At 71.2% G+C, this 41426-nt stretch carries 29 protein-coding genes and 1 pseudogene (1 of these 30 only partly in view); 14 read left to right on the top strand and 16 right to left on the bottom strand.

Annotated elements, in window-relative coordinates; all coding sequences use genetic code 11:
- Positions 1 to 79 precede the first annotated feature (79 nt).
- From F8568_RS16460 to F8568_RS16450, 3 genes are read right to left on the bottom strand one after another with little or no spacing between them, the layout of a single operon-like run.
- Complete coding sequence (locus F8568_RS16460; RefSeq protein WP_151594419.1) at positions 80 to 4177, bottom strand: Eco57I restriction-modification methylase domain-containing protein; 4098 nt, start codon at positions 4175 to 4177, stop codon at positions 80 to 82.
- On the bottom strand, positions 4174 to 7062 hold the full coding sequence (locus tag F8568_RS16455) for a helicase-related protein (protein WP_151594418.1): 2889 nt from the start codon (positions 7060 to 7062) through the stop codon (positions 4174 to 4176). The genes F8568_RS16460 and F8568_RS16455 overlap by 4 nt, the downstream gene beginning before the upstream one ends.
- On the bottom strand, positions 7059 to 12338 hold the full coding sequence (locus F8568_RS16450) for a DEAD/DEAH box helicase (RefSeq protein WP_151594417.1): 5280 nt from the start codon (positions 12336 to 12338) through the stop codon (positions 7059 to 7061). Before F8568_RS16450 ends, F8568_RS16455 begins: the two co-directional genes overlap by 4 nt.
- Before the next feature lie 253 nt (positions 12339 to 12591).
- On the opposite strand from F8568_RS16450, the gene F8568_RS16445 reads away from it, so the two are divergent.
- The 4 genes from F8568_RS16445 (at position 12592) to F8568_RS16430 (ending at position 16889) form a co-directional block, all read left to right on the top strand.
- On the top strand, positions 12592 to 13008 hold the full coding sequence (locus tag F8568_RS16445; protein ID WP_328600911.1) for an NUDIX hydrolase: 417 nt from the start codon (positions 12592 to 12594) through the stop codon (positions 13006 to 13008).
- 159 nt (positions 13009 to 13167) lie between these two features.
- Complete coding sequence (locus F8568_RS16440; protein WP_236008810.1) at positions 13168 to 13719, top strand: RNA polymerase sigma factor; 552 nt, start codon at positions 13168 to 13170, stop codon at positions 13717 to 13719.
- A gap of 1 nt (position 13720) precedes the next feature.
- Entirely contained in the window at positions 13721 to 14671 is a 951-nt protein-coding gene (locus F8568_RS16435; RefSeq protein WP_151594415.1) for a CU044_5270 family protein, read from the top strand.
- A gap of 148 nt (positions 14672 to 14819) precedes the next feature.
- On the top strand, positions 14820 to 16889 hold the full coding sequence (locus F8568_RS16430; RefSeq protein WP_151594414.1) for a 3'-5' exonuclease: 2070 nt from the start codon (positions 14820 to 14822) through the stop codon (positions 16887 to 16889).
- Here the strand turns inward: F8568_RS16430 and F8568_RS16425 are convergent.
- Together F8568_RS16425 and F8568_RS16420 are read right to left on the bottom strand one after the other, a co-directional pair.
- Positions 16867 to 18378 (bottom strand): serine/threonine-protein kinase, encoded by a 1512-nt coding sequence (locus F8568_RS16425; protein WP_151594413.1) that lies wholly within the window; start codon positions 18376 to 18378, stop codon positions 16867 to 16869. The two genes, F8568_RS16430 and F8568_RS16425, sit on opposite strands and share 23 nt — an antisense overlap.
- 37 nt (positions 18379 to 18415) lie before the next feature.
- On the bottom strand, positions 18416 to 20461 hold the full coding sequence (locus tag F8568_RS16420; RefSeq protein ID WP_328600910.1) for an N-6 DNA methylase: 2046 nt from the start codon (positions 20459 to 20461) through the stop codon (positions 18416 to 18418).
- A 235-nt stretch (positions 20462 to 20696) separates the two neighbouring features.
- Between F8568_RS16420 and F8568_RS16415 the strand changes: the two genes are divergently transcribed.
- Together F8568_RS16415 and F8568_RS16410 are read left to right on the top strand one after the other, a co-directional pair.
- A complete protein-coding gene (locus tag F8568_RS16415) occupies positions 20697 to 21548 on the top strand; it encodes a ribonuclease HI (RefSeq protein WP_151594412.1) in 852 nt (283 codons plus the stop codon).
- Between the two features lie 196 nt (positions 21549 to 21744).
- Positions 21745 to 22092 carry a DUF4352 domain-containing protein gene (locus F8568_RS16410; protein ID WP_160573641.1) on the top strand — a complete coding sequence of 116 codons (348 nt, stop codon included), beginning with the start codon at positions 21745 to 21747 and terminating at the stop codon, positions 22090 to 22092.
- Positions 22093 to 22113: 21 nt separating this feature from the next.
- Here the strand turns inward: F8568_RS16410 and F8568_RS16405 are convergent, their stop codons facing one another.
- The 5 genes from F8568_RS16405 to F8568_RS16385 form a co-directional block, all read right to left on the bottom strand.
- Complete coding sequence (locus tag F8568_RS16405; protein WP_151594410.1) at positions 22114 to 23280, bottom strand: hypothetical protein; 1167 nt, start codon at positions 23278 to 23280, stop codon at positions 22114 to 22116.
- Complete coding sequence (locus F8568_RS16400; protein ID WP_151594409.1) at positions 23277 to 26216, bottom strand: DEAD/DEAH box helicase; 2940 nt, start codon at positions 26214 to 26216, stop codon at positions 23277 to 23279. The genes F8568_RS16405 and F8568_RS16400 overlap by 4 nt, the downstream gene beginning before the upstream one ends.
- 19 nt (positions 26217 to 26235) lie before the next feature.
- A complete protein-coding gene (locus F8568_RS16395) occupies positions 26236 to 27399 on the bottom strand; it encodes an HNH endonuclease (protein WP_151594408.1) in 1164 nt (387 codons plus the stop codon).
- Positions 27400 to 27874: 475 nt separating this feature from the next.
- Complete coding sequence (locus F8568_RS16390; protein ID WP_151594407.1) at positions 27875 to 28069, bottom strand: DUF397 domain-containing protein; 195 nt, start codon at positions 28067 to 28069, stop codon at positions 27875 to 27877.
- Positions 28063 to 28776, bottom strand: a complete 714-nt coding sequence (locus F8568_RS16385; protein ID WP_151594406.1) for a helix-turn-helix domain-containing protein — start codon at positions 28774 to 28776, stop codon at positions 28063 to 28065. Before F8568_RS16385 ends, F8568_RS16390 begins: the two co-directional genes overlap by 7 nt.
- Before the next feature lie 108 nt (positions 28777 to 28884).
- Here F8568_RS16385 and F8568_RS16380 point away from each other — a divergent pair, with 108 nt between their 5' ends.
- The 3 genes from F8568_RS16380 to F8568_RS16370 all read left to right on the top strand — a co-directional run bounded on the left by F8568_RS16380 (position 28885) and on the right by F8568_RS16370 (position 31590).
- Entirely contained in the window at positions 28885 to 29517 is a 633-nt protein-coding gene (locus F8568_RS16380; RefSeq protein ID WP_151594405.1) for an ATP-binding protein, read from the top strand.
- A gap of 49 nt (positions 29518 to 29566) precedes the next feature.
- Entirely contained in the window at positions 29567 to 30274 is a 708-nt protein-coding gene (locus tag F8568_RS16375; RefSeq protein WP_151594404.1) for a TetR/AcrR family transcriptional regulator, read from the top strand.
- Between the two features lie 68 nt (positions 30275 to 30342).
- Positions 30343 to 31590, top strand: coding sequence for a cytochrome P450 (locus F8568_RS16370; RefSeq protein WP_151594403.1), 1248 nt, complete (start codon positions 30343 to 30345; stop codon positions 31588 to 31590).
- A gap of 19 nt (positions 31591 to 31609) precedes the next feature.
- On the opposite strand, the gene F8568_RS16365 is transcribed toward F8568_RS16370, so the two are convergent.
- The 4 genes and pseudogenes from F8568_RS16365 to F8568_RS51010 form a co-directional block, all read right to left on the bottom strand.
- Positions 31610 to 32815: a cytochrome P450 gene (locus F8568_RS16365; protein ID WP_151594402.1), complete on the bottom strand. Its 1206-nt coding sequence runs from the start codon at positions 32813 to 32815 to the stop codon at positions 31610 to 31612.
- A gap of 63 nt (positions 32816 to 32878) precedes the next feature.
- Positions 32879 to 34498 carry an alpha/beta hydrolase domain-containing protein gene (locus F8568_RS48180; RefSeq protein ID WP_407924472.1) on the bottom strand — a complete coding sequence of 540 codons (1620 nt, stop codon included), beginning with the start codon at positions 34496 to 34498 and terminating at the stop codon, positions 32879 to 32881.
- Positions 34499 to 34574: 76 nt separating this feature from the next.
- Entirely contained in the window at positions 34575 to 34769 is a 195-nt protein-coding gene (locus F8568_RS48175; RefSeq protein WP_236008807.1) for a hypothetical protein, read from the bottom strand.
- Positions 34770 to 34963: 194 nt separating this feature from the next.
- Positions 34964 to 35263 (bottom strand): annotated as a pseudogene (locus F8568_RS51010) (protein kinase domain-containing protein); the annotation flags it as partial.
- On the opposite strand from F8568_RS51010, the gene F8568_RS16355 reads away from it, so the two are divergent.
- From F8568_RS16355 to F8568_RS16340, 4 genes are all read left to right on the top strand, one after another.
- Positions 35262 to 36122, top strand: coding sequence for a hypothetical protein (locus F8568_RS16355; protein WP_202125043.1), 861 nt, complete (start codon positions 35262 to 35264; stop codon positions 36120 to 36122). The pseudogene F8568_RS51010 and the gene F8568_RS16355 sit on opposite strands and share 2 nt — an antisense overlap.
- Positions 36123 to 36131: 9 nt before the next feature.
- Positions 36132 to 36731, top strand: a complete 600-nt coding sequence (locus tag F8568_RS16350; RefSeq protein WP_151594400.1) for a hypothetical protein — start codon at positions 36132 to 36134, stop codon at positions 36729 to 36731.
- 71 nt (positions 36732 to 36802) lie between these two features.
- A complete protein-coding gene (locus tag F8568_RS16345) occupies positions 36803 to 38194 on the top strand; it encodes a hypothetical protein (protein WP_151594399.1) in 1392 nt (463 codons plus the stop codon).
- Between the two features lie 418 nt (positions 38195 to 38612).
- Positions 38613 to 38867, top strand: a complete 255-nt coding sequence (locus F8568_RS16340; protein WP_151594398.1) for a hypothetical protein — start codon at positions 38613 to 38615, stop codon at positions 38865 to 38867.
- Positions 38868 to 38917: 50 nt separating this feature from the next.
- On the opposite strand, the gene F8568_RS16335 is transcribed toward F8568_RS16340, so the two are convergent.
- A complete protein-coding gene (locus F8568_RS16335) occupies positions 38918 to 39115 on the bottom strand; it encodes a DUF397 domain-containing protein (protein ID WP_328600909.1) in 198 nt (65 codons plus the stop codon).
- 13 nt (positions 39116 to 39128) lie between these two features.
- Complete coding sequence (locus F8568_RS46810) at positions 39129 to 39416, bottom strand: Scr1 family TA system antitoxin-like transcriptional regulator (RefSeq protein WP_202125012.1); 288 nt, start codon at positions 39414 to 39416, stop codon at positions 39129 to 39131.
- Positions 39417 to 39763: 347 nt separating this feature from the next.
- Here F8568_RS46810 and F8568_RS16330 point away from each other — a divergent pair, with 347 nt between their 5' ends.
- Positions 39764 to 41426, top strand: partial view of a DUF3320 domain-containing protein gene (locus F8568_RS16330; protein ID WP_151594396.1) — the beginning only. 3785 nt of this gene lie beyond the right edge of the window; 1663 of the gene's 5448 nt are visible here — the first part of the coding sequence; its start codon is at positions 39764 to 39766; its stop codon lies off the right edge, out of view.

Raw genomic sequence — 41426 nt, 5'->3', positions numbered from 1 at the left:
TTTGTTGCTGGGGGGGGGGTGTGTTTTTGCTGTGGCCCCAACCCCCCCCCCCGCCACAAGTCAACGAAGCCGCCCCCGCTCAACGCTCGGGGTGGCGTGGTCCCTGCCCCGGAGGCGGATCGAGGATCGTCTTGTACGGCTCCCCAGTCTCGATCGCCTTCGCCATCGCGTCGTACACGTCCAGGATCAGCGCCTTCGTCCGCTCGAACCGCTCGGGATCGTTGCGCCGGAAGGCCCCGAAGCTGTCCATGATGTAGCCGACGTCGTCCCGCTCAATGCCGTAGAGGTGGAAGTAGGCGGCATCCAACTCGGCCCGCATGGCGAACCGCCGATTTTCATGCCACACAAATGGGGCCCCCTTGTCTCCCATGTCGCGAGCAAATTCTTTGACATCCCAGGCCGTAAATGTCAACTCTCGCACACGGCTTTCGATCCACGCGGCGCCGGGGATGGAGCCGTCCCAAGGAAGCCGATCCCGGTAACGCTTCGGCGCCAGGACTGGAAGCTGCTTCACCGTAAAGTACTTGAGATGAGTTCCGCCGCTCTTCTGTCGAACGACATAGTCCAAGACGTGAGAGCTTAGGTTAGCCAAAAGGCAGCCAACGTCGCCGATAGTCGGAAACATCAGCAGCGTGCCATCAGGTGCCGCAGACAGCGGGAAGACGGAGCTGATGAGTGTCCGCTCATCTGTACTGCGGCAGATATCACGCCAGCCGAGCAGCCAATTCTTGCCCCAACGATCTTTCAGTCGATCGATCACAGCGCTTTCATCGACCCAGTAGCGCGGAAGGGATCGATAATATGGGTTTTCCTTCTCCCGCAAGCCTGGGCGTGGCAGAGTCCCCATATTGGCCTGCGCCATGCTTTGACCTTCGTAAGTGCCAAGTCGATGATCAAAATGATGGACCATCTTCGCCTCATAAAGAGGAAGCATGCGATTATCATCACGAATGAATATATTCCCCTCCAGGACCCATCCCTGCGACTCGAGTTCCTCCCGGCTCTTGAACAAGCCCGAGTCGTTCGCCATGTGGAACATAGCCATAAAGGAGACGCCCCAGGGGTTGTTGCGAGGCGTTTCCTGCCACAGGACCGGCACGCGCCGGTAGATTTCGAGAGTGATCTTCGCGTCTCGGCGTGAGCGGAACAGCGGGGCTGTTCCTGTGTTGGGGTTGAGTAGGAGGATGTCTTCGGGCGGCATGGTGAAGCGGCGGTTCTCGATGTCCGAGATCTGGCGGGCGCCGAAGGAGAAAGCGGCCTCCTCAATCCGTGTCTCACGGCCGGCCGTGCTGAGCAGGCAGAAGCGGAAGCTGTGGTGAACGTCCTTGCTGAGCAGGAATTCCTCGTTCTCGAACTCCAGGAACGAGACGAGCTTGCTGTTACGGACCAGGTCGCCGAAGAAGGGTGCCGTGGTGGCGTCGGTGGCGATGCCTGTGGGGAGCACCAGGCCGCTGCGTCCGCGCGTGGCGATGATGGTCCGGGCGGTCTCGGCGAAGACCGAGTAGGTGTTGACGTCGCCGCGTCCGGTCAGCGGGTAGCGGCCGGTCGAGCGGAGCATCTGGCTCCAGCCTGTCGACTTGCGCAGTTCCGCCTGGAAATCGGCGTAGAGGGATCGGTCGGTGGGCTCGTCGCTGTCCTTGAGCGCGTTGATGAGCTTCTTGCGCGCGGCGGCGTTGGCGGCCGTGGCGATCTCGTCGCTGCGGGATGCGAAGAACTCCTGTTCCTGGAGCTTGACGCGCTCCCAGGGCGGGTTGCCGAGGACGCAGCTGAAGCCGCCCTGCCAGCCCGTGTCGGGGTTGGCGTCGCGGGCTTCGTCGTCGCCGACTCGGAAGACGTCCGGGAACTCCAGGTGCCAGTGGAAGAACTGGTAGCGCTTGGTGATCTCGGTGAGTTCCCGCTCCATCTCCTCGGTGGGCGCCGCCTGCGGGAAGTCGTCGCGGGCGGTCTCGTCGCCGCCCATGATCTTGAGGGTCGCGGTGGTGATGGGGCGCGGGGTCCGCTGTTTGGGGAACACGAACGCGGCGCACCAGGCGTCCGCGACGCGCTTACGCTGGGCGAGGTTTGGGGAGCCGAGGAGGGCGCGGAAGCGGCGGGCCTGCTCGCGGATGTCGGCGATCGACGTGATCCGCATCCGGTTGAGGGCGGTGGCCTGCTCGGTCAGCACGGCCGTGTCGTCGGACTCTGGCTGCCCCAGGTCGAAGAGTCCCTCGTCGTGAAGGGAGAGCTGGCGACCGCGCTCCTTGGCGTTCTGCCTGCGGATATCGGTGATGACCTTCTTGTCGTCGTCGCCGATGGCCTTGTACGCCTCGTCCGGGATCCCCTGGAAGAGGAGCTTGGGGGTCGTGCCGAGGAGGGAGTTGCCGACCTTGATGCGGGTGTCGAGGAACGCGAGCGGCCGGCCGGGCTGCAGCGATTCGAGCCACAGGGAGACCTTCGCCAGTTCGGCGGCCATCGGGTTGAGGTCGACGCCGTAGAGGCAGCGTCCGACGACCTTGTGCATGGCGTCGCGGATGGTCGCCGGGGTCGGCTCCTCCTCGTCGTTCCAGAGGGCGGCGTACCGGCGGGCGATGCGGCGGGCGGCGGCGACGAGGAAGTGCCCGGAGCCGCAGGCGGGGTCGCAGACGGTGATCTTCAGGAGGTCGTCGGGGTTGCGGTCCTTGGCGTACTCGTCGATGACCGGGTCGAGGGTGGTCTTCAGCAGCTCGTCGATGAGCGCGGTGGGCGTGTAGTACGAGCCCGTCGTCTTGCGCTGGTTGCCGGGCAGCTCCTCCAGGCGGAAGACGGCTTCGGCGCAGTCCGGGCGGGGTTCCAGTTCGAGGAGCGACTCGTAGACGCTGCCCAGTTCCTCGGCGTCGAGGTGGCGGTAGTCGACGCGGTGCAGGCGCCCCTTCCGGTCCTTGAAGGTGGTGAGCAGGCGGATCGCGCCGAGCAGCCGCTCGTTGGTCAGCTCGCAGGCGCGCAGCAGGTCGGGCGCGGGGCCGTCGCCGGCGCCGTCGGCGAGGGGGTCGCCGGCGCGGAAGAACAGGCCGCCGAGGGCGGGCAGGGCGAGTTCGGGGCGTCCCTCGTCGGAGCCGAGGGCGTCGAGCACCACAACGAGGGTGCGCCACAGGTCGGGGTGGCGGTCGCCGCGGCGGCGCGAGGCGATGCGGCGGAGCCGTTCCACCGAGAAGTACTTGGTGTACCGGTCGCGGGCCGCGTTGAGTTCGGCGCGCTCGCCGGGGGTGGCGTCCGGCGGGTCCGGGAGGAGCAGGGCGCCGCGTCCTTCGGCGACGAACAGGAAGATGAGCTGGTAGGCGAGGCGGAGCAGCTCGTGGTGGAAGTCGTGGCGGGTGAGGCGCCCGGACGTCAGCTCCTCCCGCAGCGGGGGGTTGGCCTCCAGGAAGCCGGTGCCGAGTTCGTTGAGGGCCTTCTCGACGTTCTTGCGGAGCTGCTCGCGGGCGCGGCTGCCGGTCTCGATGGCGTGGTCGCGCCAGCGCTCCAGCCAGCAGTCGGCGACCGTGGGCTCGCCGCCGTCCTCGCGCGGCAGCGGCTCGAGCCGGGAGGAGTGCAGCATCGCGAAGAGCTGCACGAACTCCGGGTACAGGTCGCCGTCGAAGATGGCTTCCAGGTCGAACTGGACGTAGGCGGAGCTGACGAGGGTCTTGGAGTCGCGGACGATGCGCAGCAGCCGCCCGTTGGACAGCACGCCCCACAGGTGGGCGTCGCTGCCGTTGAGGAACTCCTGCACCATCGACTGCGGGGCGCGGGCGGACTCGCCGCGGTGCCCGGTGCGGCGGTCGAGGTCGGCGTGCCAGCCGAGCAGGTGCACGGCGACGTGCTCGCCCCAGCGGTGCGAGATCGGGTACGTCCTGTCCCCGACGGCGATGCCGCCGCGCAGGTAGGTGAGGCGCCCGTAGCCGAGCTCGTCGAACAGCCGCAGCAGCCAGCGCTCGCGGGTCTCGGTGGTGGCCGGGTCGCTGTCGGGCAGCGCGGCGAGCCGGTCGCGGAACGCGGCGTAGGCGCCCTTGAGGTACTCCCACTTGCGGCTGGCGGCCTCGCCGAGCCGCTCGCCCGCGGCGAGGTGGTAGTCCTCGGGGCGGTTGCCGGGCAGGTCCCGGTCGGCGGACCTGATCCGCTCGATCAGGTCGGCGGACAGCAGGCCGCCCTCGACGGTGACGGCGGTGTAGGGGGAGGTCACCGGGCTCCTCCGGCGGGCAGGTAGACGTAGAGGCCGAGGACGTCGGCGTGGTCGTGGGGGCGGACGTCCAGGCCGCGGCGGACCGCGCCGACGGAGGCGCGGACGCGGCGGTGGGCGTCCTTGAGGCGGTCGGCGAGGCCGGCGGCGCGGGCGTCCAGGTCGGCCTGGACGCCGCCGGGCGGCGCGGGCTCGCCGGGGACGGGCGGGTCGCCGAGTTCGGCGATGGAGGCCGCGACGGCGCGGGTCACCAGCTCGGGGAGCACGTTGGCGTCCGGGCCGGCGCCGAGCAGCGCGGTGACCTCGGCGTCGTCGAGCCATTCGCGGCCGTCGGGGCCGGAGCGGTAGGCGAGGATCTGCGCGTCCTCGGCGACGAGGGCGCGGGTGCGGGCGCGTCCGGGCAGCGTGAGGTGGAACCGGTACCGCACCAGCAGCAGCGTGGTGCGGGCCGTCACGGCGGTGGTGCGGATGGCGCCGCAGCGGCGGGCGGGCCGCTGCTTGTCGGGGAGGCGCGGGTCGAGCGCGGCGTCCACGACGGAGCGCGCGAGCGCGATGACCAGCGGGTCGGTCCGGACGAGGGCGTGCTGCCCCGGCGGGACGGGCAGGTCGCGCACGAACGCCAGCTCGGGGGCCTTCGACTCGTCGTCGGCGGCGCCGACCAGGCCGAGGGCGTGCCGGGTGCCGATCGGCAGGCCCTGCGTCTGGACGGTGAAGCCGTGCTCGTCCACCTGGACGGCGCCGCCGAGCGCGGCCATCGACTCGCGGACGAACCGGGCGACGTCGGTGTGCCGGCCGAGCGCGGTGCGGGCCTCGACGGCCTCCCTGCGCACCTCGTCCAGCTCCTTGACGCCGGAGTGGGCGTACTTGGTGATGACCCTGGACTCGCGGGCGGCGGCGCTCTCCCACTGGCGGTGCAGCCGCTTGGTGCTCTCCCCCGCCACGCCGGGGATGGTGAGCTGGTCGGCGTCGTCGCGGCGCAGCAGCAGCCCCTCGACCAGGGCGTTGATCACGGTCTCGCTGCGTTCGGGGACGGGCACGGCGACGCCGGTGGCCTTGGCGATCGCGGCGTGCTTGCGGATCAGCACGTCCAGGACCAGGCCGTCGATGCCGTTGTCGAGGCCGATCATGGTGACGGCGCGGACGCGGGACGCGCGCTGCCCGAACCGGTCGACGCGTCCCTCGCGCTGCTCGTGGCGGGTGGGGTTCCAGGCGAGGTCGTAGTGCACGACGGCGCGGAAGTGCTCCTGGAGGTTGACGCCCTCCGACAGGCAGTCCGTCGCGACCAGGACGTGCCGCTTGGGCTGCGCGGTGAGGGCGTTGATGCGGGCGACGCGCTCGGCGGGCGGCAGGGTTCCGGTGACCGCGTCGACGGCGGCCGACCGCTTCAGCGCCTTCGCCAGATGCGCGGCGACGTACTCGGCGGTCGGGATGTAGCGGCAGAACACGATCGGGTCGTAGCCGTCGGTGAGCAGCGCCTTGACCTCGTCGATCAGCGTGGCGAGCTTGGCGTCCTTCTCCGCGCCCTCCAGCTCACGGGCCCTGGCGGCCATGGCGCGCAGCCGGGCGCGGGCACCGCCGGACAGCTCGTCGTCGCCGGCGCCCGGCGCGACGTCCCCGCCCTCCATCGGGTCGTCGTCGAGGGAGTCCAGGACCCCCGCCGACCCGAGCGCGTCCGCCTCCGCGACCGTCTCGGCGGCGGCCGCGGCCGACCGGGCCTCCAGCGTCGCGGCGGCGGCCCGCGGCGAGGACGCCACCGACCGCAGCAGCGCCAGCGCCGACCACCAGCGGACCTGGCGGCGGACCTCGCCGGTCGAGGTGTCGGTGACCGTCTCGCGGGCGTAGGACAGCACGTCGCGCATCAGGTCGGCGTAGTCGCCGGACTGCTCGTAGTCGGCCTCCCAGGTCAGCCGGTCCTGCGGGAACCGGGTGTCCTCGTCGAGGTAGCGGCGGATGTCGCGGCGGCGGCGCTGCACGTAGTGGCGGGCCAGCCGGTCGCGGCCCTTCTCGGTCTCCAGGTCCAGCTCGGCCAGCTCGGGATCGAGGAGGCCGATGAGGTCGCGGAAGGCGTCCTCCTTGCCGCTGTGCGGCGTCGCGGTGACGAGGATCAGGTGCCGGTCCGGGTCCCTGGACAGCTCGGTCAGCAGGTCGTAGCGGCGCTGGCGCTGGACGCCGCCCGCCCCGCCCGCCGGGACGCAGGTGTGCGCCTCGTCCACGATGACCAGCTCCGGGCACGACCGCAGGAACTGGGCGCGGCGCCGGTCGCCCTTGATGAAGTCGGTCGACACCACCGTGTACGGGTACCGCTCGAACAGCGACTCGTCCGGGTACAGGTCGCGGTCCAGCCGCGTCACCGTCGACGGCAGGACGAGCGCCGCGTCGATGCCGAACTTGTCGCGCAGCTCCGCCTGCCACTGCTCGGCGAGCGCCGGCGAGCACAGCACGGTCAGCCGCTCCGCCTCGCCCTGCTCCAGCAGCTCCTTGGCGATCAGGGACGCCTCGACGGTCTTGCCGATGCCGACGTCATCGGCGATCAGCAGCCGGACCACGTCCATCCGCAGCGCCAGCAGCAGCGGCAGCAACTGGTACTGGCGCGGCTCCACGGCGATCGCGGCCAGCGACCGGAACGGCCCCGCGGTGGAGGTGAACCCGATCCGCATCGCGGTGCGCAGCAGCCCGGCGGCGACGCTGTCGCCGATGTCGTCCGCGTCGCCGGTGGGGCGGGGGAAGCTCGCGGGCTCGACCTCGCCCGGGAACAGGCCCGTGGTGAACTCGCCGTCGCCGTTGAGCGGGCGCGCGAGGACGAACCCGGGCGTGCTGTCGGGCAGGACGACCCATTCCCGGCCGCGGGCGGTGACGAGCGCTCCCGGCGCGAACGCCGCCGCGGTCATCGGGCGCCGCCCCGTCCGCCGCCGAACACGCTCGGGTACTCGCCCACGATCTCGCTCCATCTCGTCTTGTCGCCGCCGAACCTGACCACCAGCCAGCCGAGGTCCAGCAGCCGCCCCTCGCACTGGACGTCGCGCTCCCACACCGCCGGGTACAGGTGCGGCGGGCCGTCCACGAACACCGCCACCGGCCCGGCGGGCGTCCGGTACACGAAGTCGGGGCGGGCCAGGGCATCGCTGATCAGCGGCTGCGCCTCGTCAGGCAGACGATAGTCGTTCTCCTTCAGGAACGTGACGAACTCGCGTTCCAGGCCGCTGCCGGAATCGGCCGCGAGGCCGGCGGCGTACTCCTCGGCGGTGCCCCGCTGCGCGCCGCGCGCCCGCGTCCACGACCCGGCCAGCTCCGCCAGTACCCCGACGGCGGCGTGCCGGTCGATGAGCTGGTGGAAGCCCTGGTTGGTGTAGGACAGCAGGCAGTCGTAGCAGCCGCGCTCGCAGCGCTCGCGGGCGCCGGGCGCCGACCCGAGATCGTCGAGCGTGCCCGGTTCGACGTGCATGATCCCCAAAGCCTTCTTCGCCACCTCGGCGAGCAGGCCGCCCTCGTCGTGCAGCCGCCGCAGCGCCCCCGCGCCGCCCTCCGCGCTCTCCACGAACAGCATCCGGCCGCGCCCGTCGGGGTCCGGCAGCCACTCGCTGGTCAGCTCCGCGTCCTCCAACTGGAACAGCGCCTCCATCCCGCGCTCCAGCGCGTACCGGAGGGTGACCGCCTCCGTCTCCGACACCGGGCGGGCGAGCCGGAACACGCAGATGTTCTTGTGGTCCTCGACGAACGGGACGACCTTGACCGCGCGGACGGCGTCCTTCAGCGCGCCGAGCTCCGCGTCCTCCGGCGTGAGGTCGGCCGCGCGGGACTCGCTGAGCCAGCGGCCCCGGACCGGGTCGAGCCAGAACCCGATGTCGCTCGCGTCCCTGCGGCGGCGGCGCCCCCGGTTGATGACGCGGACCGCCGCCGCGTCCCCGTACACCAGCTCGGCGATCGGGACGCCGTCGTTCTCCACGTCCGCGTGCACCCGGCCCGGGCGGGACCCGTGCGCGCTGAACCGGTACACGGTCTGCAGCTCGAACCCGGCGCGGCGCCGCTCCTCCTCGTCGGAGGAGATCCGCTGCCGCCGCACCGTGTGGACGGTCTGCAGATGCATCAGGTTCGGCAGCACGCCGCCGAGTCCGGCGCCGCACTCCTCACAGCGGTCCACGCCCGCCTGCCGGGCGTGCCAGTACCCGCACGAACCGCAGATGCGGGCCTCGGTGGTGCCGACCTCGCCGGCCTCCGCGCCCGCCGGGACCTGCACGCTCGCGACCTGGTAGCGGGCGCCCTCGTGGTAGATCAGCGCGCCCGGCCCGAACTCGCCGACCGCGATGAACCGGGGCCGCTGGATGTAGGTGCCGCGCCTGCGCTCGCCCGGGATGTAGGCGGCGAGCGGCAGCCTCGGGAAGGAGTAGCCGGGCAGGAAGCCCTCGGAGGCGAAGTAGCGGTAGGTGTAGAAGTCGCTGAACTGGACCTCCCGCTCGCGTTCAGAGCCGTCGCCGGAGCCGCCGGTCGGCTCGTTCTTCAGCAGCTTGAGCTGGTTCTCGGCGTCCATGCGACGGCGCTGCGCCTGGCGGCGGGACTTGGGGTCGGTCGAGTCGTCCACGACCCGGCGGTTCTGCTCCCGCTGCTCGGCGAGCGCGGCCCGGTACAGCTGCCGCCACCGGTCGCAGGCGGCGTCGAACCGCTCGGCGGCGCCCCGCACCACGTCTCGGACCCAGTCCTCGTACCACCACGACGTATCGCGAATGTTCGCCGCGCCGCCGCCGGGCCCGCCGTCGTCGCCGCCGGCCAGGCCGGCGATGATGCGCTCCGCGCGGTCGACGGCGCGGCGCCGGGCGCCCTCGTCGGCGAACTGCTCCCACAGATGGGGCTTGATCTCCAGGGTCGGCTCCTCGCCCGAGACGTCCAGGACGTCGCCCATCCGCGAGTGCAGCGACGCGCCCGTCTCCGCGAGCCAGATCGCGTGGACGTGGGAACGCAGCAGATCCTCGTTGGTCAGATCGAGCTTGGGCGGCTCGACGCTGCCCGCGACCATCAGGTCCGACCGGCGGAAGTAGTACTGGTCGTGGGCGCGGCCCGTCGAGCAGTACGTGGTCACCAGCGCAGGCTGGCCGCTGCGCCCGGCGCGTCCGGCGCGCTGCGCGTAGTTCGCCGGCGTCGGCGGGACGTTGCGCATGCCGACGGCGTTGAGGTCGGAGATGTCCACGCCCAGTTCCATCGTGGGCGAGCAGTACAGCAGCGGAAGCTCGCCCTCGCGGAACGCTTCCTCGCGCTGCATGCGGTCCTCGACCGTGACCTGGGCGGTGTGCTCGCGGGCCTCCAGCCCGGCCAGCAGACCGGCGGTCTCGCGGTACAGGTCGCGGAAGAAGGCGTTGACCCGGATGCCGGCGCCGTCGTCCACCACCTTGCGGAGCGGGTCGGGAGCACCGGACCGGCCGTCGCCCGCCCGCCAGACCAGCGCGGACGCCTTCAACCGGTAGCCGAGCGCGCCGTCGCGCCCCTCGTCGACGACGGCGAGCAGGCCCGCCTCCTCCAGCACGCGCAGCAGGCTGCGGATGACCGCCTGGGCGTCGTCGACGGACAGCGGGGACGCGAACTCGCGCGGGCGGCGCAGATAGCGGCCGAGCGCGCTGCGGCCGGTGAAGTGCACGCTGTCCTTGCTGCCGCCGCGGCCCGACGGGACCGCGTAGACGGTCCGGGCCGGGATCCTCGGCTCCCGCGGCGGAAGCGACCAGACACCCTTGAGAAGCTGGTCGGACAGGTTCTGGAGCCGCTCGTGGCCGTCCGGGTTCAGCACGTCCACGTCGACGGTGAGCTGGCGGCGCATCTCGTCCAGCAGGATGTGCGCGATCTCCTCCCGGTGCGCGGGCCCGTCGCCACGCAGAAGGGGGTGGGCGTCCCGCCAGCTCTCCTCGTCGGCGGCGATCTCGGGCAGGTCGACGTACGCGAAACGGATCAGGCCGGTCTGCTCCAGGTTCGGCATCGTCACGCGCCAGCCGCGTTCCAGATCGGCGTAGAGGCGGTAGGACAGCACCTGCCGCAGCGCCCTCCGCACGTTCTCCTTCTGGCTGAACTTCACGCGGGGATTCTGCGCGAACGCCTCCATCTCGAGGTCGAGCGCCCGCTCCACCTCCTGCGCGACGGTCTCGTGGGTGAGGCCCCGCTCCCCCGCCGCGTCCGCCGCCCGGTACAGGGCGCCCCGCACCTGCGTGACCTGCGCGAAGTCGTTGAAGAACCCGGCCTGGAGGCTGGCGTCCTGGCGGTTGTCGACGAACGTCAGCAGCTTGCGGGCCCTCCTGCCGAGCCCCTCCTGGGTGCGCAGGCTGCGCACCACGCTGGAACTGATCACCGAGACGGCCGAGCTGCGGCCCTCCGCGGCATGGGAGGCCAGCTTGGCGAAGTCCTGGCCGCGGGTCTGCGCGTAGGAGACGCGGCAGCGCAGGCAGAACCGGAACGGGGTGGAGAAGTAGGCCGCGCGCAGGCCCTCGCCGGGCGGGCGCTCGGTGCCGTCCGTCCCGACCCAGACCTCCTGCGGGAGGTGGTCGCGCAGGCTCGGCAGGACGTAGTCGGCGCCACTGTCGTCGGTGCCGTACCAGGAGTCGGGCAGCCGGCCCGCCCCGATGGGATCCTCGACCGGCCAGGGATGGTCGGAGCTGACGTACAGGTAGCCGTTCGCCTCGTCGCCGCCCGCCGCGTCCTGCTCCTGGCGCGGCGTGTAGCGGACGGTGCCCGACTTCCTCGACCGGGCGACGACGAGGTACTCCTGCCCGCACTCGCGGCAGAACGCCAGCGGCAAGAGGATCTTGTCGCGGTCTCCGGGAACGCTGACCTGGTACTGGCTGGTGATGTGCCGTACGCCTTCGGGCTCCAGGCTGACGTGGACGGTGTCGCCCTTGGTCAGGAACTGGTGGAGCCGGAACGCGAACAGCGGCCAGCCCGTCACCTCGTGGCGCTCGCGCGCCCCCTGCCGGAGCGCCTCCTCGATCGCCTTCACACAGCGCTCCACCGGCTCGCCGGCGGCCTCGGCGAGCCGCTCGGCCGCCTTGGGGAGGGTCTGCGGACGGCGCCGGACGAGGCGCCCGTGGTCTTCCCCGGGCCCCGCCGGTTCCTCGGCGAGGCCGAAGGTCGACTCGATCCAACCGCAGAGCGGGTCGCGCGCCAGCTCGTGGTAGCCGCGATCACCCCGCTCCAGCGCAGCGGCGATGCCCGCGCGCAGCTCGTCGCGCGACGGGGCGGCGTGCACGGTGGCGCGCCGCAGCGACTCGCCGATCACTCGCCCCGGCTTGATCCGCGTACCGAACAGCCGGGTCGCGACCCCGGCGACCCGCTCCTGCGCGGCGGCGAACGTCGCCTCCGTCGCCATGGTCGCCGACGTGCCCACGCACTGCAGGTCCGGTGCGGCGCACGCCTCCCGCAGCCGCCGCACCAGCATCGCCACGTCCGCGCCCTGCCGGCCCCGGTAGGTATGCAGTTCGTCCAGCACCAGGAAGCGCAGCCCCTGCGCCGCGCCGATCAGCTGGAGCCGCTCCACCGGGCGGGTCAGCAGGTACTCCAGCATCACGTAGTTGGTCAGCAGGATGTCGGGCTTGGTGCGCAGGATGCGGTCGCGCTCGTCCTGCCGCTCCTGCCCGGTGTAGCGGCCGAACGTGACGGGCCTGCCGTCGGCAGCGATCCCGTAGGTGAGGTACTTCTCCAGCTCGTTCCACTGGCTGTTGGCCAGAGCGTTCATCGGGTACACGACGATCGCCTTGATGCGGCCCGGTTCGGGATCGCGCAGGACCGAGTCGACGATCGGGACGAAGTAGGTCAGGCTCTTGCCCGATCCGGTTCCGGTGGTGAGCACGTAGCTGTCGCCCTCGCGCGCCGCCACGATCGCCTCGCGCTGATGGCGGTGCAGGGTGAGGGTGCGCTCTCCCGGGTCGTCCTTGTCCTTTCGGGCACGGAAGTAGCGGGCGCAGCCGGGGTGCAGGAGCTTGCCGCCGTCCGGCGCGTCCTCGGCGACCAGGTCGTCGACGGTGCCGCCGGGCTCGAAGTTCGGGTTCAGGGACAGCCACGGGTCGGGCCAGCGGACCTTGTCCCGCTCCTCGTTCGCCATGTGCTCGGCGATCTCGGCGTCCCGGACCTGGACCAGTGAGGCGGTGAACTCGGAGTAGTCCTCGATCAGCCGCTCGTGCACACCGAAGACGTCCATACGCGCCGTCTCTCCCCGTCCGCTCGTCCCCACCGTGCTCGCACCACGACCTGTCACACTTCGACGCGTGGCATGCGCCGCCGGATGACCATGCGCTGTCAGAACCGTAAGCACAACCACGGCTCTCGTCAACGCCAATCCGAAATTTGACGGTTGATCGAGTTAACATGAACCGAGACGCGGGAGGGTTGCTCGGGTGAGCAGGGGCCTGGGGCGGGGGGTTGTCTGGGTGTGGCGGAGGTTGGGCGGGCGGGTGCAGTGGCGGCTTGCGCGGCTCAGGCATGACACGTTCCTCGTCTATGCCGCCGGCGTCGTCCGGGACGAGCAGGGGCGCATTCTGCTGCTGCGGCACCGGCTGTGGCCCGAGTACCGTGCCTGGGGGCTGCCCGGCGGGTACGTGAACGCGGGCGAGCGGCTGCAGGACGGCGTGGCCCGCGAGATACGGGAGGAGACCTCGCTGGAGGTCGAGGTCGAGGAGACGCCCTTCCGCGTCGCCAGTGGTTTCCGGCACCGGGTGGAGGCGTACTACGAGGCCCGCGTCGTCGGCGGACGGCTCTCGCTCGACCCGGCGGAGATCCTCGAGGCGCGCTGGTGCGGGCTCGGCGAGGTGCCGGACGAGATGTCGGTGCGGCTTCGTCCCTTCGTTGTCTCCTGCCTTTCCGGAGGCTGAACGGACCGGCGGTTCGTACCGTCTCATTCGGTATGCGCTTCGTGCGGTGGCGGAGGTGGCGCAAGCTGGTGACCGTCCGGTCCGCCGCGGGCTGTAACGCCGGCCGCTTTCCCGGCACGTATGGGGCGATCCCCCCACTGAAGGAGCGCCACATGCGCCATGACGACCGCAGCGCCGATGGATGACCGCAAGGCCCGGTTCGAGGCCCTCTACCGCGAGACGTACGAGCCGATACTCGGCTACGTCCTGCGGCGCTGCCCGTCGGCGGACGACGCCGCCGACCTCGTCTCCGAAGTCTTCACCGTCGCCTGGAGACGCCTGGACGACGTGCCCACCGGCGACCGCGCCCGGCTCTGGCTGTACGGCGCCGCACGGCGGGTCGTGGCCAAGTACTGGTCGAACGAGGCGACCCGCCGGCGGCGGACCGCGTCCCTGCATCCGCAGCTGCGGGACGAGATCGCCGCGACGGTCACCGACTTCACCGACGTGTCGGCCATCGCCCAGGCGTTCCGGCAGCTGACGGAGAACGAGCGCGAACTCCTGCGCCTGGTCGCCTGGGAAGGGCTGGACCACGCGGCGATCGCCACCGTCCTCGGCTGCTCGAAGGGAGCCGTTCGCGTCCGCCTGCACCGGGCCCGCGCGCGCTTGTCGCGCCTACTGCACGCGACCGGTTTCGACGCCACGCCCGTCACCGTGAAGGGAGACCGCTGACATGAAGGTCCACCCCACCGACAACCTCGTCCGCACCCTGTCGAGGGTCGATGACGCGTCCCTCGCCGGGTTCGCCGACCGCCCCGGCGCGCGGCGGCTCATGGACGACATCACCGCGGGCCCCGTACCCGAGCGACGTTCGCGGCGCCGTCTGCCCCGCCTCACCCTCCGCATCGCGGCGGTCGGCGCGGTGGCCGCGGTCACGACGGCGGCCGTGTCGCTCGTGATGACCGACGACGAGGGGCGTCCCCGCCCGGCCGTCCCCGGCATAGGCTCGGTCGCCGAAGCGGCGGTGGTGCTCGATCACGCCTCCGCCGCCGCGAAGTCCCGTCCCTACACCGCGCCCGGGCCGCAGCAGTGGCTCTACACCAAGTTCAAGATGACGGCCCCCGCCCATCCGTCCGGAATCGCCACCGGCGGCCCGTACACGACGAAGAGCTGGGAGCTGTGGCGGCGGGTGGACGGCAAGAACCAGTACGCCGCCTACGAGAACGGCAAGCTCGGCAAGTCGCCCGCGACCCGTGAAGCGCCGCTGGCGGCCAGGTTCGACCCGCTGCCCACCGACCCGGACGCGCTGCTGCGCAAGATCGGCGGAGGCAACGACCTGGCCTTCCACACCCTGGGGACCATCCTCGCCGAAAGCCTGCACCCGCCGGCGACGGAGGCCGCGATCTTCCAGGCGATCAAGCTGATCCCGCACGTCACGGCCACGGCGGGCGTCGTCGACGCGGACGGGCGTCCGGCGGTCAGCCTCGGTCTCACCGACCCGGCCGGCTGGCTGCGCAGCGAGATCCTGCTCGACCCGAAGACCTACCGCTACCTCGGCGAACGCTCCATCACCGTCCAGGACCACCGCGTTGACGGGAAGGTGACGGTGAAGCGCGGCACCCTCCAGTTCATCCAGGTCCGCGAGGCGGTCGGCGTAGTCGGCGAACCCGGCGAACGCCCCTGACCTTTCGCCTGGGCCGGGCCGGGGCCGTCCGCCCCGGCCCGGCCCGTGTCCGGAGGCGGACAGGGTGGTGCAAGGTTCAACCATCCGGGCCGCGGCTTCTAGGATGAGGAGGCTTACGGGGCGTCAGGTGCCGGGAAAGGGTGCGGAGTTGGCTCAGCTGGCCATTGCCAATTCGTTCATGCCGCAGTACGCCAAGCTCGAGCCGAGCGTGCGCAGGAGCGTGGAGGCTGCGTTCGCGAAGTTCGCCGCGCACACCGAGGCCGGACTGCACCTGGAGAAGATCACCGGGGCGAAGGATCCGCGGATCCGGACGATCCGCATCGACCGGTTCTGGCGCGGCGTCGTGCTCGCCCCCGAGCGCGGCGACGTGTACTGCCTGCTCGCGGTGCTCGGGCACGACGACGCGATCGCCTATGCCGCGAGCCGCAGATTCTCGGTGAACCAGGCGATCGGGGTGCTGGAGGTCCGCGACCAGGTCGCGCTCGACCAGATGTCGCCCGCGCTGGAGAAGGCCGCCGAGGGCACCGTCTTCCGGCTGCTCGGACATGTTTTCGACAAGGACCTGATCCGCCTCGGAATCGACGAGGAACTGATTCCGCTCGTCCGGCTGCTGACGACCGAGGCGCATTTGCAGGCGCTGGAGAAACTGCTGCCGGAACCGCAGTACATCGCCCTGCTGGCGCTGGCGACGGGGCAGAACGTCCAGCAGGCATGGGCGGAGGTCGCGCAGTGCCTGCCGGCCGAGGAGGAGCCGGGCCCCGTCGACCCGGACGACCTGGTGACCGCGATGCGGCGGACGCCCGGGGAGGTCGCGTTCGTCAGCGGGCCGGAGGAGCTCGCGGACATCCTCGCGCACCCGTTCGACACGTGGCGGATCTTCCTGCACCCGGTGCAGCGGCGGGTGGCGCTGCGGCCGTCCTACAGCGGTCCGGCGCAGGTGACGGGCGGTGCGGGGACGGGCAAGACGGTCACCGCGCTGCACCGGGCGCGGTTCCTGGCGGAAAAGGGCGGCCGGGTGCTGCTCACGACCTTCACCAAGAACCTCGCGCAGGCGCTGGAGCGGCAATTGGGGCTGCTCGTCGACGACGAGGAGGTGAAGAGCCGCATTCACGTGCAGAATGTGGACGCCATCACCTATTCGGTCGTGGGACGGCATCACCGGCCGAACATCGCCGGCCCCGACCTGCTCGATTCCCTGTGGGCGGACGCGGCGGCCGGGACGCCCTTCTCGCCGTCGTTCCTGAGCCGGGAATGGGAGCAGATCGTCCTGGCGCAGGACCTGCAGAGCGAGGACGACTACCTGGCGTGCACGCGGACGGGGCGGGGCGTCCCGCTCGGCAGGGCGCAGCGGTCGGTGGTGTGGCGGGCCGTCCGGGAGGTGACCGGCGGGCTCGCGGCGGCGGGCAAGTCGACGTTCCCGCAGCTCGCGAACGAGGCCGCCGACCTGGTCGAGGAGCCCGGCTACGACCACGTGATCGTCGACGAGGCGCAGGACATCCATCCCGCGCAGTGGCGGCTGCTGCGCCGGATGGTCGCCGAGGGCCCGGACGACCTGTTCATCGTCGGCGACCCGCACCAGCGGATCTACGACTCGCACGTGTCGCTTTCGAGCCTCGGCATCAACGTGCGGGGGCGCAGCACCAAGCTCCGGCTCAACTACCGCACGACGCAGGAGATCCTCAGCTGGTCCGTGCCGCTGCTGGGGGCGGCGCCGGCGCAGGGCCTGGACGACTCCGCCGACACCCTGGACGGCTACCGGTCGCCGATCCACGGCCGCCGTCCCCTCGTGCGGCGCTTCGCGGACCCGGACGAGGAGCTGGACGGCCTGGCCGCGCAGGTGCGGGAGTGGCTGGACGAGGGCGTCGAGCCGAGCGCGATCGGCGTCGCGACCCGGTACAACTACGTCGTGCGCAAGATCGTCGAGCGGTTGAAACGCGCCGGGATCGCGGCGTACCACGTGCCGAGCAAGTCGGCGGGCGTCCAGGCCGGGACGATGCACAAGATGAAGGGGCTGGAGTTCCGGTGCGTCGCGGTGGTCGGGGCGGACGGGAACGCGCTGCCGTCCGCCCGCGCCATCACGCCCGAGGACGAGGACCCGAAGGCGCACGCACAGGACGTCCAGAAGGAGCGGTGCCTGCTGTTCGTCGCGTGCACGCGCGCGCGGGACAACCTGTACGTGTCGTATGCGGCGTCGCCTAGCCCGTTCCTGCCTGCTTGAGTTCGTCCAGGAGAACCGTCAGGTCGGCCAGTTGCGGGTGATGGTCGCCATAGAGGCCTTGTAGGTCGGCCACCAGTTCGGACAGCTCCCGGCGGGCCTCGTCCGTGCGTCCTGCGGCGAGGTCGAGGCGCGCGATGCTCTCCCTCAGCCGGAACGCGTCGGCGTTGTAGGGGCTTTCGTGCGCGACGTCGCCGAGCAGTTCGCGCAGGTGCCCGAGGGCGGTGTCGGTCGCGCCCAGCTGCGCCTGGCAGATCGCCTCGCGTTCGCGGCAGCGGAGCACGTCCCGGTCGTCGGGCCCGTTCCACTCGGCCATCGCCACGGCGGCGGCACGGTAGGCGTGGACGGCGCGGCGGTAGTCGCCGCCCTGGTAGAGCACATCGGCGAGGTCCAGGCGCAGGCCCATGACCTCGGGGTCGTCGTCGCCGAGCGCTATGCGGGCGGGTTCGGCGGTGTCGGAGAGCAGTTCGGCGGCCTGCGTATACCGCCCGGCGCCGGCGAGTTCGGCGGCCTCCTCGCGCGCGCGGGCGACCTCGTCCGGCGTGGGCAGTTCGGCGGGCTCCTCCTGGCGGGGCGCCGGTGCGGTGCCCGTTATCCGGATCCGCGCGACGGCGCTGGAGTACAGGTGCGACGGCGCGACCGTGTCGACGGCGCCCGGCAGCGGCTCCAGCGTGGACACGAACTCCAGGAGGCGGTGGTAGACCTCGTCCGCGCTCGCCGGGCGGTCCGCCGGCTGCTTGGCGAGCAGATGCAGGACGAGGTCGTCCAGGCCCGGCGGGACGTCGCCGCGCAGGCTGCGGGGCGGCGCCGGCGCCTCGTCCTCGTGGCGGCGCATGACCTCGTAGGCCGTCGCACCCGGGAAGACCTGGCGGCCGGTGAGCATCTCGTAGAGGACGCAGCCGACGGAGTACAGATCGCTCCGCGGACCGGGACTGCCATACACCTGCTCTACGGCGCTGTAGCCGGGCGTGTAGGGCGCGCCCAGTCCGGTGGTGGTGCGCCTTACGTCCCCTGGGCCGAGCCCGACGGCGGCACCGAAATCGAGGACTTTCACCGAGCCGTCCGGGCAGAGCATCAGGTTGCTCGGTTTCAGGTCGCGGTGCACCAGCGGACGCCGGTGCGCGACGCTGAGCACCGCGCAGACCTGCGCCGCGATGAGCGCGGCCCACGACACCGGCAGCCTCTCGTAGGCGTCGAGGAGGTGGTCCACCGTCATGCCCTCGACGTACTGCATCACGAGGTAGAACGAGCCGTCGTGGTCGCCGAAGTCGTAGACGGTCGGGACGCCCGGATGCTCCAGCCACGCCGTGCTGCGGGCCTCCTGCTCGAACCGCGCGAGGAGCGACTCGTCCGCGACGCGGGTGAACTTGACGGCGAGCCTGCGGTCCAGGAACCGGTCGTAGGCGCGCCACACCTCGCCCATGCCGCCGCGCCCGATCGCCTGATCGAGTTCGTAGCGCCCGCGCTCCCCCAGGCGATCGCCCCGCCGCAACGCCCACCTCCCCCGCCGGGCGTCGGCGCGGCCCGGCCTAGTCGCGTGGACGCAGCGTACCGGCGCCGAGCCCGTCCAGCCCCAGCCGCAGGACGTTGGCGCCCAGGTCCCGGACGTCCCGCAGGCCCGCCTCCAGGTCGGCCAGCCGCCGGAACGCGGCGCCGAGCCGCTCCTGCTCGGCACGGGTGAGGCGCGGCAGCCTGGCGCGGCGCACGTCGAACCGGGCCGTCGAGGTGGAGCTGCGGAGCCGGGCGTCGCGCGCACCGAGCCACAGCCAGCCCGCGACGAAGTCGGCGTCGGCGCGCTCCGGGTCGACGCGGACCAGGGCGAGGCCCGGGCCGAGCACAGCGCCGCCCTCGCGGACGATGCGCGCCACCGGATGCCGGGCGGCCGTCGGGACGACGACGTCGCCGGCCTCGACGCGGACGTCGTCCGGGCCGGGGGCGGACGTTCGGCTGGGGCCGCGCCCTTCGACGACGTCCTCCAGGACCAGCAAGGGCGTGTCCCCTGGATCGAGCGTCGCCTTGGCCGGGGAACGCAGGACTTCCAGTACGCCGCCCTTGGCCAGTTCACCGACCGTCGTCATGGCGGCATCGTCGCGCGCCTGCGCTTCGGTAAGGGAGGCCAGCTCGGCCACCATCCCCGGCAGCTCGGACATCTTCCGCTCTAGGCGGTCCCTCTCGGCGGTGAACGCGCCTACGGATTCGGGGGTGCTGCGCTGCGGCAGATAGCGCGCGGGAGTCAGGTCCACCTCGTCGTCGAGCAGATCGATGATGCGGACGACGACGCTGCGGCCCGTCCCGTCGTCCACGGACTCCGGCTTGCGGAGGTAGCGGCGCCATGCGTCCAGCGCGACGTCCCGGAAGCCGTCGGGGTCGGCGGAGGTGTCCGCCATGAGGACGTCGTCGGCGGGATGGTCGCCGGGGGCGGGGCGCCGCAGGATCCACACCGTCAGCGCGACCGCCATGTTCGGGACGGCGCCGGCGGGCAGCCCTATGACGGCCCTGAGCGCGCCCCTGCGGAGCAGTTCCGAGCGTATGCGGCGGCCGGAACGGCGGTTGGCCACGGCAGGAGGCATAAGCATGACGACGTGCCCGCCGGGGCGCGTGTGGGCGAGACCGTGCTGCAGCCACGCCAGCTCCGATTCCATGCGGGGAGGCAGCCCGTACTCCCAGCGCGGATCCCCGGTCAGCTCCTCGTAGCCCCAGCTGCGGTCGTTGAAGGGCGGGTTGGACACCACGAGGTCTGCCGTCCGGCCGGGGAACGCGTTCGCGCGCAGGGAGTCGCCGGGACGCACCTCCGCGCGCGCGCCGCGCAGAGCGAGGTGGACCGCGGTCATCTGCGCCGTCGTCGCGTCGATCTCCTCGCCCAGCAGGAGCCCGCCGTCCGCGGCCGTCTCGTGGGCCATGCGCAGGAACGAGCCGGTCCCGCACGCCGGATCCAGTACGGCGGCGTCCGCCTCGGCGTCGCCGGGCGGCTCGGCGCTGCGGCCCAGCTCCAGCATCAGCCGGACGACCGGCTCCGGCGTCAGGTAGACGCGGCGGTTGTGGTGCTCCAGGTAGCGGGTGCGCAGGAACTCGAACGTCTCGGCGGCGCCCAGCTCGCCGGCCAGCTCGGCGAGCGTCCGGACGAGCGCGACCCGGTCGTCCGGCAGGCGGGGCGGGAGCCCGGCGGCGTCCGCCAGGCCCGGTGCCGGCGCGGCGGCGTCGCGGAGCGCGCGCGGCAGGCTGATGGCGAGGTCCTTGTCGGGCCTCCTGGACAGACCCCGCCACCGGCCCGGGTCGCCGTTCATGAAGAGCAGGAACGCGCCGGCGAACGCGAGGACGCCGGCGAGGTCGGCGTCCCCGGCGACGGTCTGGCGGAGCGCCTGCCAGACGCGCTCGCGCACCGGCGATCCGGTGAGCTTGCCCTGCCCGCGCAGCCAGCCTTCCACCTCGGCGAGGGAGAACGCCGGGCTCGCCGCCGTCCCCCCGACCGGGCGGGGGAAGTCGTCATGGCGCCGCCGCCAGTTGCTCACGGCCGCCCGCCCGACGCCCGCAAGGCGGGCGATGTCCGCCGCGGTCACCGTCGCGTCGTTCGTCACCGGCACTCCCATCAGCCCAGCCGCAGGACCACTCCTGGCGGTCTCACCCTAGCGTCCCACACCGCCGCGTTTCAGCGGTTGATGACATTCACAATGAGCACTCCCACCCACCCCCGCTTGGCGCCCTTCATTGCATGGATCATCAGTTGATTGCATTCACATGTAACTCTATGGTTCACTGTGCACGCCAACAACCCCCCGAAGAGCGGAGTGATCAGCCATGCATGCCGTGACGATGCCGCTACATGAGTTCGACAGCGCTCAGGCGGCCGCCCCGCCCGCGGTCGCCGCCCGCACCCAGCGGCTGCGCGCCTGCGCCACCCGCGCCGCCGGATGCGCGTGCTGCGGCGTCGCGCGGCGGCTGCTGTGGCTGTGCTTCGCCGCCGTCCGGCACGGCGACACCGCGATCGCCGAGATGCTCGCCGCCGAGGCCGAGCACTACGTCGACGCCGGAGCACATCAGGGGGGCTGCCCGCAGGTCCCGCGCCCCGCCGGCCTGCGCGGCGGCAGGACACCGGCACAGGGGCGGGTGCCCGGCCCCGCCGGGCACCCAGGCGTCCTCGTCGCCGCGACCGACGCCGGCTGGAAGCGCGGCACCTGCGGGCTCGGCTACGTGATCGACGACGGCCGATGGGGCATGCACGGCTGGAAGTTCGGCCCCCAGGACCCCACCGGCCCCGCGAAGGTCCTGGTCAGCGAGCTGCGGGCGGTCGGGCTGCTGCTCGACCGGATCGACGACGACGGCGCCGACCTGGTGCTGCTGCTCGACAGCCTCCAGGCGCTGCGGTTCCTGAGCGCCTGGCAGGGCGGCGACACCGGCCGCATGCCGGACGGCTACGACCTGCGGCCCCGCCGGTACGGCGCCGCCCCGTCGCTCGTCCGCCTCGCCGCCCGGGTGGCGCGGATGCCCGGACTGCGCCTCGAGCACGTCAAGGGCCACTCCGGCCACCCGCTCAACGAGGCCGCCGACTCGCTCGCGTCCATCGCCCGGCGCCGCGTCACCGAGGTCTTCGACTCCCCCGCCCGCGCCGCCGGCCTCGTCGAGGCCTTCCTACGCGCCTGGCACACCCCCGCCCTCGCGGCCTGACCCGTTCCGTGGAGCACCCCATGTCCCCCGACCAGCCCGCCCACGCCCCGCGCCCCGTCCCGCCCCCACCGCCCCCGGGCGCCGTCCCGCCGCCGCCGGACGTGTTTCCGTCGCCGCCGGGCCATTTCCCCCGGTACAACGGCCCCGTCCCACCGCCCGGATACCCCCCGCACAAGCAGAAGGGCACGTCACCAATGTGAAGAAGGGCGTGAAGCGGGTCGGCGACGAGTACTTCGGCAGCACCGCGCAGGGCCAGTACGTCCTCATCTACGTGACCGTCGAGAACATCGGCGACAAGGCCCGCACGTTCACCGCCGGGAACCAGACCCTCTACGACACCAAGGGCCGCAAGTTCGACACCGACGGCGGCGCGACGGTGATGATGGGCGAGAAGTCGAGGTCGTTCCTCGAGCAGATCAACCCCGGCAACTCCGTGCACGGCATCCTCATCTTCGACGTCCCGCGCGGCATCCGGCTCAAGGCCGTCGAACTGCACGACTCGGTGTTCTCCGGCGGCGTGACCGTCCCTCTCGGCAACCGCTGACCCCGGCCCGGCTGAGCGGGTTCAGAGGGGCAGCGGGCCCTGGCCGGTCTTGTGGGCGTGGCGGCGCAGGTCGTCCAGGGTGACGGGGTCCGTTTCGAGCTGCGCGCACAGACGGGTCAGGAAGTCCTCGGCGTCGGCGGCGGACGGGCGGCGCGCCGAGACGACGCGGGTGAGGGCCCGGTCCAGGACGGCCTCGCGGCGCAGCCGCGGATCGTCGCACCACAGTTGCAGGACGTGGCTGCGGGGCGTCACGTAGGAGCCGAGGCGGATCAGCGCGAACGTCCCCTTGCGGCCGGGGCGGGCGGGCGCGGCGGTGTAGCGGTCCGCGGGCAGGGTGAGGCGCAGGGCGCCGTCGGCGGTCCAGCTCAGGTGCGCGGGGTCGATGTCGCGCTCGGCGAGCCAGCCGCCGAAGTCGGCGCGGACATCGCCGGAGTCGCTCAGCGCGAGCGCGTGGGCGAGGGCGGGCCAGCCGCGGCAGAGGCGCTCGAGGTGCTCGTCGCTCGCGTCGGAGACCGCGGAGTAGGCGAGGAGCGACGGCCCCTGCTCGGTCCGCGTGCGGACGACGTAGCACGGCAGGTAGGCGTTGCCGAGGGCCTGGAAGGTGAGCTGCCGGAGCTCGTCGGGGACGTTGAAGTCGCGGCGGTCGGGACGCGCCGCGAGGCGCTGCAGCGCGTCGTCGCGGTAGGGGCGGGCGTGGTCGAGCAGGCGGTGCCGTTTCTGCCCGGCGGCCTGGGCGGCGTCCCAGACGACGACCTTGCGGCCGTAGTAGGCGGCGGGGAGCGGCTCGCCGGACACGCCGTCGAAGTAGAGCTTCTGCCGGTCGCGTTTCGGGACGTAGCGGGCGTCGTCCCGTACGGACCGGGCGCCGAGGTCGGTGAGGGCGAGCGTCCCGTCGGGGCGGGACACCACGTGCCCGACGCCGCCGAGGAACCGCAGGACGCGGTCCACCATCGCCTCGTCCAGGCCGAGGAAGGCGGCGATCTGCGGGACGGTCCGCAGCCCGGCGTCGGCGATGGCGCGGCCGACGAAGCGGTCGAGCAGGTCGTAGGGCTGCCGGTCGTCGACGAACGCCTCGATCTCGACGGCGTACAGCGGGAGCCCGATCCGGTGCAGGTGCGTCGGCCGGACGCCGGGCCGGGCCGCCGCGTCCTCCAGGGCGCGGGCGGGGTCGTACAGCGGGTCCCTCACCGTTCTCCCTCCCGGGCGATCAGCCCGCTGATCTCGCGGGCGGCGCGCAGATCGCCGCCGGTGCGGACGTGGTCGAGCAGGGCCCGCGCCATCGCGCGGAACGCCGGGTCGGCGGCCTGCGTCAAGGTCGCGGAGTCCCCCACCAGGATCAGCAGGCGGCGGGCGCGGGAGAACGCGACGTTGGCGCGGCGCAGCTCGTCGAGGAAGCCGACCGCGCCGCCGGCGTTGCTGCGGGTGAACCCGAAGACGATGAGGTCGCGTTCACCGCCCTGGAACGAGTCGACGGTCCCGACCCCCGCGGCGGCCTCCTCCTCGTCGCCGAGGCGCCCGGCGACCATCTCGGTGACGAGGCCGACCTGCGCCTGGTAGGGCAGGATCACCGCCCAGTCGGCGACCGTCCCGCGGTAGTGGGCGACGAGGTCGGTGATGATGCGGGCCTCGGCGTCGTTGGCGTAGCCGCTGTCGGCCCAGCGCTCGTCCGGCCGGGGGCGCCGTTCGCGGCGCTCGCGCTGCGGCAGGCCGGCGGTGTCGACGAACACCAGGGGCGAGGCGAACAGGGCGTCGCGGTGCGGGCGTTCGACGTCCGATTCGAGGAAGCCGTCGTAGAACCACTGCGAGACGAACCGCGCGACGACCGGCGGCATCCGGCGCTGGTGGCGCAGGATCTCGCGGTGGCCGTCCGGGACGCCCGGGAAGAGCAGCTCGAAGGCGCTCTTGGTGACGAGGTCGAGGGCGCGCGAGTCGCTGCGGGCCCACGCCCGCACCTGCGGGTCGACGAACGGCGGGAGCTGGTTGTGGTCGCCGACCAGGACGGCGCGCCGGGCCCGCACGAGCGGGACGAGCACGTTCGGGGTGCTGATCTGCCCGGCCTCGTCGACGACGGCGACGGCGAAGTCGAGGCCCCGGAGCGCGCCGGTGGTGGCGGCGCCGATGCACGTCGCGCCGATCACGTCGGCGTAGCGGGCCAGCTCGGGGTAGAGCTGCTCGGTGCGGCTGCCGAGGTGCCCGCGCCATTCGGTGAGCAGCTCCAGGCGGCGGCGCATCAGATCGAGGGCCTGGCCGGCCTGGTCGCGGAACGCGCGCAGTGCGGGAAGGCCGGGGCCCGGCGAGGGCGGTACCGGCACGCCGTGCAGCAGGGCGTGCAGTTCCGCGGCGTCGTCGGCGGCGGCCCGCGCGCGGTCGCGGGTCGCGGTCCGGGCGTCGTCGAGGGCGCGGCTCAGCTTCACCAGCTCGGGTGAGCTCGCGCGGATCCGGTGCGATTCGGCCAGCGCCGCGTCCCGATCCCGCAGGACGGCGGTCAGCGCGGCCTGGACCTGCGCCCGCTCCGCCAGCCCCGCCTGGAACTCGGCGGCGAGGCGCTCGGCGCGTCCGCGCAGCAGAGCGCCGATGACCGGCCACCGGGTCCTCGCCACGGCGCGGTCCCTGCTCCGGGCGAGCGCCTCGAGACGGGCTTCGCGGTCCGCGAGCACGCGCCGATGCTCGTCGGCGCGGGCGGTCAGCACGCGGGCGTGCTCGTCCACGGGCGCGGTGAGCTCGGCGGCCCGGCGCTCCAGCGCGGTGGCGGCCCGCCGCTCGGCGGCCTCCGCCGCGTCGAGCGCATCGAGGGAAGCGTCGAGCTGCCGGGCCCAGGCGTCGGCCTCGCCGCGTCCCGGCGCGGCCGGCGCGTAATCGCAGACGGCGGCCTCGGTGCGGCGGATGATCTCGCCCTGCAGCGTCGCCGCCTGCGCCTCCAGCGTGAGGTGCTCGCAGCCCGGCGTGACGCCGTCGTCGCGCCCGGCCCGCAGCACCACCAGGTCGGGCGGCAGCTCCTGCAGGACGTTGTCGACCGCGCGGTTGGTGTAGGAGGTGATGAGCACGCGCTCGCCCGCCGCCGCGCAGGCCCGCGCGATCTCGGTGATCGTCCGGGTCTTGCCGGTGCCCGGCGGTCCGAGGATCAGCGCGGTGTCTGGCACCGCGAGCGCCTTGCGGAACGCCGAGGTCTGGCTGCCGTCCAGCGCCCGGGCCGGCTCGGCCGCGGCGGGCCGGAACGGGCGGAACCGGTGCCCGGCCAGCACGTCCAGGAGGAACGGATTGGCGGACGCCCCGTCGCGCAGCAGCCGTACCGCCTCCGCCTGCCGGTCGAACGGGACGGTCGACGGCGACTCGACGAACGCGCCGATCTTCGGGATCGCGTCGACGTCCACCGGCCGCTCGAACCGGACGGTCATCAGCGTGCCCCGCAGCGCGTCGACCCGCCCGCGCAGGTCGGGGGCCTCGCGCACGTGCAGCCGGGTGCCGACGACCGGGCGGCGGCTGCCGATGAGCTGGAAGTCGTGGACGCCGCGCGCGGAGCGGCGCCGCGCCGCGGACGCGTCCACCCGCCGGTAGGAGATCATGCCGTCGGTGCGGGCGGCGGCCAGCTCGACGCGGCGGCCCTCGTCGATCATCCGGTCGAGGAGGTCGAGGAACTCCTCGTGCGCCTTCGGCGCCGTCGCGTCCGCCGTCCGCGCGGCGGCGGCCTCGGTCAGCAGGCGCCACCGCTCCCGCAGGACGTCCCATTCGGCGCGGGCCTGGAACGGCAGCTCCTGGATGGTGTCGTGGTACACCCAGCCGGCGGCGCGGAGCCGCAGCGCTCCCCGCACGACCTCGTCATGGTGCTCGAACCCCATCGGGACGACGCCGCCGAGGGCGTACCCATTGCCGTGCTTGGTGACGTTCAGCGACAGGACGTACCGGCCGTCGACGTAGAGCTTCAGGAAGTCGCCGCGCCCGCCGCGCCCCCGTTCGACGCGCGCCGGCACCGGTCCCCGGGCCGTGACGGCGCACAGATCCCGGACGATGCCGTCCACATCGGGCAGGAACGGGTGGCGGGCGCGCCGCTCGGCCAGCTTCTCGACGAAGCGCAGCGAGGGCACGAGATGGACGGTCCCCGGCAGGTCGACGTGCAAGTCGTGCATGCGTCCTCCGTTTCGGCGGTCAGCCGTCGCCCAGCCCCGCGGCGAACGCGCGGGCGCCGGGCCGCTCCGCCGCGTCCGCGGACAGGGCGCGGAGCAGCATCGCGTCCCACCCGGCGCCGGCGGCGGGATTGAGGACGGACGGCGCGACGTGCCGGTGACGGCGGCCGGCCGGACGCCCGGTGATCAGCTCGTACAGGATCCGCGCCAGTTGCCGGACGTCCGCCGCGCCGGCCGCGGGCCTCCCCGCCGCCGCGAGACCGAGATCGCGCAGCGCGAGCGCGCCCGGAGCGGGCATGAGGATCGTCCCGCCGCTCAGCGCCCCGTGAGCCAGGCCGCGGTCGTGGAGTTCACCGAGCGCCTCGCACAGATCGGGCAAGGCTCCCGCCAGGAGCGCCAGTTCGTCCCGGCCCGGCACGGCGCCCGTACGGGTCAGCCGGTCGCGCGCGGTCGTCGGCGCCGGCATCGCCGTCACGACCGCGACCGTCCGCTCCGTCATCTCCACGCCGAGCAGGCGCGGCAGCGCGGGAAGCGCCGGCAGGTCGGCGAGCAGCGCCATCTCGTCGGCCGCCATCGTCCGCGCCGAGTTCGACGGGCCCGCGCCGTGCCGCGTCCACCACAGGCGCAGCCAGGCGTGCCCCTCGGTCCGGCCTTCGCCGTAGACGTGGCCCTGGCAGCGGACGGCGCCGCCGTCGCAGGTCACGGCCTCGTACGCCCGTTCGGCATGCTCGACGGCGTCGCGGTGCGGCCCCGGCTCGGCGCAGATCCGGTACGGCTCGCCGTCGACGACGACCACGTCCCCCGGACCGGGCGGCCCCTCCCGTCCCCGCGCCTGCGGTTCGGGAGGCGTAGGCCGCGCCGCGAGGACCGCCGTCCACGACTCGTGGTCGCGCTTCAACTGGAGCAGCTTGTGCCGCGGCCACAGCCTCTCCCCGTCGCCCTTGTCGATGGTGCGATGGTGGGACGGGCAGAGCAGCACCAGGTTGGCGATGCCGTTGACGTCCGCGGGACGGTCGCCCGCGCCTCTCGGGCCGCCGTCCTTCTCCGCGACGATGTGCGCCGCCTCGGCGATGTTGTAGCCGGTCCCGCCGGGACCGGCGTCGATCACCAGGGACCGCCCGCACATCGCGCACCGCCCGCCCCCGCGCTCGAACAGCTCTCGTCGCGTCCGTTCCGAGGCAGGCACGCCGGAATGGTAACGAATCGCCCCGACAGGACGGCCTTAGAGAAGAAAGTGACCACCCTCGGCCGCAGAGGCCCAGGCCGGTCCAGGCGACGGGGCCTCGACAAAGCCTTTGACAAGTACTGTGCGCTTCGAAGAGATCCGTGTCCGAGTCCCCGCGCCCCGGCAGCTCCGTCGACGGCATCCTCATCTTCCATCCGGCCCAGGGCCGTCGACCTGCGCGAAATACTGGCATATCTGCGCCGTACGAGTGAGTACGCAGGTGGCGGTGCTGTTTGCGGCTCAGCCGTCGGCAGGGCTTTGGGCGGGGAGGAGGGAGACGGCGGTGGCGTAGAGGGGGAAGGGGGTCAGAGATTCCGCCGAACCCATCGACCGCCAGCGTCGGCCTCTCCGCGCGTGCCCCTCCCCATCCGCCCAGCCTCCCGTCGCCCCGGCCGACCCCGAAGCGCCCTCGCTTCGAGATCGGCCCTGCGTCCGGTCACGCCCGGTCGAGCGCTCCATCCTTGATCGCCCGCAGCAGGCTTCCGAGCCGCACCCGGTCTACAACAAGCCGCCCGCCGTCCGGGTCCCTGGAGTCCCTGATCCCGATGCCGCTCATCAACTCGGCCACCTCGACGCACATCTCATCGTTCGAGCTTCCGCTGTACGAGCTCTTGCGCCAATTGATCAACATCCGAAGCCCTCCATGAGCTGTTCGATCAGGGCACGGGATTCACCCTCGGACGAGGCTTTTGCCCCGATCAACTCGAAATCTACGGCCATCTCCCGCACCTCGGCGGCGTCCTGAGCCAATCGGCCACCGCGAAACGCACCGATGTAGGCGACGTCCTTGCGCTCCAGGCTCATGATCTGGAACGGGCCGTTCAACCCGAAGTGCCATCCGGCCGATCGAGCGATGACTCGGATGCTCACGCTCGGACGCTCCCCCAACTCCAGCAGCCGCTGAAGTTGAGCCTTCATCCGCTCCATGAGCGCCTTCTCGACGTCGGCAACGCGTGCCAGCGACAGGACGGCGCGGGCGTAGTCCTCGGTCTGCAAGGGAACGGGAATCGTCTGCCCTTGGTAGATCCGGAGAATTTTGGCCTTCACCTCGTACTCGACGCTCTGGCGGAACCAGTCGGGATTGTGCAGGCAGCGGGCGAAGTGCAGGAGGCGCTCGAAGTGGCCGCCCGTGTCCCACGCCTGATCCAGGGCTTTCGCCTGGTTCATGTCGATGCACGCGCGCCCCGCCTCCAGGTTCGCAACATGCGATCGGACGCAGTTGATGATCTCGCCGACACGGGTGCCGGTGAGGCCCCGCTTCTGACGGTAAAAACGCAGGTCGAAGGCCAGCCAGGCGTAGAGCGAGGACATGGGGTCGATCTCGTCGGCGGCGCTCATCGACATCTCCCGGGGGTTGGGATGTTTGCGAATACACACCACTCTAATCACTTGACGTGATTCTGGGGACACGAATCGTGAATCTCTGCAGGAAGGAGTGGGCAACGGATGATGAGCACACCGGACTGCCTGCTGATCCCCATGCTCGCGTCGAAGGCGGCGCCGGGCCTCGCGCGCACGCTCACGAAAACACGACTTCACAATTGGGGCTACGGTCATATTTCGGACGATGCATTCCTGATCGCCTCGGAATTGATCACCAACGCCGTGGCGGCCACGCCCGGCAAGGAGATCCGCTTCCAGTTCAGCCGTGACGTCGCGGGCGTCCTCATCGCGGTGTGGGACGCGAGCACGGCACAGCCGCAGGCTCGCCCGATGATCGACATGACCCTGGACACCCTCGACGTCTCCGAGGAGCACTGGGACGACAACGGCGGCCGGGGCCTCCCGATCGTCGCGGCCCTCGCCGCCGAGTGCGGCCCACCCCCGACCCGTCCGGCGGCAAATGGGTGTGGGCCCGCCTCAAACCCTGACCTCGCCTCGTCGCGCGGCGAGTGCTGCTCGATCGCCGCGACGTTCCGTGCGAACGCGGGCAACGACCAGGCAACCGAGCAGGGTCTCGTGGCGGGTATCAACACGAACTCGGTCTTCGCTCTGCGAGACCCGGGCCACGGGCAATGGGTGAGGTGTCGCAGATCGGCTTCCATCCCTTGGACCGCGTTGCAGAGCCGATGTGAATAGCATTGCGGTGCTGCGACGGAGCGATGGGGCCAGGGAGAGTGGGCGCGGGATGCCTTCGAGGGGGCGGAAGCCTCGGGACGAGGAGAAGCCCCGCGGTTCGTGGGCGGAGCGGGCGGCGGACCGTTCGCCGGCCGTCCGGCGTTCGCGGACCCGGGGCGTCGAGAAGGCGAAGCAGATCGTCGAGGCCGCGCGCCGGCTCGTGGCCGCGAAGGGCACGGATTTCACCACCCAGCAGCTGGTGCGGGAGGCCGGTGTCGCGATCCAGACGTTCTACAACTATTTTCCGAGCAAGGACCAGGTGCTGCTCTCCCTGATGGAGGAGCTGATCAACGAGTCCTGTGCCGTGCTCGAACGCCGGGGGCGCGAGCTGCCCGATCCCGTCTCGCGGCTGCGGTACTACATCCGGGCCCTGATCGACACGGTCGGGACCGAAGGTGCGGGCGGCGCCCACCCCCGCTTCGTCACCACGGAACATTGGCGGCTGCACCAGTTGTACCCGGAGGAGCTCTCGCATGCGACGCGGCGGTACGCCGAGCTGCTCATACCGGAGATCCGGGCGGCCGCCGAGCGGGGGCTGCTCAGGCCGGTGCATGAGGAGTACGACGCGTGGCTGGTCACCCAGCTGATCATCTCGGTGTACCACTACTACGCGTATGCGCCGCTGGACGCGCCGGCGGAGGTCCTCGCGGACCGCGTGTGGGCGTTCTGCCTCGCCGCGCTGGGCGGGACGCCCGAACTTTCGGAAGGGCCGATCTGACCCGGCCCCATTGACGAATATGCGCTTACTTGTTTTGGTAGAAGCACGTTCTACCAAAGGGGTGCGCGGTGAGCCCGACGCGTGACGTGCTCGACGTGGACCGTGTGCGCGAGCTGTTCGACCTGCGCGGCAGCTTCGTCGCCCAGGCCGGCGGCGGCTACGAGGACGATCCGTATCCGATATGGCGGTCGTTGCGGGAGCGGGCGCCCGTGCACGAGGGCACCGTGCACGAACTCACCGGTGTCGACGAGCCGCTGCTCTTCCACGGCCTGCCGGAGCCGGACCGGCCGCACTTCTCGGCGTTCGCCCACGCCGCCTGCGACCGCGCCTACCGGGACGGCGAGGTCTTCGCGTCCTCGCCGGAAGCGGTCGACCTCGACGGAGCGCCCGCCGTGACCAACAGCATGCTGTCGATGGGCGGCGAGCGGCACCGGCGCTACCGCGCGCTGGTGCAGCCGTCGTTCGTGCCCGCGAAGGCCCGGTGGTGGATCAGGAACTGGATCGAACGGACCGTCCACCTGCTGATCGACGCGTTCGCGGACCAGGGCAGGGCCGAGCTCAACGTCGACTTCTGCGCGGCGATCCCGGTGCTGACGATCACCGGTGCCTTCGGCATCCCGCTGGAGCGCGCGCTCGACGTGCGGGCGGCCGCGCGGCGGCCGCAGGACGTCCTGCGGATCCTCGGGCCGATCGTGGCGGAACGGCGGGAGCGGCCCCGCGACGATCTGATCAGCGTGCTGGTCGAAGCGGAGGTCAAGGACGCGGACGGCACGCCGCACCGGCTGACCGACACCGAGATCCACTCGTTCGCCCTGCTGCTGCTCGCCGCCGGGTCGGGCACGACGTGGAAGCAGATGGGCATCACGCTCGCCGCGCTGCTGCAGCGGCCCCATGTCCTCGCGGCCGTCCGCGAGGACCGCGCGCTGCTGCGGCCGGCGATCGAGGAGTCGACGCGGTGGCAGCCCACCGACCCGATGTTCTCGCGGTGGGTGACGCGGGACACCGACTTCTTCGGGGTGCGTCTGCCGAAGGGGGCCGTCCTGCACATCTCCATCGGCGCGGCCAATCGCGACCCGGCACGGTGGGAGAACCCGGACGAGTACGACGTGCATCGTCCTCCGAAGGCGTCCCTCGCGTTCGGCGGCGGCCCGCACATCTGCCTCGGCATGCACGTCGCGCGCGCCGAGATGCTCACCGGAATCGGCGCGCTGCTCGACCGGCTGCCGAACCTGCGCCTCGACCCGGACGCCGAGCCGCCGCGTTTCATCGGGTTCTACGAACGCGGCGCGACCGCCATTCCCGTCGTCTTCGGCTGAACCGGGCCCGTCGCGCTCGCTACGCCTCGCGGCCGTCGATGACGAGCGGGAGGGTCTCCCAGCCGCGGACGGTGGAGGTCTGCGCCATCCTGGCCGCGTCCCAGTCGACGTCCCATGCGGGGAAGCGCTTGAGCATCTCCTCGAGCGCGATCCGTCCTTCGAGCCTGGCCAGGGCCGCTCCGAGGCAGTAGTGGGCGCCGAGGCCGAACGTCAGCTGCTGGCCGACGGTGCGGTGGATGTCGAAGCTCTCCCCGCCGGGGTAGCGCGCCTCGTCGCGGTTGGCGGAGGCGACGATGAACAGGATGGCGCTGCCGGCCGGTACCGTCCGGCCGTGCATCTCGACGTCCTTGGCGACGTACCGGGCGATGAACGGTCCCGGGGGTTCGTAGCGCAGGATCTCCTCGATCGCGTTGGGGATCAGGGAGGGGTCGTCGACGAGTTCCCGGCGCTGGTCGGGGTGGCGGGCGAGGGTGGAGGCGATCCAGCCGACGAGCCGCCCGGTGGTCTCGTTGCCCGCGCCGGCAAGCACGGTGACGTAGGTGAGGACCTCATCGCGCGTGAGGGTGCGCGTCACGCCGTTCTCGTCCTCGAACCGGGTGTTCAGCAGCTGGGTCATCAGGTCGTCGGAGGGGTGGTCGCGGCGCCACTCGAGGTAGTCGGCGAACGTCTCATTGGTGAAGTGCGTTTCGCCGCTGTAGTCGATCCCGCTGCCGGCCTCGGTGCGCAGGTGCTCGTCGGCGCTGTCGCGGATGGCCGCCTGGTCGGCCTCCGGGATGCCGAGCAGCATGCCGATCACCCGCATCGGCATCTCGGCGCTGACCTCGGCGATCAGGTCGAAGCGCCGCTCGCCGGCCAGCGGATCGAGGGTGCGCGCGCAGAACCGGCGCACCAGCGGCTCCAGCGCGGCGATCCGGCGGGGCGTGAAGACGCGCACGAGCAGCCGGCGGTGGATGTCGTGCAGCGGCGGATCCTCGAAGATCAGCGTGCCCGGAGGGATCCGCACGCCGGATTTGATCAGTTCGAGGATGCCGCCCCGGCCGGAGGTGAACGTCCGCCAGTCCGGCAGGCCGCTCTCGCAGTCGGCGAACCGGCTGACCGCGTAGAAGTCGTGCTCGTCGTTGTAGTACAGCGGCGCCTCCTCCCGCATCCGCCGGTACGTCGGATAGGGGTCGGCCACCAGGGACTGGTCGTAGGGGTCCCAGCGGACGGCGGTGTCGGTGCTCATCTGCATGCCTCCGGAACTAGGGGACGGAACCGCGTACTCGCGGAATGGTGCGGACCGGCGATGTCAGCCGGCGACGGCGGACCGGCCGGCCTTGTCGACGATCTTCTCGGCGTCGCTGCGGGTGAGGAATCCGAGGCGGGCCGCCGACGATGCCGCCGCGGACACCTTGCGGACGTAGTCGTCGCGGGTGGGGTACAGGTGCGCGAGCACGGGCTCGGCGGCACGGGGCGGGGAGGGGTCGGAGGGATCCGCTCCGTCGTGCCGGTCCCACGGGTCGGCGTCGGCGTTCCATGCGTCGGACGCGCCGAACAGCGTGCAGATCAGCCCGGTTATCCCGCCGCCGCGCTGACCGGACAGCGTCCGCGTCGGCACGGTGACGTCGGGCAGGCGCACCCCGCCGAGGGCCAGCCCGGTGGCGGGGTCGCGCGCGATGCCGCCGCCGGACAGGGTGATGGGGGCGCCGGCGGCCGGTGCGGGCCCGCCGCGCATCCAGCGGTCGAGCGCGGCCAGCGCGGCGTCCGCGGCGTAGTGGCCGGGGCCGTCGTTGATCGGCGCGGCGTCTTCACCGCAGACGGCGTCGAGCTGGACCGGGACGCCGGTGGATCTCTTCACCGTGGGCGCGATCTGGTCGAACATCCATCTGTCCGCGTGGGCGGATCCCGTGATCTCCCAGGTGTGGACGGTCGCCGAGTCCGGCTGGCGGGCGGCGGCGTTCAGGCCGACGTCGGACTCGGTGGCGAGCAGGAACGTAGGGGCCTTGAGGTCGGTCCGGATCCGCGCGGTGGGGAACGACAGGTCGATGTAGCCGTCGGCGAGCGGCGCCGCGAACGAGGCGTTGCTGTGGATGAGGTAGCCGTCGAACATGCGGGCCTGCGGCGCCACGGCGTTGACGTAGGTGGCCATGCGCACCGCGGACTGCGACTCGCCGTCCCCGATGAACTTCGATGCGCGCAGATCTCCCAGCGGACTCGGACCGTTCGGGGAGCGCAAAGCTTTGGCGGCCTGGGAGAAGATGTCGTAGGAATACTTGTCGCCGGGATGGGCGAGGCTCGCGTACCGCGCCGAATCCCAGGCGCGCATGCCCAGCGGGCCCGTGATCCCTATCTGCTGCGCCGACACGCCCACCCAGGCGTAGCCGGCGCGCAGCAGTTCGTCGTGGGCGTAGGACCAGTCGGGCATGGTGTCCAGGGTGCCGGTGTCGTTGAGCCACTCGACGAGCACCGTGCCGTTGAACCTCGATTGCCGTGCGGGACGGCGGACGAGGATGCGCGTCCTGTAGGCGGCGCTGCCTGCGGGTTTGACCGTCCAGTGGCCGTCGAACGTCCATGTCCCGGCCTTCTCGTAGGCCGTCGCCGTGCCTTGGAGGAAGAATTCCTGCTCGACATAGCCCTCGGCGGCGAGGTCCTCCGCGTCTGCCATGAACGGGAAACCGTGATCGCCCCGGGGCGGCGTGATGATCACGGGAGAGCGGACACCGGCGGGGGCTTCCGCGCGCGCCGGCGGCGCCTGTAAGAACAACGCGGTGATCGCCAATGCGGGCAGAACGGCGAGCACTTTTTTCATAGTCGGATGACAAAAAAGCCGGCGCCGGTTCGGCCTCGAACGAATCACGACCATCGCCTGCCGTCCCTGGGACGAGAACAAGTAGGTAGAAGCTCGTTCTACTGAAACAGCAGTCGTCATATCCGTCAAGGCGTCGTCGAATCCCATCGCGGCGGTGGACGTCGCGTGCCGGGGTTCCCCGCGGGCGTTCGGACCGTCAGTCGCCGTCGGTGGGGAGGAGGGAGACGGCGGTGGCGTAGAGGGGGAAGGGGGCGTTCGGGGTGGGGGTGTGGAAGCCCGGGAGGGGTGGGGCGTGGCGGGCGTGGGGCAGGAGGGCGTGGACGACGTCGGCGGCGGTGGAGGGGCGGGCGGACGGGTCGTCGGCGAGGAGGGAGTGCAGGAGGTGCGCCATCGGGGCCGGCAGGTCGGGGGGCGGGGGCGCGCCGTCGTGGTGGTGGCCGGTGAGGAGTTCGTGGAGGACGCAGCCGGCCGAGTAGAGGTCGCTGCGGGCGTCGGCGCCGGTGTAGCCGTCGAGTTCGGGGGCGATGTAGCGGGCGGAGCCCGGGACCTCGCCGGGGTGGGTGATGGCGGAGAACCGGCGCGGTCGGCGGCGGTGGCGACGCCGAAGTCGAGGATCTTCACGGTGCCGTCGGGGGCGAGGACGATATTGGACGGGGTGAGGTCGCGGTGGATCAGGCCGGCGGCGAGGGCGGCGCAGAACTGGGCGCCGATCAGGGCGGCCCAGGGGACGGGGACGGTGTCGTCGCCGCGTTCGGCGATGAGGTCGCGCAGGCTCACGGCGCTGGGGACGAGTTCCATGACCATGAAGAGGTCGTCGTGGTGGGCGCCGAAGTCGTAGAGGGCGGGGATGCCGGGGTGGTGGAGGCGGGCGAGGCGGGCCTGCATGTCGTTGACCATGGCGCGTTCGGGGACGCAGACGGCGATCGCCGATGTCGGTGTGGCGATCTTCCAGGTCGGGATCACGCTGACCCTGTTCCAGGTACTACTGCTGAACCAGATCGCCGAGGACAGGTTCGTCGAGCACGCGCGCTCCGTGCCCGACGAGCAGCAGGAGGACGTGAAGCTGGCCGTCGCCCAGTCGATGGCGGAGAGCGAGAAAGTGGAGACGCTGCGCCTGTCCCCCAAGGAACTCGACCACGTGATCGAGACCGCTTCGCGCCTGCGCTCCGGGAACCTACTACGAGGTGTTCTCCCAGTTCGCCTACTACACGACCAACGTGCGCAGGACGCGTTTCGCCTTCCGTGTCGCCAGATGGAAGGACGAGTACGACGTGGCGTTGAGGGCGCAGGACATGGGCGCGGTCTGGCGGCTCCCCTGACGGGGGAGTTCGACGACTGGAGCAACGGGTTCACCTTCATCGACGCCACCTTCGGCGGGCAGCCGGTCTCGTTCAGCGCCAAGGTGCTCGCCAACGGCAACCTGCTGAGCTTCGAGGTTCCGAAGCCGACGTTCGGTGCCACGTACTCGATCAGCGTGGCCGTCCCCGGCATCGAGCGGATCCGCGCCCTGGACTACTTCGGCGCGCCCCGTCCCGCGTCCATCAGCTACGCCCCCGGGGCTCGACCGGACGCAGGTCATCAGCGTCAGCGTGGACGCTTGGATCCTGCCCAAGGCGGGCATAGCGGTGATCTGGCAGCGCCGACCGCCCGAGGCCTGACCACCCCGCAGACGGCGGTCGCGGCCCGCACGGAACCGATGGGCGATTCTTGCCGATTGCCCGAGAATTGCAAGCCGACCCGCTAAAATCTCGCCATGCCCGGGGAAGAACTCCATGTCCGTGGCGCGGACTATGCACGACGAGCCAAGCTATGGCTCGACAACACCACCCGCGTACGGGCATCGTGGCTGGTCACCGATCAATTCGGGGTGGACAGGCTGACGTTCTCATGGCCGTTCGCCACTGAGGGTTTCTCGTTCGATCTCGGCGGCATCCTGCGGGGAGAGGGCCTGGACAACCAGTCCTTTCTTACCGAAGTGAAGGGGTACTCGACGCCCGGCGACCAGGGCTCGCATTACCTCAGCTACCTAGCGAAATGCTACGTAGCGGTGAGTGAGCACCCCGGCAACGCGCAGAACTTCATGTGGATCACATGGTGCCCCTTCAACGTCACGAACTGGAACGAGCTCTGCTCACCGGCGAAGGTCCGGGAAGGCGTCCTCCACGAACGAGGCCGCGTCCTGGGCACCGAGGACCACGACAAGGCCGAAACCCTAATTAACGGCAGCCGAATCAAAGATGTGGCCGATCGCCTCTGGCTCATCGTATTGTCGGAGCGGCAGGAGAAGCTCGTCATCTCCCCGGAAGAGCTCGGCGAGCTGGAGCGGATTCGCAGGAAGCGAGGTCAGTCATGACTGGTCATCGTGTTTCGGCGGGCGCGGAAGACCACGCGAGCATCGCAGCACTAACGCGTTCCATCTCCTCCGTGAAAGAGCAGGTCATCAACCGGATCCGGGCGCTGGACACGCGCGTCCGAATCAGGACCACAGACTACTTCAATAACACCTTCGTTCCCGATATCGTGCTCAGTTGGCCCGGCGAGGAGCGCTCACGGGAGTTGTTCATCCGGGCCGACACCAACCCCGAGCATCTTGCGGAGGACATCGGGCTGGTACCCGACCGGAAACCCATCTTCTACGGGTTGGGATCGGTCTCGTCGTCAGCGGAGCACAACTCGCTGGTATCGTCCGAAGCACAAGACCACGGTGTGCTCATCACCGATGCGGCCGGCGCGGACGAGTTCGTGGCCAGAAGGCGTCGAACCGACCTGTTGGGCCTCGCCTCCGCCGCCGTCCTCCAAGGCGGGCGCGGCGTCGTGGACCGAGAAGAGGCCGCCGATACCGCAACGCTTTTCGAGGACGGTTTCGAATCCGCGAGACGCGGTGACTCCCTGCGGACGGCCAGCGCGGCCGGCCGAATCGCAAGCGTTCTGGATTCGGATCGCACCGACCGACTCCTCCAGGTCCTGCAAGCCCTCTGGGTGGGCTCAGGGCAGCCCGCTTCCCTGTTTCCCGCGGCGGTCAAGCAGGATCACCTCGACGACAGCGCATTACTGTTCCTCCTTGAGCAGGACTGGATCAAGGACACGCTGTTCTGGCGCAATCTGGGGCACTCGCTGAAGTTCGATCAACTGGTGAGCCTGGATCTTTCAGAGCCGACTGAAAACCTGCAGGAACTCATCTGGGCCAACAGCGACCGCCTCAAGGCACGTGCCAGCGCCGCGGTCGCCTCCGAGGTAAACGAACTTCCCGGCAAAAGGTTCGCATACTTTACGATCGAAGACGGCGGCCTCGCGTTCCGCATGCGCCACTCCCTCCTTCGCCTGTACGGCAGCGCCGACCAGTTGCCGGAGACCGTGAAATCCACCGGGGTTCCATTGGGAGATGTCCTGCAGCGGCTACGCCTGCTCATGAGAGACAGAACTCCCGTCCGGACGATCGAGTTCGTCGACGAGGGTCGCAAATGGACCTGCGAGTCCGAGGGCGACACGGGCGTCTTCGACGATGCCGACTTCATGCGGGTGATTTCCACTGCCGGACCGAATGCACAAGTCCGGCGGGTCGCGGTGAGATCTGCCGAAGGGAACCTCCTGAAACTGAACTTCACCAACGATTCCGTGACCGGATACGGATCCAGTCGCTTTGAGATCTCACAGCTTGTCACCCTGGCGCTGCTCGCGTTCCCGAGATTCGATCCCGAGGAGGGGCGCGTTGCCGGCGAGGCCTTCGCGATGATGCGGGCGCATGTCGACCGCCTTTCGGGGGCCAGGCACATGGTGACGCCCGAAGAGAGCCCGCGCGAGATCGACGATTGGTGATCTTCGGATTCTGCCGTGAACGATGACAACCGTAGTCCGGCTCGCATCACGGGCTCTCCGGCGGTCAAGTGCTCAGCCCCCTGATCTGGCCGGTGCCGGATTCGCCGTGCGCGCTCGTACAGGTACCGCCGGCAGGTTTGGTGGGCTGATCTGATCGCGGGCCTGGGCGGTGCTTGCCGTGGTGGCTTCGTCGACGGCATCGAGACGGATGGGACACAGCTCTGCGGCCACCAATTCGGCCGTGCCCATCGGGCGGGCGCCGCGGCGTCGGGTATCCACCCGTCCGGGCCCGGCCGGACCGATTGCGCGCCCGTTCCAGCGCATCGGTGGCCGCGTGGAACGCTGCCGCCGCCGAGACGTACTGTCCGAAGCGGAGCTGAGTGATGGCCAATGCTATGCACGCCTTGCCGCTCTCGCGGTGGGTGCCGAGTTCGGACCCCGCACCGAGGACGCCGCCGACAGCGACGAGGGTCCGGGCAGGGCCCGGCCCGGCGCGGTCGGTCATGATGCCGGCCTGGCCGATTATGGCCTCCGCCTGCGCGTGGAGCGCGGCGGCGTCCTCCAGCGATCGCGCGCCCGCGTCGAGGTCGAAGCGGCAGCCGAGGTGCTGGAGACGGACCGCCTCGGCGCGCAACACGAGGTCGTCGTCAAGGCTCAGGTGCAGAACCGATAGAGAGCGGCCCATCCGGCCGCCAACGCCTACCGTGCCCCTGTTTCCCTCAGTCACTCCCCCACCGAACCGGCCGATCTCGAAGCGCCGCCGCTCCGAGATCGGCCCCTGCGCCCGCGTTCAGACCCGGTCGAGTGCTCCCCCTTGATCCGCTGAAGCAACCGTCCGAACTGGTCACCGTCCACTGTCAGCCGCCCGCCATCGGGATCCTTGGAATCCCTGATGGCGACACCGCTCGTCACTCCGGCCACTTCAACGCACGCCTCATCGTTGATCGCCCCGCTCCGGGAACTCTTCCGCCAATTGATCTCCACTCGCCACCTCCACCAACTCAGCGGTGCGGGTTCGGGAAGCGTCCTCTGATAGGGCTTTGAACCCGATTCGCTCGTAATCTACGGCGAGTTCCTGTACCTCCGCTGCATCCTCGATCAGCCGCCCGCCCCGTCGAGCGCCGACGTAAGCGACTTGACGGTTCTTCACGGTAATGAGACGGAATGGACCGTTAATCCCCAGGTGCGCACCGGCCGGCTTGAGGATCAGCCGTACCGACACGTAGGGCAGTTTCAGGTCGACATGCCTTTTGTAGGCGGCCGTCGTGCTCCGCGTACGACGGTCGGCGAGGCTCCGCACCGGCCTTGACACACCTGGCCGTAATCGGACATGGCTGCGTGTCAACCGGACCACCGGGCAGCCGCACGAGGCCAGCGCACCGACGTACGAGACCTCCCCCTGAAGCGACCGCCTTGACAGGCACTCACCTTACACGGACAGGTCATAAACACCTAGACTTGTGGTCGATCGAGTTCACGACTCGATGAGGAACCGGCAGCGGTCAACCGACCATCCGGCTCGGGCGTCCTACTGTGCCGGGAAAGTCGGGTTTATGAGGGGGCTCACTGATGAATGAGCAGCCACGCGCCCTGTTGCGGAACGTACTAGGCAAATGGCGCGACGACCTGATCGATCTCAGCGGCCGGAACCGGCTGCTGAACTTTCGGCCCACGCGCACGGCCACGCTGGAGATCCGATCCCCGCTGGCCGGTCCGCTGCTCGTCGATCTCGACTCGGGCCTGCGGTTCGCCGAACTCCCGGAGGACGAAGAAGACGACGAGGGCCCGGCCGACCTTGCGGATGCCGACGGGATCGTCACGCAGAAGACCACCCGGGCTTCGCTCGACGCGTCACTCCGCACGCTCTACCGGGACTCCAACCATGTGTTCAACGACACCGGCTTGTGGACGCTACAACTCGGCGTGGCTTTCCTCAGATGGCGCGAGCCGGGTGCGGAGAGCTTCAGCCGGGCGCCGCTGCTGCTCGTCCCGGTGCGGCTCGACCGCCTCGGGCCCGGTCTGTTCAGGCTGATCATCGAGCAGAGCGAGGACCCCGCCCCCAATCCGGCGCTTGCCGTCAAGATGGGGCAGCTCGGCGTCGACTGGCCTGACCCCGACAGCATGAAGGACCTTCTCAGCACCCTCTCCGCCGTCCGGGCCGCCGTCGCGGACCACCCGGACTGGGAGGTCAACGAGGACGTCGTGCTCGCGACGTTCCGCTCCCACAAGGAGGCGATGTACCGGGACCTGCTCGATCACGAGGACCAGATCCTGGCCCATCCTCTCGTCCAGGCCATCGGGCTCGGCGAAGCCGCGCACCTGCCCGAAGACGCGCTGTACTTCGATCCCCTCGACACCGAAAGGATCGACGAACTCCAGCCCCCCGAGTTGACGCCGCTCGTCCTGGACGCCGACTCGTCGCAACGCCAGTGTGTCGCGGCGGCGCTCGACGGGCGGTCGTTCATCATGGACGGACCGCCCGGCACCGGCAAGAGCCAGACCATCGCCAACATGATCGCGGCGCTCATGTACAAGGGCCGCAGCGTTCTGTTCGTCAGTGAGAAGGCCGCCGCACTGGACGTGGTCCGCAACCGCCTCGAGAAGGTGGGACTCGGAGCGTTCATCCTGGCGCTGCACAGCCACCACGCGAGCCGCAAAGAGGTCGCGAAGACGTTGGGAGAGGCTCTCTCGCAGCGCCCCAAAGCCGTCCCCACCGAAGCAGAGGAAGACCGGCAGCGTCTCCTGCGCACGCGGCGGGAGCTGTCGGCGTACGCGGCGGCGATGAACGAAACGCGACCGCCGCTGGGCCTCACCCTCCACGAGGTGATCGGGCGACTGAGCGCGCTCGCCGACGCGCCACCGCTGCCGACCGCGCTGCCGGACGGCCTGACCGCCGAGGGACTCCAGGACATCCGCGACGCGGCGGCAAGGCTGGGCGACTCGTGGCGGCCCGTGGCCGAAGGACCCGACTTCGCGTGGCGGGGCCTCACAGGAAGCGGGCAACCGCAGCCGCGCCTCCAACTGCTCCGGGAACGCGCCGAGACGCTCGGGCGCCGCCTCGCCGCGCACGCCGACCTCACCGTGCCCTTGGGCCTCACCGACCTAGGCGCCGCTGAGCGGCTGCTCGCCCTACTCGACAGCACGGCCGGCCGTCCCGACGTCCCGGAGGTCTGGCTCACCGCCCCCGATCTCGCGGCGCTGCGGACCGAGGTCACCGAGTTCACCGTGTGCC

The sequence above is a fragment of the Actinomadura physcomitrii genome, from assembly GCF_008923205.2.
Lineage (GTDB): Bacteria > Actinomycetota > Actinomycetes > Streptosporangiales > Streptosporangiaceae > Spirillospora > Spirillospora physcomitrii.
Note: the sequence above shows the minus strand (reverse complement) of the source record. Positions and strands in the feature narration are given on the sequence as shown.

Coding starts and splice junctions, on each gene's coding strand:
- F8568_RS48180 (WP_407924472.1), bottom strand. CDS start 34,498: ATGACGACTGCTGTTTCAGTAGAACGAGCTTCTACCTACTTGTTCTCG.
- F8568_RS16350 (WP_151594400.1), top strand. CDS start 36,132: ATGCCCGGGGAAGAACTCCATGTCCGTGGCGCGGACTATGCACGACGA.
- F8568_RS16385 (WP_151594406.1), bottom strand. CDS start 28,776: ATGAGCGCCGCCGACGAGATCGACCCCATGTCCTCGCTCTACGCCTGG.
- F8568_RS16455 (WP_151594418.1), bottom strand. CDS start 7,062: ATGACCGCGGCGGCGTTCGCGCCGGGAGCGCTCGTCACCGCCCGCGGC.
- F8568_RS16375 (WP_151594404.1), top strand. CDS start 29,567: ATGCCTTCGAGGGGGCGGAAGCCTCGGGACGAGGAGAAGCCCCGCGGT.
- F8568_RS16390 (WP_151594407.1), bottom strand. CDS start 28,069: ATGTTGATCAATTGGCGCAAGAGCTCGTACAGCGGAAGCTCGAACGAT.
- F8568_RS16380 (WP_151594405.1), top strand. CDS start 28,885: ATGATGAGCACACCGGACTGCCTGCTGATCCCCATGCTCGCGTCGAAG.
- F8568_RS16415 (WP_151594412.1), top strand. CDS start 20,697: ATGCCGCTACATGAGTTCGACAGCGCTCAGGCGGCCGCCCCGCCCGCG.
- F8568_RS16355 (WP_202125043.1), top strand. CDS start 35,262: ATGTCGTTGACCATGGCGCGTTCGGGGACGCAGACGGCGATCGCCGAT.
- F8568_RS16435 (WP_151594415.1), top strand. CDS start 13,721: ATGAAGGTCCACCCCACCGACAACCTCGTCCGCACCCTGTCGAGGGTC.
- F8568_RS16450 (WP_151594417.1), bottom strand. CDS start 12,338: ATGGACGTCTTCGGTGTGCACGAGCGGCTGATCGAGGACTACTCCGAG.
- F8568_RS48175 (WP_236008807.1), bottom strand. CDS start 34,769: ATGGCGCACCTCCTGCACTCCCTCCTCGCCGACGACCCGTCCGCCCGC.
- F8568_RS16400 (WP_151594409.1), bottom strand. CDS start 26,216: ATGCACGACTTGCACGTCGACCTGCCGGGGACCGTCCATCTCGTGCCC.
- F8568_RS16440 (WP_236008810.1), top strand. CDS start 13,168: ATGACGACCGCAGCGCCGATGGATGACCGCAAGGCCCGGTTCGAGGCC.
- F8568_RS16365 (WP_151594402.1), bottom strand. CDS start 32,815: ATGAGCACCGACACCGCCGTCCGCTGGGACCCCTACGACCAGTCCCTG.